Source organism: Brevundimonas sp. (assembly GCF_041919755.1).
GTDB lineage: Bacteria > Pseudomonadota > Alphaproteobacteria > Caulobacterales > Caulobacteraceae > Brevundimonas.
On sequence record NZ_JAYRTD010000010.1, the window covers coordinates 1 to 55,281 of the forward strand.

The window sequence follows — 55,281 nt, forward strand, 5'->3', positions numbered from 1 at the left end:
GGCGGACAGGGATCGTCCATGCTGGAACTGCTCTCCGGCCTGTCCAGATCAGATCACAATCTCGCACTGAACGACCTCGAAGCCCGCATCTTCCACAATCCCACCACCGACCCGGACCTGTGGGGGTAAGCCACAGGGCAAAGGTCAAACCACCGCCGCCGCCGGATCACTCCGGCGGCGGTTTCGTGTCAATGTTCGCACTGTTGAACCAAGACCAATAGATTGGAAACGCGACCAAGCCTCACCCTGGCCGCCGTCAACTCGCCCCTTCGGCCTTGAGGAAGGCCAGCACGGCGCTCGCATCGACCGCCCTGTCCACCAAGGTGTCGCCGATCGCGCGGGCTAGGATCAGCGTCAGTGCTCCGCCCTCGGCCTTCTTGTCTCCGGCCATGCGATCCAGCAGGGCCTGCGCATTGAACGTGCCTGCTTGAGACAAACGCGTCGGTAAGCCTACCGCGGACAGAACCGCCTGGACCCGTGCGGAATCTCCGGCGTCGCACAGTCCCTGCGTCGCCGAATAGCGGAAAGCCATGGCGCAACCGATGGAGACCGCCTCACCGTGCGTCAGCGCATGCTCGTCGAAACCCAGCTCCGCTTCTATCGCGTGACCGAAGGTGTGGCCGAGATTCAGCAAGGCGCGGCGACCTGCTTCCTTCTCATCTTCGCCGACGATGGCGCTCTTGATCTCGACCGAGCGGACGACGGCCCGGTGCAGGGCCCCGGCATCCCCCTTGGCCCCTGAGGCCCCATCCCCCGCCAGCCAGTCGAAGAAGTGAGCGTCGCAGATCAGGCCGTGCTTCAGCACCTCGGCCCAGCCCGAGCGCAGCTGCCGCTCCGGCAGGGTGGCCAGCAGGTCGATATCGGCCAGCACCAGGCGCGGCTGATGAAAGGCTCCGACCAGATTCTTGCCGCGCGGCGTATCGATCGCCGTCTTACCTCCAACCGAAGAATCGACCTGCGCCAGCAGCGTCGTCGGCACCTGGACGAAGTCGATGCCGCGCATGAACAGGGCCGCCGCCAGCCCGGCCAGATCGCCGACCACGCCACCGCCCATGGCCACGACCAGATCGCGCCGGTCCAGACCCAGCGCGATCAGTCGATCCAGCAACCGCTCCAGCTCGGCGAACGATTTGGAGCTCTCGCCCGGCGGCACCGTCAGCATCTGGGCATCAAGGCCCGCGCCTTTCAGGCTGACCAGGGTCTCTGCAGCATGGAGGGCCGCGACGGTCTCATCGCTGATGACGGCCACGCGTCCCCGGGCCATGGGCACTAGTCTGGAGCCGAGCTCAGCCAGCACGCCCCGGCCGACCACGACGTCATAGGGCCGAAACCCGGCCCCCGTCACAGTCAGGGTGGTCGTCTCTGGCGTCGTCATGCCGATGTCCTTGCCCAGTAGGCTTCCAGTGCCGTCATGATGGCCTCGACCGCCTGGGTGTGGGCCCCGTCGCTGACGTCCACCGTCAGATCCGCTGTGGCATAGACCGGGTAACGGACGTCAGCCAGCCCCTTCAGCGCCTCCAGCGGATCTCGCCCGCGAAGCAGGGGCCGGGTGTCGCGGCGCTGAACCCTCTGGGCAATGGTGTGCAGGTCGGCCCGCATCCAGACGGTAACCGCCCGCGCTTTCAGTGCCGCCTGAGTATCCGCATTCAATATGGCCCCGCCGCCGGTGGCCAGAACCATACGCGGGCCGTCCAGCAGTCGCTTCATCACCCGCGCTTCACCCGCGCGAAACTCCCCCTCCCCCAACTGGCTGAAGATGTCGGACACGGTCATGCCGGCGGCGGTTTCGATTTCGGCATCGCCGTCCGCAAACGGCAGGCCAAGCCGGCGCGCCAAACGACGGCCCACCGTCGATTTTCCAACGCCCATCAAACCGACCAGGGCTATGCTGCGGTGATGTGTCGGAATCGGTTCGGATCTTACTGCAGGCTCGCTCACCCGCGGTTCCTTGGGAACGGCGGGACGGTTGACGACGGGCATTGCGAATTCAGGCACGGCATGACCCCACCATCCTCTACACCAAGCGCGGCCTTGCGAAAGCGGCTTGCGCCATGAGCGATGCCCAGATCGAGGCCTTTCTGGAGATGATGGCGGTCGAGCGCGACGCCTCGCCCCACACCCTGTCAGCCTATGGGCGCGATCTGGCGGATGCCGACGCCGGCACGGCGTCGGGCCTGATGCAGGCGAGCGAGGCCGAAATCGAGGCCTGGTATGCCTCCTTGGCTGCCCGGGGCCTGTCGTCGGCGACCCAGGCCCGGCGGCGCTCGGCGGTGCGGCAATTCTACCGCTTCGCGCTGGGCGAGGGATGGCGCGCCGATGATCCGTCGCGCCGTCTCGATGCGCCGAAACAGAGGCGGTCGCTGCCCAAGGTGCTGTCGCGCGAGGAGATCGAGCGGTTACTGGGCGTCGTGGCGGCACGGGACGGTCATGCCGGGCTTCGGCTGATCGCCCTGCTGGAACTGGCCTATGCGTCAGGTCTGCGCGTATCGGAACTGCTGGCGCTGCGGGTTGAGGCCGTGCGACGCGATCCAGCCTGGCTGATCGTTCGCGGCAAGGGCGGCAGGGAGAGGCTGGCCCCGCTCAACGGCTCGGCGCGCGAGGCGGTGAAGGCCTGGCTGGTCGCGCGTGACGCCGCTCGCCCGCCCGAGGCACCCAACAGTGCCTGGCTGTTCCCGTCGTCGTCGGCCAAGGGGCACCTCACGCCCCGCCGCTTCGCCCAGTTGCTCGATCAGGCGGCGATCGAGGCCAACATCGACCCGGCCCGTGTCAGTCCTCACGTTCTGCGGCACGCCTTCGCCACCCACCTGCTGGAGGGTGGGGCCGATCTGCGCGTCGTCCAGACCCTGCTGGGCCATGCAGACATCGGCACGACGCAGATCTACACCCACGTGGCCACGGATCGGCTGACGCAGGTGGTGACACAGCATCATCCCCTGGCGCGGGACGACTGAACCGTCTCTTGCCCCGCAGCGTTCACCTCACTAGTTTCCGCCACCCTCTCTGACGCGCCCAGCGCGCCTTTACCGGACGCCTTCATGGCCACGCACTATCTTGAGTTCGAAAAGCCCATCGCCGATCTGGAGGACAAGATCGAGGAGCTGTCTCTGCTCGCCTCGACCTCCGGCTCGTTCGAGACCGAGATTGAGGGCTTGCGCAAGAAGGCCGAGCAGCTGCGCAAGAAGACCTATGCCGGTCTGGACCCCTGGATGAAGACCCAGGTCGCGCGCCACCCCCAGCGTCCGCACCTGACAGACTATATCGACGGCCTGTTCACCGACTTCGAGGAATTGAAGGGCGACCGTCAGTTCGGCGACGACCAGGCCATCATGGGCGGTCTGGCCCGCTTTCGCGGCGCGCCGGTCGTGGTCATGGGCCACGAAAAGGGCAACGACACCCAGTCGCGGCTGACCCACAACTTCGGCATGGCGCGGCCCGAGGGCTATCGCAAGGCTGTGCGCCTGATGGATCTGGCCGAGCAATATGGCTTGCCGGTCCTGACCTTCGTCGATACCGCCGGGGCCTATCCGGGTCTCGGGGCCGAGGAACGCGGTCAGGCCGAAGCCATCGCCCGCTCGACCGAGCGCTGCCTGACCCTGGGCGTACCGTCCATCGCTACCATCACGGGCGAAGGCGGATCGGGCGGAGCCATCGCCATCGCCGCTGCGGGGCGGGTGCTGATGCTGGAGCACTCCATCTATTCGGTCATCTCACCCGAGGGGGCCGCCGGCATCCTGTGGCGCGACGGGGCCCGGGCCAAGGACGCGGCCATGGCGATGAAGATCACGGCTTCAGACCTCTTGGAACTTAAAATCATCGATCGCATCATCGAGGAACCGGCGGGCGGGGCCCATGCCGATGCGGACGGCACGATCGCCGCCGTCGGCGAAGTTCTGGCCGAGGAGTTGGGCGCCTTGTCGACGCTGACCGCAGACCAGATCCGCAAGGCGCGCGCGGATCGCTACTACGCCATCGGCCGCCTGGGCTGAGCCGACGCCCAAACTCTGAGGCCGGCGTTAACCGTCCCGCTACCTGAGCGTGGCAGCTTGGCGGCATGGTTCCTGCCTCCCCTGCCAAAACCTCGCGCCCGTCAGGCGGTGTCGGCGAATCTCTGCGCGAAAGCTCGGTCATCAACCTGACGGGTGCGGTGACGATGGTCGTGGACGATTCGCCCTTCGCGCTCGACCTGACCAGCCAGGCGCTGCTCGGGTTCGGCATCAAGACCCGCTATGCCTGCAATAGCGGGGCCGAGGCCATGGACATTCTGCGCGATCACAGCGTCGACCTGCTGATCGTCGACTGCGAAATGCCGGAGATGGACGGCTATGCCCTCGTGCGCTGGCTGAGGCGGTCGGGCCTAGACCCCAATGCCTTCGTGCCGGTCATCATGACGGCTGCCCACGTCCGCCGCTCCAAGGTCAAGGAAGCCCGCGATTGCGGGGCCAGCTTCGTGATCACCAAGCCCTTCAGCGCGTCGACCCTGCTGGAGCGGCTGGTCTGGGTCGCGCGCGATGCCCGACCCTTCCTCGAAGTCGGAGACTATTTCGGACCTGATCGTCGCTTTCGGCAAGGCGATCCACCGGGTGAAGAGCGCCGCGCGAGCATGATCCGCAAGGCCCAGTTCGATGCCGAACAACGCGCAGCCTCGGGAGGCGCAAGATGACGGTCATTACCCACGCCCGCCGCAAGTCCAACCTGTCCCAGATGATCGACAAGCCCGGCGGGGTCAGCATCGGCGTAGCTTTAACGCAGGCGCGCGCCAACATCGAGGCCAAGCGAGCTGAAGCCGCAGGCGTCGTCGATGCCCAGATTGCAGCGCTGGAATCGATCACGGCTCCCGACAGCCCGATGGAACTGGCGAGGCGGCTGGAGGAGGTCTACCACGCCGCCAATGCCGTCATCGACGCGGCCAGTCCATTCGAGCTGGACGATTTATGCAAGGCGGCCGCGGGGCTATGCGACGTCATCGACGCGGCCCAGCCGGGGCAGCCGTTCGACTGGCGTATCGTGACCGTCCATGCCCGGTCCCTACGCCTCCTCCAGACTCTGCCCGTTGAAGAGGTCGAGGCGCGCAATCAGGTGCTGGAAAGCCTGCGCCAGATCTTGCTGCGCAAGGTCGCGCCCAAGGCCTAGTCCACGACCTGGCCCGTCCGCGCGCCACGCGTCTGCTTGCGCCAGAGGGCGGCGTATTCGCCACCTTGGCGGGCGACCAGTTCGTGGTGCGCCCCGCGCTCGATGACGCGACCGGCCTTCAGGACCAGTATCTGCTCGGCGTCGGCGATTGTGGACAGGCGGTGGGCGACGACCAGGGTGGTGCGGCCGCTGCGAGCCTTGCGCAGGGTTTTCTGGATTGCGGCTTCGGTACGGCTGTCCAGGGCGCTGGTCGCCTCGTCCAGGATCAGGATACAGGGATCGGCCAGCAGGGCGCGGGCGATGCCGACGCGCTGACGCTCGCCTCCCGACAATTTCAGACCCCGCTCGCCCACGCGAGTGTCCATGCCCTCCGGCAGGCCGCGGATGAAGTCGTCGAGCTCGGCGGCGTCGGCAGCGGCCCAGATGGCGGCCTCGTCGGCATCGGGACGGGCAAAGCCGATGTTGGCGCGGATCGTGTCGTTGAACAGGGCCACGTCCTGGGGGACCAGGGCGACGGCCGCGCGCAGACTTTCCTGCGTCACAGCCCGCACGTCGCGTCCGTCGATCAGCACCCTGCCCTCCTGCGGGTCCAGCAGCCTCAGGGCCAGTTTCACGATGGTGGACTTGCCCGACCCCGACGGGCCGACCAGGGCGGTGGTGGTGCCCGGCGCGGCGACGAAGCTGACGTCCTCCAGCCCGTTGGCCCGGGCGTCGTGGCGAAAGCCGACGGCCTCGAAGCGCAGTTCGGAGGCGCAGCCCTCGTCCGGCTTGGCCAGGGCGATGGCGTCAGGGGCATCGGCCACCTGGGGCGTCTGGCGCGTGACCTTCAGCATCTCCTCCATATCGATGAAGGACTGGCGGATCTCGCGATAGGCGAAGCCAAGGATGTTGAGAGGGGCATAGAGGCTGATCAGGATCAGGACGGCGGCGGTGACGTCGCCTGGCCCCATCCGCCCGGCGGCGGCCTCGAACCCGGCCATGACGGCCATGACGCCCAGGCCGACGTTCATGATGACCGCCTGCATGACGTTGAGCAGGGCCAGCGAGCTGTTGGCCTTCAGCGAAGCCCGCGTGTAGTTGCCCAGCGCGGCGTCATAGGTGCGGGCGGCGCGGGCCTCAGCGCCGAACGACTTGACGGTTTCGTAGTTCAACAAGGCGTCGACAGAGACGCCTGCGGCCTCGGTGTCGGCCGCATTCATTTCGCGCCGATGCTCCAGCCGCCAGTTCGACAGGGCGAAGGTGGAAACAGCATAGACAGCTACCACGACCACGGCGACCGCGCCGAAGCGCCAGTCATAGGCTCCCGCCAAAACGCCGGCGGCCAGCACCAGCTCGACCCCGGTCGGCACAAGATTGAAGGCCAGGATGCGCAGCAGGAAATCGACCGACCGGGCACCGCGATCCATGGTCCGCGATAGCGATCCCGACCGCTTGGTCTGATGAAAATCCAGCGACAGGTTCAGGGCGTGGGCAAAGGTTTCGGTCGCTGCCGTCCGCTGGGCGGCTGAACGAACCGGGGCGAAGACCACGTCCGACGCATTGGGCGCGATGGCCGACAACAGCCGTATGATGGCCCAGCCGACGGCGAAACCGGCAAAGCCGAGGCCAATGGCGACCCCGGTCGGCTGATCCGAGGCCAGGTGGTTGACGGCCGCGCCGAGCACCAGGGGGGCCAGCACGCCCAGAGCCTTGCCCGCCAGGGTCATGGCGATGGCTCCGATCAGACGCAGCCGCAAATGGGGCGCATTGGACCGGCCGACCAGTTTGATAAGGTCGCCCAGCGCCTGCCAGGTCGGCGGGCCTTCGGTCGCGGGAGGCACCATGCCTGCCTGAGCGGCCTTGGCCAGAGAATCCGATTTCCGCCCCGACCGTTCACCGCGCATGGACGCAGATATGGACCGCGCCGGAGGTTCCGCAAAGGGGGGGCGGGCGAGTGGCATCTCGCATTATTTGGTTCGGGACCGAGGGTTCGGAGAATGCAGCGCGACATGCACGTCATCGCGCAGATTTCATGGGGCAAAGGCTGGATGGACGAAAACACAGTCCACTGAGTCCACTCAGTCCACTCAGTCCACCTGCTGCCGAAAGCGATCAGAGCGACGCCCCTGTCGGCGGTGTCGAGCGCTAGCGATGCGAAAGACCGGGACGCCCAACATAACATGCCGCACGACCGTTCGGGGCAGAGGCGGGATAGTTCTGTTTAAACAAGGCGTTGGCGGAAACCAGAAGATTTTCGCTGTTGTGCAAAGGCGCACCGCAGACTTGCTCCGGCCATCAGATGCTGGCACAGGCTGAAGCCTCACCTTGGATCCGCGGCTGCCCGTCGGCAGCGGATGGCTATCCTGACCGCCCATCCGTCAGGAAATCGGGTCGCCAGATGCGATCCATCCAGATGAAAACCACATGACCATCCTCGCTTCCGCGCGCCAGCAATGGCTCGCCAATCCCCGCCGCGATCTGCTGGCGGGCACTGTCGTGGCCCTGGCCCTGATCCCGGAGGCCATCGCCTTTTCGATCATCGCGGGGGTCGATCCGGCGGTGGGGCTATACGCCAGTTTCGTCATCGCAGTGACCATCGCCTTCGTCGGCGGTCGCCCAGCCATGATCTCGGCGGCGACCGGGGCCATGGCCTTGCTTATGGTCGGGCTCGTGCGCGATCACGGGCTGGAATACCTGTTCGCGGCCTCGCTGCTGACCGGGGTGTTCCAGATCGTCATCGGCCTGCTGAAACTCGGTCGCTACATCAGGTTCGTGTCGCGCAGCGTCATGACGGGCTTCGTCAACTCACTGGCCATACTGATCTTCCTGGCCCAGATGCCGGAGTTGATCGGTGCCAACTGGCAGACCTTTGCGCTGGTCGCGGCGGCGCTGGCCATCATCTACGGCGTGCCGCGCATCACCAAGGCCATCCCCTCGCCGCTGATCGCCATCGTGGCCCTGAGCGCCTTCGTGATCTGGAGCGGGCTCGATGTTCGCACGGTCGGCGACATGGGCCAGATGCCCTCGACCCTGCCGATGTTCCACATCCCGTCAGTGCCGCTGACGTGGGAGACGCTGATGATCATCGCGCCGGTGTCGGCGACCCTGGCCTTCGTCGGCCTGCTGGAAAGTCTGCTGACGGCCAATCTGCTGGACGACATCACCGACACGCCTTCGGACAAGGATCGCGAGACGCGGGGCCAGGGCATCGCCAACATCGCCTCGTCCCTGTTCGGCGGCATGGCGGGCTGCGCCATGATCGGCCAGTCGATCATCAATGTGACCTCGGGCGCACGCGGACGACTGTCGACCCTGTGGGCCGGGCTGTTCCTGCTGTTCCTGATCCTGGTGCTTCAGGACTGGGTCGCGCAGATCCCGATGGCGGCCTTGGTGGCCGTCATGATTATGGTCTCAGTCGGGACGTTCGACTGGGGTTCGGTGATGAAGCTGCGCTCGACCCCGATCCAGTCCTCCATCGTGATGATCGCCACCACGGCGACGGTGGTGATCACCCACGACCTGTCCAAGGGCGTGGTTCTGGGCGTGGTCCTGTCGGCCATCTTCTTCATGCGCAAGGTCGGCAAGACCGTCGTGGTCGAGGAGATCGAGACACCGGAGGAAGGTCGCCTGCGCTATCGCGTGACCGGCAATCTGTTCTTCGCCTCCGCCGATGTCTTTGCCGCTGCCTTCGAGCATCATGGCCATCCGACGCGGGTCGAGATCGACATGACGCAGGCCCATCTGTGGGACCTGACCGGCGTCGCCGCGGTGGACAAGGTCGTCTTCCGTTATCGCCGTCAGGGAGCCGAGGTCGAGGTCATCGGCATGAACGCCGCCGGCCTGACCCTGATCGACAAGGTCGGACGCCATGACAAGGCCCATCTGCCGACGGTGGCGGCGCACTAGGCAGGCGTTTCCACGTTCTCCGCCGCCGGGGACCGGCGTTCCGCTCAGAGAGCAAATGGAGAAGGAGGATCAGGGCAAGGATGGCGCGGCAAAACCTGAAATGTCAGCATTGCGGCTCACTGCAATAGTCCGCAATCGACCCAAACCGGACGTTAGCTATGGAACGGTGGACCGTGCGGTTCTTGCGAGAAACTCTAGCCGGTAGGCGATGGCTTCGATGCCTGAAAGCTCCTTGCCGACCTCGTACATCATGATCTCTACCGCCCCTTCTTGCTGAGCGAAGTCAGTATAACTTTGGATCAGTGATGGCAGGCGCTCTGGCTGGGCCAAGGCTGCAGCGACGACGCCGTAGTAGGCGCGTAGTGGGAAGTTATTGCACAGTTGGTGGGTGCGGACGTTGATCGGTGCGTTTAGCCCGACGGAACACTCATGGATGTCGGAATAGGCGTGGAGGAACCCGAAACCGTCGGCAAGAAGCATTGCCGATACATCGGACGCAATGGAGTGTGCTTCCAACTCTATTCGCTCGAAGTCGATCGTCTTCGGTCCATCCCTTGAGGCATCGAACGGGAAAAATTCTAGACCACGATAAACGGTTGTTGTGTTTCTCTGATTGGCGCTTCCCCAAACGTGACCGAGCTGATTAACGATCTCGTCGACGCGATCGTGGCGCACGCCTAAACCCACGTTAACAACGTAAGGCCCTCCCTGCTGCATCGCGAACACGGGGAGTGAGAGATAGTGAAAGCCGAAACTTGTGCGCCTGCGGAAGCCTAGGTTTGACGAATTTGGCTTGAACCCCTGATCACGCAACATCGGATCGAGCAGCGCCTTTAGTGCCTGTTCTGCTTGGTTCATCTTTGAAATCCGCCGGATCGAGAGCGCTGAACTGCCATGGCTTCGGTCCGCTTTCCACCCTTAGCGGACATTGAACACTTCCGCTTTCCGGCTTCATTCAGAGCGGGCCGTCATCCTTCTGTGCAACGGCGAGCACAGCTTGGAACTGTCAGCCGGACACTGGCGCGAGGCAGGCTGGTTTTGGCGCTTCGTGCCAGCCCCCTCCACCATGCTGCGCATGGTTCCCCTTTCCCAATGGGGAAAAATTTAGCCTAGCCCCCACGCCCCCCATGCTTGGCATACTCCAGGCGTGCGATGGTGCGGTTATGGACCTCGTCCGGCCCGTCGGCGAGGCGAAGCGTGCGGACACCGGCGTAGAGTTCGGCCAGGGGGAAGTCACCGCTGACGCCGGCGCCGCCAAAGGCCTGGATGGCGTCGTCGATGACCTGAAGCGCCATCTTCGGGGCGGCGACCTTGATCTGGGCGATCTCGGACTTGGCGTTCTTGGCCCCGGCCTGGTCGATCATCCAGGCGGCCTTGAGCACCGACAAGCGGCACATCTCGATGTTGATGCGGGCGTCGGCCACGCGCTGCTCCCAGACCGAGTGCTCGGCGATCTTCTTCTTGAAGGCCGTGCGGGTCAGCAGACGGTTGACCATCAGGTCCAGCGCGCGCTCGGCCGCCCCGATGGTGCGCATGCAGTGGTGGATGCGGCCCGGCCCGAGGCGCCCTTGCGCGATCTCGAAGCCCCTGCCCTCGCCCGCGATCAGATTGGCGGCGGGAACGCGGACGTTGTCCAGCACGACCTCCGCGTGCCCGATGGGACGTTCGTCATAGCCGAAGACGGTCAGCATCCGCTCGACCCGGAAGCCGGGGGTGTCGGTGGGGACCAGGATCTGGGACTGCTGCTGGTGGGTGGCGGCACCGGTGTCGGTCTTGCCCATCACGATGGTGATGGCGACGTTTGGATGGCCCATGTTGGTCGACCACCATTTGCGGCCGTTGATCACATAGTCGTCGCCGTCGCGCACGATGGAGGTCTGGATATTGGTCGCGTCCGACGACGCTACCTCTGGCTCCGTCATCAGGAAGGCGGAACGGATCTCGCCCGCCATCAGCGGCTTGAGCCAACGGGCCTGCTGCTCTTCGTTCCCGTACATATGGAGCACTTCCATATTGCCGGTGTCGGGGGCGTTGCAGTTGTAAACCTCGGCCGACCACAGATGACGGCCCATGATCTCGGCCAGGGGGGCGTATTCCAGATTGGTGAGGCCCGCGCCGTGTTCGCCCGGCAGGAACATGTTCCAAAGACCGGCTTCCCTGGCCTTGGCCTTCATCGCCTCCATTACTGGCGGCTGGACGGTGTGGTCGGCATGGACCTGGGCCCAGTATTCCTCGGCATGGGGCAGGACATGCTCGGCCTGGAAGCGCTCGACGCGCTCCTGCCAGTGCAGGGCCTTGTCGCTGTGACGGAAATCCATGGGTGGGTCCTCTTCGATAAACAAACGGCGCGGCACCCGAAGGCACCGCGCCGCTGAAAGACAGGGTCTAGGTCAAGCTCAGCGCTTCAGCAGCGGAGCCAGTTTCTGGGCGATCATCATGTCGCCGGCGATCTTCAGCTTGCCCTGCATGAAGGCCATCATCGGGTCCAGCTTGCCTTCGGACAGGGCCATGAAGTCGTCCCAGCCGATGGAGACGGTGGCGTCGGCGGGCTTGTCTTCGTTGGTCACGGTGTTGGGAACCGAGGCACCGTCGATGTAGATCTTGCCCGTGTCGCCCAGGTCCAGCTTCACGGTCTTGCCCAGACCGGAGTTGTCGCCCACGGCGCCGCGGATGTGTTCGGTGACTTGAGCGAGATCGGGCATGTGCGTTTCCTCTGCTGATCGGTCGCGAAGACCGGTTGAGGACATGGACCTAGACCGGGAATGCAGGCGTGCCAAGGTCACGCAGCGTCAAGTTGGCGAGATCGCTGCGGACCCCGTTGCGCAAGCCATCGCCCTCGGCTAATCACCCGCTTACCGGAGACGTGGCTGAGTGGCTTAAAGCAACGGTTTGCTAAATCGTCGTACCCTGTAAGGGGTACCCAGGGTTCGAATCCCTGCGTCTCCGCCACTCCATGAAAAATCAGCCTGTTAACGCGACAGTGAGAGCGCTTCAGGCAGGATGGGCGCTGTTCCTCTGCAGCCCTTCTGTGCCCGCTTCATGCCCGATGCCGCCCGCCTGATGCCCGATCCCGTTCGCGGGGATGCCGTCGCGGGCGAACCCGTGGCGGAGGGGGTGGTGGGCTTGCAGGCCTTGGCCAAGGGCCGCAGGAAGGCTCCCCGGGCCGATGACAGCGCTGCACGACGCGGGCCGTTTCGCCCCGAAGTCTGGCTGAATGCGCGTCAGAGGCACGCCTCGCGCCTGGCGGCCCATTATTTTCGCGCCTTCGATGTGCTGGTCGTGGTGGCGATCAGCCTGGGCTGTGCGGCGCTGAGCACGCCCGACAGCGTCTTCCAGAGCCCCTTGGCCCATGTCGCGCCCTATGTGATCGGGGCGGTGGTGGTTCTGGCGCTTATGCGCTCGCTGGGGCGGTACCGGTTTTCACGGCGGCAGTCGGCACAGTCGCATCTGACGTCGGTGGTGGCCATCGTGGGGGTCGGCGGGATCGCGGCCTCGGGAAGCCTGGCCTTCACCGGCGCGCCGCAGGGTCAGTGGATCGGGGTGCTGAGCTGGATCGCGCTGACGCTGATCGCCATGACCGGCCTGCACATGGGCTGGGGCGGGCTGGTGCGGAAATGGCGGGCGTCCGGCGCTCTGACGCCCAATATCGTGCTGGTCGGGGCAACCCGTAGGGCCGAGAGCCTGATCCGCGAGGCGCTGAAGCGACGTGATCTGAACGTACTGGGCATCTTCGACGACCGGCTAGCACGCTCGCCGACCGCGATCGAAGGCGTGCCGGTGTTGGGGACGGCGGATGATCTGCTTAGCCACAAGATGACGCCCTATGTCGACCGGATCGTGCTGGCCATCGATCCGAAGGCCGAGGCGCGGGTGCGCGAGCTGAACAACCGGCTGAGCCTGCTGCCCAATGAGGTGACCCTGCTGGTCGAGCCGACGGGGGTGGACGAGACCAACCGCGCGCTGGACCGGCTGGCGGCCGCGCCGCTCGCGGACATTCAGGGGCCGTTGGATCCCGACCGACGGGCCTTCAACAAGCGGATGCAGGACATGGTCGTGGGGCTGATCGCCCTGGCCCTGCTGGCCCCCGTCATGGCCGTGATCGCTCTGGCCATCCGGTTGGACAGCCCGGGGCCGATCTTCTTTCGGCAGCGTCGCCACGGCTTCAATCACGAGGAGATCGTGGTCTGGAAATTCCGCTCCATGCGCCAGGAAACCGCCGACGCGACCGCCAGCCGTCAGGTGACCCAGGACGACGACCGGGTGACGCGCATCGGCCGCTTCATCCGCAAGACCAGCCTGGACGAGCTGCCGCAACTGCTGAACGTGCTGACTGGCGAGATGTCGCTGGTCGGGCCCCGCCCTCACGCCATCGGCATGAAGACCGGCCATGTGGAAAGCGCGCGACTGGTCGCCGACTACGCTCATCGCCATCGCATCAAGCCGGGCATGACGGGCTGGGCCGCCGTCAACGGCTCGCGCGGGCCGCTGCACACCGCCCAGGACGTGCGCCGCCGGGTGCAGCTGGACATCGACTATGTGGAGCGCCAGTCAGTGTGGCTGGACCTGTGGATCATGGCCATCACTGTGCCCGTCCTGCTGGGCGACCGCAGCGCGGTGCGCTGAGCCATGTTCTGGCGCGGGGTCTGGGGCTATCTGCCCGCCAATATCGTGCAGGGCGTGGTCGGATTTCTGGCCATCGTCGTCTTCACGCGCCTGCTCAGCCCCGAGGACTTCGGGCGGTATGCGCTGGCGTTCTCCGTCCTGACCCTGGCCCATGTGGCGGTGTTCAGCTGGATGGAGGCGTCGATGGCCCGGTTCTGGGCCTCGTCGAAGCCGGGGACGGACCTGGTCGGCCATTTCGCCAGCCTGTACCGCGCGGCCGGGCTGCTGACACTGGCGTTCGTGCCGGTGGTGGCGCTGGTGCTGTGGCTGTGGCCGGCCGATCCGCTGCTGAAGATCGCCCTGGCAGCGGGACTGGCCGGGTGCCCGATCCGGGCCTTCAGCAAGCTGGCTCAGGAGCGGTACCGCGCGTCCGGTGAGGTGTCCAAGGCCGCGCGGCTCGACATGGCCATCGCCATCGGGGGCCTGAGCATCGGCGTCGGCTTTGCGCTGGCGGGCGCTGGCGGCGCGGCTCCCTTGCTGGGGCTGGGGCTGGCCCCGCTGATCGCCCTGCCCTTCATCCTTCCGGGCGAGTTGAAACACGGAGCCGGGGGGCAGCTGGAGCGGGCTCGGGTGCGGGAATATGCGCTGTACGGCTATCCCATCGCGGCGTCGCTGGCGCTGACGGTTGTGCTGGCCTCGACCGACCGGTTCCTGCTGGCCATCTATATGGATGAGGCGGCGGTGGGCGCCTATCACGCCAGCTATTCCATCGCGAACCGGACTCTGGACGTGATGTTCCTGTGGCTGGGCACTGCGGGTCAGCCGGCCATGGTCATGGCGCTGGAACGCGGGGGGCTGAGCCAGCTCAAGATCGCAGCACGGGAACAAGCATCGACCTTCTTCCTGATCGGCCTGCCCGCCGCAGCTGGCGTGGCGCTGGTGGCGCGGCCTCTGTCGGAGGTGCTGATCGGCGAGGAGCTGCGGGTGGCGGCGACCAGCGTGACGCCCTGGATCGCCCTGTCGGCCCTGCTGTTCGGACTGACGGCTTATTATTTCGGCCAGGCCTTCACCCTCGGGCGCAAGACCAAACGGCTGCTGGGGGCGATGGCCATTCCCGCGGTTCTGAACATCGTGCTGAACTTCATCCTGGTGCCGCGCTTTGGCCTTGTCGGGGCGGCGTGGTCGACGGCGGCCAGCTTCGCGGTCGGGCTGCTGGCAACCTGGCTGATCGGGCGCAGGGTCGTCGCCCTGCCGGTGCCGTGGGATGCCCTGGTGCGCTGCGTGATCGCGACGGGGGTGATGGCGCTGGCCGTTCTGGCGCTGCCGCCCATCGGCGGCTTTGCCGAGCTGATGATGGATGCGGCGGCCGGGGGCGTCGTCTATGCGGCGGTGGCCCTGACGCTGAATGCCTCGGGCATTCGCGACGTGGCGATGGGTCTGGCTGCACGCCTGCGGACCAAGGGCGCAACGGCATGAGCGCCACACTCACCCTGAGCCCCACTTGGCAGGCCGCAACGCCGCAACTGTCTGTCCTCACGCCCTTCCTGCGCGACGATCCGACAGCCCTGCTGGAGATGCTGGAGCGGGAGGCAACCGCACTGGCAGGGTCGGTCGAGGTCATCCTGCTGGACGACGGCACCAGCGATGCCGCTTTGACGGCGCGGCTTACACAGCAGCTGGCGAACCTGACCCTGCCCGTCTGCCTGATCACCCTGGCCGCCAACGAGGGACGCGCGATCGGGCGCAACCGGCTGGCCTCGGCAGCACGGGGGAACACGCTGCTGTTTCTGGACAGCGACATGAGGCCGGACACCGACCGCTTTCTGAGGGCCTGGGCGGACCTGATTCAGACGCGCGATCCGGCTGTGGCCTTCGGTGGGTTTTCCCTGTTGCAAGCTCCGACGGACGCGAAATTCGCCGTGCACCGGGCGCTGGCGACCGCATCTGAGTGCGTGGCCCATACCGAGCGGGCGAAACAGCCGGAGAAATACATCTACACCTCCAACCTGCTGGTCCGGCGCGATGTGTTCGAGGCCGAGGCCTTCGACCCTGGCTTCAGCGGCTGGGGCTGGGAGGATGTGGAGTGGGCCATGCGTGTCGCCCGCCGGTTCGAGGTGCTGCACATCGACAACCCAGCCACACACATGGGGCTGGATACGGTCCCGTCGCTGGCCGGCAAATATGAACAGTCGGCCCCCAACTTCGCCCGCATGGCCCAGCGCCACCCGCAGATCGTCGCGGCCTATCCCAGCCACAAGGTGGCGCGGATGCTGAAGCGCGTGCCCGGCCTGCCGCTGTGGCGGAAGATGATGCGTGGCGGGGCCGAGGCGGCCTGGCTTCCGGTCAGGGCGCGGGCCTTCTCACTGCGCCTGTACCGCGCGGCGCTGTATGCGGACGCGATCTGATGCCGGGGGACGTCGCCGTCATCATCCCGACCCTGCGACGGCCCGACGGCCTGCGCGATGCCTTGCGATCTGTCTTCGCTCAAGAGAATGTCGCCGGGCGTCTGGCCCGGATCGTGGTGGTCGACAACGACCCGACGGGTTCTGCGCGCGATCTGGTCGAGGGCCTGCAGACCGAAACGTCCTGGCATTTGACCTATGTCCATGCGCCGGTGCCGGGCGTGGCCACTGCGCGAAATGCCGGGCTGGCAGCGACCCAGGCCCTCTTGATTGCCTTTCTGGACGACGACGAGGTCGCCTCTCCCGGCTGGCTGACGGCCTTGCTGGAGGGACAGACGCAGACCGGTGCCGATGTGGTGTTCGGTCCCATCACAGGGCGCGCGCCCTCGGCGGAACCCTGGCTGCAGCCCTATCTGGAGCGGTTCTTCGGGCGTCACGGTCCGGCGCAGACGCAGCTGATCAACCAACCCTGGGGGTGCGGCAATTCGCTGATGGTGCGGGCGACCGCCCTGCCCGGGTCGGCCCCGTTCAATACCGCCTCGGATCAGGCGGGCGGCGAGGACGACGCCCTGTTCGCCGCCCTGTCGTCCCGTGGCGGTCGGTTCGGCTGGGCGGCGGACGCCTGGGTCGAAGAGTTTGCGCCGCCGCACCGGGCCACCCTGCGCTATGCCCTGGCCCGCGCCTTCGCCTATGGCCAGGGGCCCAGCCAGACGGCGGCGGCGGCTAAGGATTGGGCAGGCGTGGCGCGGTGGATGCTGATCGGGGCAGCGCAGGCTGTGGTGTGGGGCACAGGCTCTGTCGCGCTGGCCATCATCCGAAGCCCAGGCCGTGCCGAGACGTATGACCGAACCGCCCGCGGCATCGGAAAGCTGTTCTGGATGAAGGGGTTCGAGCCGCACTTTTACGGTGCACGCGAACTGGCGCGGCTGGAGAAGGCGAAGGCCTAACCCGCCAGCTTCTTCAGGAAGGTCGGAGGATCATACGTCGAGCGGTTGACGACGACGCCTGCGATACGGCCACCGGCCGCCTCGATCTCGTCACGCAGGATCAGCGGCTCGTTGGGAGCCGTGCTGCCCGCCGCCACCACGATCACGGTCGAATCGACGATGGGGGCCAGGGTGATCGACAGGTCGTTGCGGTCCGCAGCGGGAGCGTCGATCACCACCGTATCGGCATGGCGGCGCAGGGCATCCCAGTAGCGGGGATCGCCGATGGCCTCGGCCCTTTGACCGGCCCGCAAAGCCTCCGCCGCAAACTTCGTCACCCACAGCCGCCCGCCCAGGCAGGGTCGCGCCGTCAGCAGACGCGCCGGATGCACCGGTCGTCCGCCCCGATCCATGATGCGTGGGGTGACTGCATAGAAGATGGAGCCGTCCGGCGTGGCGATCGCCGCCTTGCCCAGCTTGCCGAAGCGGTCGGGCGACTGGGTCACGGCGTCCAGCTGCCCCTGCTGGGCCAGGTCGGCGTCGATCAACCAGACAGGCTTGCGGGCGCGAACCGCCGCCAACCGCGCATACTCGCGCGCCACGGTGGAGACGCCTTCGCCGGTATTGGCCGCCGCGATCTGGATCACACGTCCGCGATGGCCCGGCGCGGGTCCCAGCGCCGCCCAGAGGGCTGCCATTTCGGATGTCAGATCGACCATGCGAATCGTTACGCGCTCACGACAGGCTCAAAGCCTATCATGCGCCCCGCGGTGCGGTCTTCATCGGTGCGACGGCCAGAACCGGCAGGTCCAGAGTGCGCCCGACGGTCGCCGGGGTCGGGTAGCCACGGCGTGTAAAGACCCGCAACAGGCCCACGCACAGGGCCGTCAGACCAGCGAAGAGGAAGGCGGCGGCCAGCAGGGGCAGTTTCAGACTGGTACCGCGCGTCGGGGCCTCGGCGCGGGCGATGACATTGACGTTGTCGGCTCCGGCCGCGACCAGGGCGCTGTCGGCGCGGGCGGCGCTCTCGCGCTGCTGGAAGTCGCGGATGGAGGCGGTCAGGACCTCGCGATTACCGGCCAGATTGGCATTGGTCGATTCCAGCTGGGTGAGTTCGGCCTGGCGGGCGCGCAACTGGGCCAGTTGCCCCTCAAGGATGTTCAGGCGGGCGCGCAGGGCGTCGCGGTCGGCGGCGGCGTTAATGCGGGTCGTCTCGATCTCGGTGAAGATGGTGCTGGGGCCGGTGCGGACCTCGCGCGCACCCACCGTGGTTCCTGTGGCGACATAGGCCTGAAGCTGGGCGATCTGCTCGTCCAGATCACGGACGGGCTGGGCATCCTCGTTGTAGCGGGCCAGCAGGTTTTCGCGCTGGGTGCGCAGGGTCAGGATCTGGTCCTGGGCCTGAACATTCAGATCTTGCTGCAGCACGACCTCGGCCGGTTGGTCGGCAAGCTGGCGTTCCAGCGTCGCCAGCCGCTGCGTCGCCTGGCTAAGTTGCGCGCGGACCGACAGCGTCTCGGCATAAGTCGTCTGATAGGTCGCGGCCAGGGTCGCCTTGGCCGTGGCGAAGTCGCCGATGTTGTTGGTCCGCAGAAAGTTCTCATAGGCCACGTCGGCGCGGTCCAGCTCGTCCTCGAAGGCTTCGCGCTGGCTGGCGATTGCGGGGGCCGCACGGTCGCGGAACAGCGTCCGGCGCTGGACCAGATACTGGTCGATGACGGCATTCAGAACGGTAGCCGCCCTCTCGGGATCGCCACTCTTGTAAGACACCGAAATGATTGCACTGCCCGGCGTGACGCCGACGCCCAGCCCCTCATCGAGAGCCTTCACCGCAGCGGTCACCTGTTCGGCGCGGGTGCCCTTCAGATCTGGCCCCAGCACGGCGGCCGGCCCAAGCACCTCCACCGCCCGGCGCTTGACGCCCAGGCTGTTCAGGATGGCGGCTTCGGATTGGGCGACGGCGTCGGATTCCAGCGTCTGACCGCGTTCGGTGATCGTGCCGACCCGCGCCTGATAGGCATATTCCTGACCCACTCCGGCATAGATGCTGGCATTGGAGGTATAGGTCTTCTTCATCGTCAGGACGACGGCGGCTCCGATGGCGAAGATCAGCAGGAAGACCGCGATCATCAGCATCAGCTCGCGGAACAGCAGGCCAACGACATCCATGAAGCCGTAGCGCGGGCGGGCTGTGGTGTAGGCCGTCGAACGCATGGCGCGCACTGATTCCATCAAATCGGACTGTGATGATCAGCCTTGGGCCACCGGCGTTAACTGATGGTTACCCATGTCCGCTAACCTGTGTTTCGACATCGCCTTCAGGACCGATTCTGCCATGCCCATAGACCGCCGCCTGCTTCTGTTCGGCATGGGTGCCCTCACCACCGGAATGATGAGCGGCTGCGCCGGCACCGACGGCATGGCCTCGCGCCTGATGGGCCCGGGCACCGAGCCCGGCGGCAATCGCGTCCAGACCCTGGACCGCGACAGCTTTCCCGATATCGGCTTTTCCGAATGGCGCGAGGACGAGCAGGAATACGTTCTCTATCCCGGCGACGAGATCGAGATCGCGACCCCGACGGCGACGGAGCTGACCCGCACCCAGCGGATCGGGCCGGACGGGCGGGTGTCCCTGCCGCTGGTCGGCCAGTTGATGGCGGCAGACCGGACGATCGCGGAACTGGAGGCCGATGCCTCGGCCGCCTATGCCAGCCAGTTGCGCCGTCCGATGGTGGAGGTGACGCTGAAGACCGCCGGTCCGATCCGCGTCTGGGTCGGCGGCGAGGTCCGCACGCCCGGCATGATCGAGATGAACGGCGACCTGGACGCCTATCAGGCTATCATTCAGGCCGGAGACTTCCTGCCCACGGCACGCCAGCAAGAGGTGGCGCTGATCCGGCGCGGTCGCGGCGGGACACGCATGCTGCGGGCGGCGGACCTTCGACCGCGTCGCGGCGAGGTGATCGCCCTGAGACGCGGCGACATCCTGTTCGTGCCCCGCACGACCCTGGGCGAGGTCGCCAACTTCGTCACCCAGTTCCGCAACGCCCTGCCCGTCGGCTTCACCTATGCGCTGGGCGGGCAGTATCAGCAGTTCTGAGGGCGCTAACGCTCATCTGTAGGCTACTGCCTCAGGCCGCGAGACTGACGACGCCCGCGTCGATCCAGCGTCGAGCGGCCTTCTGGGCTTCCGAGATTTCCTCGCGCTCCATTTCGTTCGACATCTCGCGGCGATAGACGCGCGCTTCGATCGAGCCCTTCATGGCCGCGAGGTTGAAGATCATGTGGGCCGAGACGCGGTCGATCGGACAGCCGTTCTGACCCGTCGAATACATCATGCCCAGCCGGAACAGGTCGTCCCCGCTCATGTCGGCGGTCGGCAGGGGCAGGCCCCCATCCTGTGCCAAGTCTTGGATTGCGTCAGGCGCGGCTTCTTGCGCGATCATCACCATGTCTCCTGGAACCGGCCCTTCTGGCCCTTCCTGTGACGCGATAAGATACCGGTGGTTTGAAGTTAATGTTAACGGCGAAACGGTGGCGGAAGACTTTTTCGTAAAGCCGGAATGAAGATGCGATCGGGCCTTCATCAAGATGAAATCTATCGGAAACCGGGCGTTGACAGTCATTGACGAGGTCTTAGCGTCCTCGCTGTCCGAACAGCACCTTGCGCGCCTCTTCCGCCGCCTTGCCGCTGGCTGCCAGATTGCTGCGTAGCTCATCGCCGACCGCCCTGCCCTTGATCACCGCAGGCCGTTCCCCCACCCGCGCCAGCCAGGCCTTCAGGTTCGGGAACTCGTCGATGTTCTGGCCCTGATGTTCCGGCAGTATCCAAGGCCAGATGGCCATGTCGGCGATGGAATAGGCTCCCGCCACAAAATCGCGGTCGGCCAGCCGTCGATCCAGCACGCCGTACAGCCGGTGCGTCTCGTCCGTATAGCGCCGCACGCCATAGGCGATCTGGCGCTGATCCTTGATCAGGGCCGGCGCATACTGTCGGAAATGATGCGTCTGGCCCGCCATGGGCCCCAGACCGCCGACCTGCCAGAACAGCCATTGGTCGATCTCGGCCCGACCGCGCGCGTCCTTGGCATAGAACTGCCCGGACTTGGCCGCCAGATATTGCAGGATCGCGCCGGACTCGAAAATCGACAGCGGCAGGCCGTCCGGCCCGTCCGGATCGACGATGGCGGGCATCCGACCGTTGGGGCTGATGGCCTGGAAAGCGGGTTGGAACTGTTCGCCCGTGCCGATGTTCACCGGCTTGACCTCATAGGGCAGGCCCATTTCCTCCAGCGCGATCGACACCTTCCAGCCGTTGGGCGTGGGCCAGTACCAGAGCTGGATGGGGGCAGTCGTCATGGCGCGGCTCCTGTTCAGCTTGCCATCTGGGCATGGTGCCGCAGCCGCGCAAGCTGACAGACCCATTCAGGCACAGTTCATCGGACGCACGCGAAGTTCGGCCATCAAACGGGCCGGATCGCCTTTTCCGTCGCCGACCCGAGTAAAGGAGAACGTTCATGAACCGCTTTACCAAGGCCGCCGTCATCGCCGTGGCCATGGCGACGACCGCCGTTCCAATGGCTGCTGCGGCACAAGACCGGGGCGACCGCCGTGAGTTCCGTCAGGAGCGCCGTGACGACCGCCGTGAGTTCCGCCAGGAACGTCGCGAAGACCGTCGCGACTGGCGTGACGGCGAGTACCGCAACCGTGGCGAATACCGCCGCGATCGCCGTGACGACCGTCGTGACTTCCGCGAGGATCGCCGCGACGACCGTCGCGACTTCCGCCAGGAGCGCCGCTACGACCGCAACAATCGCAACTGGTGGCAAGGCCGCGCCGACTTCCGCGACTATCGCGGTGCCCGTCCGGGTTACTGGTACGCCCCGAACTACGGCTACTATCGGGTTGAGCCCCGCTACTACAACACGCGCTGGGTGCGCGGGGGCTACCTGCCGTCGGCCTATCGCGGCTATTACGTGAATGACCCCTACATCTACGGCCTGCGCCCCGCACCGCGCGGATATCGCTACGTCCACGCGGGCAATGACATCGTGCTGACGACCATCGCGACCGGCCTGATCGCGAGCGTCCTGTACGACGTGTTCTAAGCGGCTGCAGATCGGCCAGCAGACGCCCCGTCGACCACGGTCGGCGGGGCGTTTTTCATGACCAAAGCGTAAGGATTTCGCGGAGATTTATTCAGTCGCGGTTCATACGAAAACGTCGATCGTCCAGACAGGCCACCCAGAGGGTGTGCGGAGATCAATACGACGATGAAACGGTCATTGTTGATGGCGGCGGCGATCGCCTCCTTTGTCCTGCCGGCAGTCGCCCCCCTGGCGGCCATGGCTCAGGACCCCCAGCCCGAAATCGATCGGGAAAACAGTCGCTTCGGCGGCGGTAACCGCACAGCCCGGACCGAACGCTCGGCCCCAGAAGTGCAGCAGCCCCGTCCGGACCGGCCGGAACGACCTGAAAGGCCGCGCCAAGAGCGGCCTGATCGTCCTGACCGCCCCGACAGGCCCCGTCCGGATCGGCCTGATCAACCGCGCCCCGACAGGCCGGATCGTCCCGACAGGCCGGATAGACCAGACCAGCCGCGGCCGGATCGGCCCGACCGCCCGGACAGGCCCGACCGTCCTGATCGCCCAGACAGGCCGGGCCCTGACCGCCCTGATCGACCCGACCGGCCAGATAGACCCGACCGCCCGGACAGGCCGCGTCCCGACCGGCCAGACAGACCTGATCGCCCCGACCGGCCCGACCGTCCTGACAGACCGGATCGTCCGGACAGGCCCGACCGTCCCGACCGCCCGCGCTGGGACAACGACCGCGACCGGGACCGCAATCACTGGGAGTTCCGCAGGCGGTTCAACAGCGAGCAGTGGCGGCGCAACTGGTATCAGAACCGCGACCGCTACTGGTGGCGGGACGACCGGCGGTTCCGTGGGTACAGCGGCTATCGCTTCGGCTTCTACTTCGCACCGGGCTATGGCTACTACAGCGTCCCGCGCAGCTATTACAATCGCGACTACCGCGTGGGAGAGTATCTGCCGAGCATCTTCTGGCGGTATCAGTTGAACGACTGGCGCACCTATGGCCTGGGCTATCCGCCCGAAGGCACGCGTTGGGTACTGGTCGACAACAACATCTATCTGATCGACCAGTACGACGGCTACATCATCGAGGTGATCCGCGACGCCTGGAGCTGGTAGGCGTTCAGTACACGGACGATGCGCCGCCCGGTCCCAGGATCGGGCGGCGTTTTCGTGTCGTCTTTCCACGGTTGCAGCCGCGGCCTCGACCGGTCAGAACCGGTGCATGAGCGACACGCGCATCCATGACGCCACGAGCGGCGAGGAAGTCCCCTCCTCCCGCGCCCAGCAGCAGGAGCTGTCCGAGGCGTTGATGGCCTCGCCCGAGCGGTTCTTCAATCGCGAGCTGTCGTGGCTGGCCTTCAACGGTCGCGTACTGGAAGAGGCGGCCAATCCGGACCATCCGCTGCTGGAACGGCTGCGGTTCCTGTCCATCTCGGCCAACAACCTGGATGAGTTCTACATGACGCGCGTGGCCGGACTGAAGGGTCAGGTGCGTGAGCGGGTCCGCGTGGTCTCGCCCGACGGCCTGACCCCGGCCGAGGCTCTGGAGCAGGTCAATATCGCCGCTGGTGCCCTGATGGACGAGCAGCAGCTGCGCTGGCGTCAGCTGCGCAAGGAGATGGCCCACGCCGGAATCGAGGTCGTCGACGCCGGCAAGATCACCAAGACCGAGCGCGAACGGCTGGAACCGGAGTTCCTGAACCAGCTGTTCGCCGTGCTGACGCCCATGGCCATCGACCCGGCCCACCCCTTCCCCTTCCTGCCCAACCTCGGCTTCTCGCTGGCCCTGAAGCTGAAGCGGCGGCGGGATAACCGCACCCTCTATGCCCTGGTCCCCGTCCCGGCCCAGGTGAAGCGGTTCTGGCCCCTGGCCACCGACGGGCGCTCGACGCCCGGTCGCAGCCGCTATCTGACGCTGGAGAGCCTGTTGATGCTCTTCATCGATCACCTGTTCCCCGGCTGCGACGTGCTGGAGCGCGGGGTCTTCCGCCTGATCCGCGACAGCGACATCGAGATCGAGGAAGAGGCCGAAGACCTGGTCATGGAGTTCGAGGAGGCGCTGAAGCAGCGTCGCATGGGCTCGGTCGTGCGCATCAAGATCGAGGCGTCCATGCCCGACGATCTGCGCACCTTCATCACCAACGAGCTGGACGCCGCGCCCCAGGACACGGTGCTGGTCGACGGCATGCTGGGCCTGGCCCAGGTCTCGGACCTGATCGCGGGCGGCCATCCGGACCTGAAGTTTAAGGGCTATGAGCCGCGCTATCCCGAACGCGTCCGCGACAACGGTGGCGACATCTTCGCGGCCATCCGCGAAAAGGACATGCTGATCCACCACCCGTTCGAGAGCTTCGACGTAGTGGTCCAGTTCCTGCGTCAGGCCGCACGCGACCCCAACGTCATCGCGATCAAACAGACGCTCTACCGGACCTCCAAGGACAGCCCCATCGTCGCCGCCCTGATCGAGGCGGCCGAGAACGGCAAGAACGTCACCGCCCTGGTCGAGATCAAGGCACGGTTCGACGAGGAGGCCAATCTTAAGTGGGCGCGGGCCATGGAGCGGGCCGGTGTCCACGTCGTCTTCGGCTTCGTCGAGTACAAGACCCACGCCAAGCTGAGCGTCGTGGTGCGGCGCGAGGCCGATGCCCTGCGCACCTACTGCCACTTCGGTACCGGCAACTATCACCCCGTGACCGCGCGGGTTTACACCGACCTGTCGCTGTTTTCGTGCAACCCGATGCTCGGTCGCGATGCGTCTCGGGTGTTCAACTACATCACCGGCTATGCCCAGCCCGATGAGCTGGAAGCGCTGGTCGTCTCGCCTCTGAACATGAAATCCACCCTGATCGACCTGATAGGCCGGGAGATGGCCGCCGCGGCCAAGGGCAAGCCGGCCGCCATCTGGGCCAAGATGAACTCCCTGGTCGATCCGGAGGTCATCGATGCCCTGTACCGTGCCAGCCAGTGGGGCGTGCGGATCGAGCTGGTCATTCGCGGCATCTGCTGCCTGCGCCCCGGCGTGCCGGGCCTCAGCGACAATATCCGGGTCAAGTCGATCGTCGGGCGCTTCCTGGAGCACAGCCGCATCGTCGCCTTCGCCAATGGCCGCGACCTGCCGCACGACAAGGCAAAACTGTTCATCTCCTCGGCCGACTGGATGAACCGCAATCTGGATCGCCGGGTCGAGCTGATGACGCCGGTCCTGAACGCCACCGTCCACGACCAGGTGCTGGATCAGATCATGGTCGCCAATCTGAAGGATGACATACAGAGCTGGGTGCTGGAGTCCGACGGTGCCTATCGCCGCGTCCAGCCGGCCGATGCCGAGCATGGCTTCTCGGCCCACAAATACTTCATGACCAACCCCAGCCTGTCGGGCCGAGGCCGCAAGGTGAAGACCCGCCCTGAAAACCTCAGCTACACGCCCGCGCGGAAGAAGCGCTGATGCCGCTGACCACGCTCGGCCCGCCCCAGGATGTCGCCGCCGTCGACATCGGCTCCAACTCCGTGCGCCTGGTGCTCTACCGGCTGGAGGGCCGGGCCATCTGGACCGTCTTCAATGAAAAGGTTCTGGCCGGTCTGGGGCGCGACCTGTCCACCACTGGCAAGCTGTCGGTCACCGGGGCGGCGCAATCGCTGACGGCCCTGAAACGCTTTGCGGCCGTCATCGAGGCGGTTCGGCCGGCCCATGTCTTCGTCGCCGCCACTGCTGCCGTGCGCGAGGCCGCCGACGGCCAGGCCTTCTGCGATCAGGTCGCCGCTGAGACCGGCCTTCAGGTCTGCGTCCTGTCCGGCGAGGACGAGGCCCGCTACGCCGCCCTCGGCGTACTGGCCGGCATCCCCGACGCCAGCGGCGTATCCGCCGATCTGGGTGGTGCCAGTCTGGAGCTGACACGCGTCGGCGACGGTCAGGTGCAGCGCGGCGTAACCCTGCCGCTGGGGCCCTTCTCACTCTCCGACCCGGCCGGATTCGACGCCGACCGGGTGCGTGGCCTGATCGCCAAGCGGTTGAAGGCTGCGCCGGATTTCAGCACCGACACCCTCTATGCCGTCGGCGGCGCGTGGCGGACCCTGGCCCAGGTGCACATGTCCCATGCGCAATATCCGCTGAAGGTGGTGCACCAGTACGAACTGGACGCCGCCTCGGCCCGCGACATCGCCCGGCTGGTAGCGCGCTCGTCGAAAGCCTCGCTGGAGGCCTGGCCGGGCCTTTCGAAGAAGCGGGCCGAAACCCTGCCCTATGCCGCGCTCGTGCTCGAGGGCCTGATCGAGCGGCTGGGCCTGAAGCGTATCGTCCTGTCGGCCTGGGGTGTGCGGGAGGGCCTGCTTTACGAAGCGCTGGAGCCGGAGGTCGCCGCCGACGATCCCTTGCTGGCCGGTTGCACCTCATTGGGCGTCCGTCAGGGCATATCCCCCACCCTGCCCGGCGTCCTGCACGCCTGGGTCCAGCCGCTGCTCGACACCCTGCCCGCATCCTTTTCAGCCGAGCGCGATGTCATGCTGGCCGACGCCGCCTGCCGCGTGGCCGACATCGGGGCGCGGCTCCATGTCGATCACCGCGTCGAACTGGCCTTCGACCAGGTCCTGCGCGCGCCCGTGCCGGGCCAGACCCATGCCGAGCGCGCCTGGCTGGCCTGTGCTGTCAACGCTCGCTATGGCGGCGGCGCATCCACGCCCGAGCCCGACATCATCGAACGTGTGCTGAACGAGGATCAGCGCCGAAAGGCCCGCACCCTCGGCATCGCCATCCGCCTGGCCTGTGATCTGTCGGGTCGGTCGCCCAGCTTGCTGGTCAATGTCCGCGCCGCCGTCGAGAATGGCCAGCTGATCCTCAGCGCCACCGACGGCTATGCGCACGCCCTGCTGGGCGAACAGACCCGCAAGCGCGGCAAGGCCCTGGCCGAGATCATGGGGCTGAAGCTGGATATTCGCAGCGAGGCCTGACGATCATCAGGGCAGATGTGCGAATACCCGCAGCCAGCCCTCGGCCTGCCCCATGTCGATCAGTTCGAAGATCGGCAAAGCCAGCAGGAAGACCAGCCCATCCCGGATCGTCAGAAGAAAGAAGGCGGGCCGGACCGTCAGCTCGCTTTCGTCACGCCACAATGAGAAGCGCGGTCCAAAACGCGGCGTCCGCGCCTTGTAGGCTGCGTAGCGCTCGCCGAACTCCCGCGACAGGAAGGCCTCTTCCCGCTGGACCGTCATGAGGAAGACCAGGAACGCCGCCACCACGAACAGGCCAGCGATGGTCAGGCTGCCGGTCTGCGCGCCCACCCCGAAGGCGCCGAAGAAGCTGAAAACGTAGAGCGGATTGCGGCTGATCGAATACGGACCGCGATCGACGATCTCGGCCTTCTTGCGTCCCCCGATGTAAAGAGAGCACCAGGCTCGTCCGACGATGGAGAAAACGATCGCTCCAAGACCGATCGCCTCGACACTTTCGTGCCAGTCGCCATCTACGCCGCCGATCGACTGGCTGACCACCGACAGGCCGATCAGGGCCAGAAGCGCGACCAGGATCGCGACCTTGCGGATCCTCTGGACGGCCTGGATGTCGAGCAGTGGCGCAGTGGTCATGAGCGTGTCTCCTGATGCGGAGACAGCGCTCGAATTTCGACGTTTTCAAGCCTGATCTTTGCGACCGAAACGCGCTCGCGATCAGCGGTTCAGGTTCTGATCCAACGCCCGGAATGACGCAATCGCCAGCTCCGTCGAACTGATGAAGACCGCTGGCGTGATCCGCTCGAAATCGTCCGACGGGCGGTGATAATCCGGATGATAGTTCACCCCAAGATACAGGAACGGCACCTGCGCACGATAGAACGGCCCGTGGTCTGACGCCTCAACCCAGTTGTCGGTGCCCGTGTCCTGCGGCGTGTCCTTGCCGAAGGCCAGCGACACGGCACCATTGGCCGGAATGCCTTCGAGGATCGGGCGGAACTGCGGATTCTGGTAGGTGCCCGTGACCCACAGCTTGCCGTCGGTCTCGGCCCGCGCGGTCATGTCGAAGTTCAGATTCATGGCGATGGAGGTCAGAGGCACGGGCGGGGCCTCGACGAAATGCTTGGCACCCAGAAGACCATGCTCCTCGCCGTCGAAGCCGACGATCAGCACGCTGTGCTCCGGAGCCTGACGCTTGAGATCGGCGGCGAGCGCCAGCATGGTGGCGACGCCCGAGGCATTGTCGTCGGCCCCGTTGTAGATCAGGCCTTCCTGGGTACCGACATGGTCGTAATGGGCGGTGACCACGATATATTTGTCGGTCACGCGCGTGCCGGGGATCAGGCCGATGACATTGATGCCGTTCCAGGTCTTGCCCCGGGACTGGGCCTCCCAGGGCTGGAATCGGCCCACCGGCGGCGCGGCGACGCCCATCGCCTCCAGCCGCCCGACGATATAGTCCCGCGCCATCTTGCCACCCGCCGAGCCCGTGTCACGACCGCCCATGTCGTCGGCCGACAAGATACGGATGTCGTCCAGCGCCTGCTGCTGCCAGGCGGTCGGGGTAGGTGCGCTCGCTGTCGGAGCCTCGGTGTTCGACATGGAGCCGCAGCCGGCCAGCAACAGGGTGACGGCGACAGGTGCCGCGGTCAGAAGGGGGATTTTGCGGGACGGGACGAAACGCATGTCGGCTCCTTGATCAGGGCGCGACGCTAGCGGGACCGGCGTCGGCTGTCAGATGAACTCCCTGTCATGATCCCTCGCCATTCGAAAGAGCCGGCACCCCCTTCATGCGGAACGGGTCGATGCTAGAAGACCTCTGCTGTCAGGAGGCTCTGCGATTCCATGTCCGAACCCGCCGTCGATACCCTGACCGAAGCCGAAGCGGTTGCCGAGCTGGCTCGCCTGAGCACCGAACTGGCGCATCATGACGCCCTGTATCACACCGAGGACGCACCCGAGATTTCGGACGCCGACTATGATGCCCTGAAGCGCCGCGCCCTAGCCATCGAGGCGCGTTTCCCGACCCTGACCACCGAGACCAGCCCGTCGCAGGCCGTGGGGGCCGCTGTCTCGACCCAGTTTGCGCCCGTGCGCCACGGCGTGCCCATGCTGTCGCTCGACAATGCCTTCGACGAGGACGAGGTGCGCGACTTCGTGGCCCGCATAGCGCGCTTTCTCAAGCTTCCTGTCGACGAACCCATCGCCTTCATCGCCGAGCCCAAGATCGACGGCCTGTCCGCCAGCCTACGCTATGAGGACGGCGTTCTGGTCCAGGGCGCGACCCGCGGCGACGGCAAGACCGGCGAGGACGTCACCGAGAATCTCAAGACCCTGGACAGCATCCCGCGCACCCTGTCCGGCACCGGCTGGCCACGCGTGATCGAGATCCGGGGGGAGGTCTATGCCCCCACCGACGCCTTCGACGCCTTCAATGCGGCCGCCGAGGCGGAAGGCCGCCGGACCTATGCCAACCCCCGCAACTTCGCCGCCGGCTCGCTGCGTCAGAAGAACCCGAAGATCACCGCCGGTCGCCCCCTGACCTTCTTCGCCTACGCCTGGGGCGAGGTCTCCGAGGTGTTCGCAGGGACGCAAGCCGAAGCGCTGGAGGCGTTCCGCGCCTGGGGGTTTCAGGTCAACGACCGCTCGCGCCGTGTCGAGGACGCCGCCGGCCTGATCGACGTCTATCGCCAACTGGAAACCGACCGCGCCACCCTGGGCTATGACATCGACGGCGTCGTCTACAAGGTCGATCGGCTGGACTGGCAGCAGCGGCTGGGCTTCATCGCCCGCAGCCCCCGCTGGGCCATCGCCCACAAATTTCCGGCGCAGCAGGCGACGACCGTGCTGGAGGGTATCGACATCCAGGTCGGTCGCACCGGCTCGCTGACGCCCGTCGCCCGGCTACATCCCGTCACCGTCGGTGGCGTCGTCGTCCGCAACGCCACCCTGCACAATGAGGACGAGATCGCCCGCAAGGACGTCCGGATCGGCGACACCGTCACCCTGCAACGCGCCGGTGACGTCATCCCCCAGATCGTCGGTGTGGTGCTGGATCGCCGTTCGCCGGAGGCCGTGCCCTATGTCTTCCCCACCCACTGCCCGGTCTGCGGGTCCGAGGCAGTGCGCGAGGGCGACGAGGTGCGCCGCCGCTGCACCGGCGGTCTGATCTGCGACGCCCAGATCGTCGAGCGGCTGAAACATTTTGTCGGCCGCCGCGCCTTCGACATCGAGGGCTTGGGCGAGAAGCAGTTGATCGCCTTCCACGAACGCGGCTGGATCAGGGAGCCCGCCGACATCTTCCGCCTGGCCCGTGACGAGACCCGACTGTCGATCCTGCGCAATGAGGACGGCTATGGCGAAACGAGCGTCCGCAATCTGGTCGCGGGCATTCAGGCGCGGCGGACCATCGCGCTGGACCGCCTGATCTTCAGCCTGGGCATCCGCGACATCGGCGAACAGACCTCTCTTCTGCTGTCCCGCCACTTCGGCAGCTGGGCTGCGTTTCAGGCCGCGTGCCTGGAGGCCGCATCCGGCCTGCCCTCGCCGGAGTGGACCCAGTTGTCCGTGGCTCACGGCGTATCGCCGCGCGTGATGGCCGCCCTGGCCGAGGCCCGCCTCGGCGATGCCGATCCCTGGCCCGACGCCCCGCTGGATCAGAAGATCGCCCTCGCCTTTCCCGGTCTGGCCGCCCCGGCGCGGCGCGCCATCGCGACCCTGGCCACCGACTGGAACGGCATCCGGCGTCTGGCCCAGGTCGCGCGGACCGAAGGCCCCTCCGCGACCCTGGGGGAGATCGCGGGCATCACCGGCGTCGGCCCCGTCGCCGCCCGCGCCCTGGCCGACTTCTTCCACGAGCCGCACAACCGCACCGTCGTCGAGGCCCTGATCGCCGAACTGGACAAGGTCGAGGACGCCGAGCGTCCGAAGTCCGATACGCCCGTCGCGGGCAAGACGGTGGTCTTCACTGGCGCGCTGGAGCGCTTCACGCGCGACGAGGCCAAGGCCCGTGCCGAAAGCCTCGGGGCCAAGGTCTCAGGGTCTGTGTCGAAAAAGACCGACTATCTGGTCGCCGGGCCGGGTGCCGGCTCTAAGCTGGCGGATGCCCAGAAGCACGGCGTGAAGGTGCTCACTGAAGATGAGTGGCTGGCACTAATCGCATAACACCAGGCGATCATTCAACGATTCAGGGCCGCTCGACCGGCGGGCGCATAGCGATCTCCTGCTGCCGCGTTCTTGGGAAACACTGCCTCGATCCGCGCCAGGTCTTCAGCCGTCAGCACGATCTCCGCCGCCGCCGCATTGTCTTCCAGTGTCGATATCCGCCGCGTGCCCGGGATCGGCACCAGATGCGGCCCTTGCGCCAGCACCCAGGCCAAAGCCAGTTGCGCGGCCGTCACGCCCTTGTCCGCCGCGATCGCACCGACAGCGGTGACCAAATCCAGGTTCTTCTGAAAGTTCTCGCCCATGAAGCGTGGATTGGTGCGCCGGAAGTCATCGGCCGTCAGGTCGTCGATCGACTTGATCTCACCGGACAGGAAGCCACGTCCCAAGGGGCTGTAGGGCACAAAGCCGATGCCCAGTTCATCGACGGTCGCCAGGATTTCATCCTCCGGCTCCCGGCTCCACAGAGAATATTCGGTCTGCAGGGCCGTTATCGGATGGGTCGCATGCGCCTTGCGGATCGTCTCGGGCGCGGCCTCGGACAGGCCCAGAAAGCGGACCTTGCCCTCCGTCACCAGCTCGCCCATCGCCCCGACTGTCTCCTCGATCGGCGTGTTCGGATCGACGCGGTGCAGATAATACAGATCGACGTGATCCATGTTCAGCCGCTTCAGGCTGCCCTCGATCGCGCGGCGAACATTGGCGGGCGACCCATCGACCGTCAGCGCCGTGCGCTCCGCATTGTAGCCGATGCCGAACTTGGTCGCGACGAAGGCCCGGTCCCGCCGATCCGCCAGCGCCTTGCCGACCTGGATCTCGTTGGTGTGGGGGCCGTACATCTCGGCCGTGTCGAACAGGGTAATGCCCAGATCCAGCGCCCGGTGGATGACCGCCGTCGCCTGCGCCTCGTCCGACGCCTGACCATAGAAGGCCGCCATACCCATGCAGCCCAGACCGATGGCCGAGACCTCGGGACCGCTCCGGCCCAGTGTGCGGGTTTTCATGGGGCGCTCTCCTTATGTGATGGGACCGACGACAGCTTCGTCAGCGGCACTTCAGATGCGCACCGCCCCGGATCAGTTCAAGGGTTCGCACTGACGCTTCAGCCATGCCAGCGCCCCCTCGTCCTTCTGCACGCCCTCCGCCAACAGCGGCCCGACCTTGGCCAGCACTTCGGCGTGATAGGCGTCGACATAGGCGCGCTCCTCGGCCGTCAGCAGCGCCACATCGATCAGCCTGCGATCCAGCGGGGCGAGGGTCAGTTGCTCGAACCCATGCATGGGCCGCTCTCCACCCGGGATCGGCTCTGGTGCCGTCACGACCTGCAACGTCTCGATCCGGATGCCCCAATGTCCTTCGCGGTAGTAGCCCGGCTCATTGGACAGGATCATACCGGTCAGGAGGGGCTGGCTGTTGAACGCCGTCGCTATGCGCTGCGGGCCCTCGTGCACCCCCAGATAGGAGCCGACGCCGTGGCCGGTGCCGTGGTCGTAGTCGAAGCCGGCGTTCCAGAGCGGCTGGCGCGCGATGGCGTCCAGCTGGTGCCCCGTCGTCCCCGCCGGAAAGCGGATGACGGCCATGGCGATGTGGGCCTTCAGCACCAGGGTATACATCCGCCGCTGGTCCGCTGTGCCCTCTCCTATAGCCATGGTGCGGGTCACGTCGGTGGTACCGTCCAGATATTGCCCTCCGCCGTCGACCAGCAGCAGGCTGCCCTGCTCCATCTTCCGGATCTTGGCCCCCACCGGCTTGTAGTGCGGCAGGGCCCCGTTGCCACCAACGCCGGCGATGGTGTCGAAGGAGAGGTCCTTCAACATGCCCGTCGCCTCGCGGAAGCCCTCCAGCGCCTCGACCACGGCGCGCTCGTCCGGCAGTTCGACCTGCGCCACCGTATCGACCCAGTGCAGGAAGCGTGTCAGGGCCGCGCCGTCCCGGATATGCGCCTGACGGCTGCCCTCGATCTCAACCTCGTTCTTCTGGGCCCGTGGCAGGGCGCAGGGGTCCATGCCGCGCACGATGGTGGCTCCCGCGGCTTCCAGCCGGTCGAAATACCAGGCCGAGGACACCGCCGGATCGATCAGCACCTTCTGGCCGGACAGGCCGTCCAGGGCGCCAGGCAGCGCCTCGGGGGCCTCCAGCAGCACCGCATCGCCCAGCCAGCCGGGCAGTGCATTGGTCACCTTGGCGGGATCAAGAAAGACCCTGGCCGTACCGTCGGCCTTCACCACCGCCTGTCCCAGCGGCAGGGGCGTGCGGATCACGTCGCCACCGCGAATATTGAACAGCCAGGCCAGCGAGGACGGTGCCGTCAGCACTGCGACCTCAGCGCCCCTGGCCGCAATCGCCTGACCGATCCGCGCGCGCTTCGATGCGGCGCTTTCACCGGAATAGCGATCGTCATGCGGCACCACCGGGGCCTGCGGCTGTGCGGGGCGATCGGCACCCCAGGCCAGATCGATCGGATTGGCCTCGACGGGCTTCAGCGTCGCGCCGGCCTTCTCCACCGCCGCCCGCAGGGTCGCGAGCGCATCGGGGCTATGCAGGCGCGGGTCGTAGCCGATCACCGATCCCGCCGGAACGCCTTCCAGCCATGTCGACAGCCTGTTCAGTTCGACGCGCTCGAACAGCGCCTCGTCCGTCTGGGCCTTGACCTGCACCGTATAGCGGCCGTCGACGAAGACCGCGGCCCGGTCCATCAGCACGACACCGGCCCCGGCCGAACCGGTGAAGCCGCTAACCCAGGCCAGCCGCTCGTTGGCGTCGGGCAGATATTCGTTCTGATGCTCATCCTCATGCGGCACCAGCAGGCCGTCGAGCCCCTGCGCCTTCATCTCCGCCCGCAGCAGCGGCAGGTGTTTCGCCCCGAAGGACGGATCGGTCGTTTCGTCGAAGGTCTGGCGCATGACGGCTCCTTACGCCTCAGCCTTGCGCAGCTGCAGCGCGCTCCAGGCATCGTGATGGATGGTCTGTTCGACCACGAATCCCAGCGGGCGATAGGCGTCCAGAACCCGCTCCTCCTGCGTCCTCAATAACCCCGACAGGATGGCCACCCCGCCCGGCTTCAGCGCAGCGGCGATGTCCGGGGCCAGTTCGACCAGCGGCGCGGCCAGGATGTTGGCGAAGACCAGATCGTACGGCAGATGCTGAGCGATCCGCTCATCGTCCAGACCGCTTGCGAAATAGAAATCGCATGTCGCATCGTTGATCGCGGCATTCTCGTTCGCGATCCGGGCGGAGGGCTCGTCGATATCGGTGCCGACGGCGACCGGTGACCCCGTCTTCGCCGCCGCAATGGCCAGCACGCCCGTGCCGCAGCCGACGTCCAGCACCTTGTCGAACCGCTCGGTCTCCAGCAGCCGGTCGAACGCCTCCAGACAGCCAACGGTCGTACCATGGTGGCCGGTCCCGAAGGCGGCGCCCGCATCGATCTTCAGGTTCACACGCCCCTCGGGCACCTTGCCCTGATCATGCGCGCCATAGACGAAGAACCTCCCGGCCTCGACCGGCGGCAGACCCGACAGGGACATGGCCAGCCAGTCTGCGTCGGCCAGAACCTCGACCTCGACCGTCAGACCGTCGTGCGCCCGCAGCCGCGCCTCCATGCCGTCCGCCTCGGCCTGGGTCGTCGGATAGCCGTCGATCCGCCAGACGTCACGGTCCTCGTCCTCCTCCAGGATGGAGTAGGTGGCCCCCTCCAGCATCACATCGGCGTCCAGCGCCTCAGCCGCCGTCTCGGCCACCGCGCGAGGGCCGCGGGCGACAATTTGAACTGGGCTGTATGACATTTGAAAACACCGCTATCATAACGACTCGGGACACGCGCTGGCGTGCTCTCTCGCGCCAGCATCATCAATCGCACCGAGGGGTCGGGGACCACATGGCTAAATTACCGTCTACGCCGAGCACGGCAAAACCGAAACCGGCGGCGACCGCCGCTTCCAAGCCTAAAGCGGCCGCAAAGTCGAGTGCCGTAAAGGCCGCCGCGACGAAACCCGCGACCAAGACGACCACCGCCAAGCCTGCCGCCAAGTCCCCCGTCGCTGCAAAAGCCGCAGCCAAGCCCGCTGCCAAGGCGACCGCTCCCAAGGCCGTTGCGGCCAAGCCCGCCACCAAGGCCCCGGCTGCAAAGGCCGCGCCTGCAAAGACGGCTTCGACCAAAACGACTACGACCAAACCCGCTGCGGTAAAGGCTCCGGCGGCCAAGCCCGCCGCCAAGACCGTCGCGCCCGCCAAGGCCGCCGCGCCCAAACCCGCCGCGAAACCGGCCACCAAGGCCCCGGCTGCAAAGTCCGCCGCCAAGACTGCGCCCAAGCCGGCGTCGACGGCCAAGACTGCCGCCGCGGCCAAGCCCGCCGCAGCGCCGAAGCCCGCTCCTGCCGAGGCCCCCAAGGCGACACCCGCACCCGCGGCTGCACCAGTGAGCGCCGCCGCTTCGACGCCTGCAACGGCACCCAAGCCCGCTGCAGCCGCCGCACCCTCCCCGGCCCCGGCCCCGGCCAAGGCCGAAGAAAAAGGCTTCTTCGCCAAGCTGGGCGACATCATCTTCGGCAAGAAGTAGTCCAAAGCCCGAATAGAAGAAGCGCCGGCGGATCGCTCCACCGGCGCTTTTTCATGCCTGTTTCGGCAGAGACCGATCAGTCTGCGGGCAGGTCTTCCGCCAGGATTGCCATCTCGAACATGAAGCTTCCGGCCTCGTCCTCGTCCTCGAAGACCACGCCGATGAACTCGTCGCCGACATAGACCTCGGCGGAATCGCTGGGCTTGCCGCGCGGCTTCAGGATGATGCCGCCCGTGTTGAAGGTGCGCTTCAGGTGCGTCTCGACGCGCTTCATGTCGGCGGTATTCATGGTGGACCTCGTCTCAAATCGTTGGCGCGGAACCTAGAGGGCCAGGGCCGCAAGGGAAACCCCTAGATCAGGCCGCTGAGCGGCGAACTGGCACTGGCATACATCCGCTTGGGCATCCGCCCCGCCAGATAGGCCTCGCGGCCAGCGATCACCGCATGCTTCATGGCGCTGGCCATAAGGATCGGATCCTTTGCGCCCGCAATGGCCGTATTGGCGATCAGGGCGTCGCAGCCCAGCTCCATGGCGATGGTCGCATCCGACGCCGTGCCCACGCCCGCGTCGACCAGCACTGGCACGGTCGCCTGTTCCACGATCAGGCGGATATTGACCCTGTTCTGGATGCCCAGGCCCGAGCCGATGGGACTGGCGGCCGGCATGATGGCCGCAGCCCCCGCCTCCTCCAGCCGCTTGGCCATGACTACGTCATCGGTGCAATAGACCATGACGTCGAACCCGTCCTTGACCAAGATATCCAGCGACCGCAGCGTCTCGAGCATGTCGGGATAAAGGTGCGCGCTGTCCGACAGAACCTCCAGCTTGACAAGGTTCCAACCGCCCGCCTCGCGCGCCAGACGCAGGGTCCGCACCGCCTCCTCACCTGTGAAGCACCCCGCCGTATTGGGCAGGAAGGTGAACCGCTCCGGGCTGACATGATCGACCAGCATCGGCTGGCCGGGGTCGGACAGATTTACCCGCCGCACCGCCACGGTCACGATCTCCGCCCCGGCCGCCTCGGCCGCGGCCGCATTCTGCGCATAGTCGGCATATTTGCCGGTCCCCACGATCAGGCGCGAGGAAAAGGTGCGACCGGCGACGGTCCAGGTGTCGGGAGCTTGGGTCATGGGCGTTGACCTAGTCCGATCGGCGCGACGGGAAAACCCACGTCACCGCTTTTGATCGCTTACCCCCCACCCACGAACTGAACCAGTTCGATCCGGTCCCCCTCCGCGAGCGCCGTCATCGCGTGCAGCGATCGGGGCACGATCTCCAGATTGCGTTCCACCGCCACCTTGCGGACATCCAGCCCCAGGGCCTCCACGAGCTCCAGAATCGTCCGCGCGGTCACTTCGCGCGTATCTCCGTTGACTTGAATGCGCATACCGTTACGTCAATCCGTTCATCGTCGCGCTTTGACCCGCGCGGTCCGTCAGTTAAAAGGCCGCCCGATTCATCGGCGTCCAGCGCCCGGAGCTCATGCCCCAAACGTCCGTCATCTACGTCCTGAACGGCCCCAACCTCAACCTGCTTGGGGTTCGGGAACCGGATATCTATGGGCATGAGACGCTGGCCGACATCGAAACCCTGTGCGTCGCCGCCGCCGACGGGGCCGAGATCGTCTTTCGCCAGACCAATCACGAGGGCGAATTGATCGACTGGGTGCAGGAGGCACGCGACAAGGCCTCGGCCCTGGTGCTGAACGCGGCGGGCTATACCCACACCTCCGTGGCCCTGCTGGACGCATTGAAAACCCTGACGATCCCGATCGTCGAATGTCACCTGTCGAACCCGGCGGCGCGCGAGCGTTTCCGGCACCGATCCTATGTTTCGCCGGTCGCCGCCGGCATCATTTCGGGCTTCGGCCCGATCAGCTACGAACTGGCCGTCAAGGCCGCCCTCGGCCTGGTGCAGGAACGCAGCCAGGATTCGGACCGTTCGGTTTAAAGGACAGAGAGAGGCTCACATGGCCGATTCCAAGACCCCCGCGCTCAAGAACGACGCCGAGATCGACACCGCCCTGGTGCGGCAACTGGCCGACATCCTGAACGACACCGACCTGACCGAGATCGAGGTCGAGCGGGGCGACCTGCACATTCGTGTCGCGCGCGAAGTGACCGTGTCGGCCCCGGTGCAGTACGCCGCGGCTCCCGCCTATGCACCACAAGCCCCCGCTGCCGCCCCTGCAGCGGCGGCACCTGCCGCGCCCATGCCGTCGGATCCCGCCACCATCGTCGCCAAATCGGGCGAAGAGGTGAAGTCGCCGATGGTCGGCACCGCCTATCTGCAGGCCTCGCCCGAGGCCCCGCCCTTCGTCCAGGCCGGTGACACGGTCAAGAAGGGTCAGACCCTGCTGATCGTCGAGGCGATGAAGACGATGAACCCGATCCAGGCCCCGCGTGACGGCGTCGTGGTCGAGGTCCTCGTCGGCGACGCCCAGCCCGTCGAGTTCGGCGAACCTCTCGTCCTGCTGCAAGCCTGAGGCACGGCGTATGTTCACCAAGGTCCTAATCGCCAACCGCGGCGAGATCGCACTGCGTATCCACCGCGCGTGCAAGGAGATGGGCATCTCCACCGTCGCCGTGCACTCCGAGGCCGATCGTGGAGCCATGTGGGTTCGTCTGGCCGACGAAAGCGTCTGCATTGGCCCGGCTCCCGCCGCCAAATCCTATCTAAACATCCCCTCGATCATCGCGGCGGCCGAAATCACCGGGGCCCAGGCAATCCACCCCGGCTATGGCTTCCTGTCGGAGAACGCCCGCTTCGCCGAGATCGTCGAGGCCCACGGCATGACCTTCATCGGGCCAAAGCCCGAGCACATTCGGGTTATGGGCGACAAGATCACGGCAAAAAAAACCGTCATGGACGCCGGCATCCCTGTCGTTCCCGGCTCTGACGGCGAAGTCGAAACGGTCGAGGCTGCTATCGAGGCGTCCAAGACCATCGGCTTTCCGCTGATCGTCAAGGCGGCCGCCGGCGGCGGCGGGCGCGGCATGAAGGTCGCGCTGACCGCAGACGATCTGGTCGAGGCCGTGCAGACCGCCCAGTCGGAGGCCTTGGCCGCCTTCGGCAACGGCGCCGTCTATATGGAGCGCTACCTCCAGAAGCCGCGCCACATCGAAATCCAGGTCATCGCCGACAGCCACGGCAATGTCGTCCACCTGGGCGAACGCGACTGCTCGCTGCAGCGCCGTCACCAGAAGGTGTTGGAAGAGGCCCCCTCACCCGCCCTGTCGGCCGAAGGTCGCGCCAAGATCGGCGAGACGGTCAACAAGGCCATCGCCGCCATCGGCTATCTGGGCGTCGGCACGATCGAGTTCCTCTGGGAAGACGGCGAGTTCTTCTTCATCGAGATGAACACCCGTCTGCAGGTGGAGCACCCGGTCACGGAAATGATCACCGGCGTCGATCTGGTCCGCGAACAGGTCCGCATCGCGGCCGGTCTGCCGCTGTCGTTCAGTCAGGAAGACATCGCGTTCAACGGCCACGCCATTGAGGTGCGGATCAACGCCGAAAACCCGGAAACCTTCACGCCGTCTCCCGGCAAGGTCACCGATTTCCATGCCCCTGGGGGTCTGGGCGTGCGGCTGGATAGCGCAATCTACGCCGGCTATTCGATTCCGCCCTACTACGACAGCCTGATCGGCAAGCTGATCGTGCACGGTCGCGACCGCGAGGAGGCCATAGCGCGCCTGAGGCGCTCGCTAAACGAGGTTGTCGTCGGCGGGATCGACACCACCATTCCCCTCTTTCAGCGCCTGTTGGCCGAACCTGACATCCTGTCCGGCGACTATGACATTCACTGGCTGGAGAAGTGGGCGGCGCGTCAGAAAGCATCGGCCTAGACCGGGTGGAGGAGCCCGGCTTCAGTGCCAGCAGCCCCTTTGGTGCTTTCGGGCCGGATGAGCTGCTGCACTGCTACGCTACCGGCGTCTTTCCGATGGGCGAGGCGCGCGATGACCCGCGCATCTTTCTGGTCGAGCCGGAGCAGCGGGGCGTCATTCCGCTGGATGCCTTCCACATCCCGACCCGCTTGCGCCGCACCGTTCGTAGCGAGACCTTTGTGGTCCGCATCGACACGGCCTTCGATGCTGTCGTCGATGCCTGCGCCGCCTCCGCTGCGGGCCGTGAGGACAGCTGGATCAACGCCCCGATCCGTCGGCTCTACATCGCACTGAACGCGCGCGGCCAGGCTCATTCCATCGAGTGCTGGCAGGACGAGCGGCTGGCTGGTGGCCTGTATGGCGTGACCCTGGGCGGAGCCTTCTTCGGCGAAAGCATGTTCAGCCTGGAGCGCGATGCATCCAAGGTGGCCCTGGTCCATCTGGTGGCACGGCTGAAGCGCGGGGGCTGGCGGTTGCTGGATACCCAGTTCCTGACCACGCATCTGGCCCAATTCGGCGCGGTCGAGACGCCCCAGGCCAACTATCTGAAACGGCTCAAACCTGCCTTGGCGGTCAAGCCCAACAGCCGCAGCCTGTTCGAACCCATGTCCGGCGAAGCTGCGGTCTTCTATGCCTTGCAGCCGACGATCCACGCATCATAAAGCGGATGCTGCAGGCTGCTGACCGCAGGTGAAGACGCGAACATCCAGCCGCGGAACACCTGGCGCTGCTCGCCACGCATTACGCCACGCGGTTGCAGGCTGACATCCAGATAGGCGATGGCATCCGCGACCTGCTCGTCGCCCGCCGACACCTCGCAGGCCCGTGCCGAGATGATCAGGGCCTTCTCGAACCGTACAGGACGACCGCCGACCTCGACCTCGAACCGCATGGAGCGGGCCGTGATCTTGTCGATCGCCTCGACGATGGCGACGCGACGACGCTGGCGGCGCAGCGGCTCTGTCGATGTCACAACCGGTGCGGGCGCTACGGCCGCGACCTCTTCCTCGACGGCCTCTTCGATCGGCGGCGCGATGACCACCACCGGCTCAACCGGGACAGCGGCACCGGCCTGCTCTGGCGAGACAGGCGCGGCCTGCGCCGGCGGCGTGCTCGGCGTCGTCTGCTGTCGGTTCAGGTCGGCGGTCGTGCCCTGCACGGGCACGGCATCCTGCGGCAGGTCGTTCAAGGCCGAGGCGATGACGCCGCCAGACACCAGCATGGCCCCGGCCGTCACCCCTGCCAGGATCAGGCCACGGGGGTTCATTCCGGGCTCCAGGCCTCATAGTCGCCGGTCGCAGCGGGGCGTTTGCCGTCGGCAGCCAGAGACCCTTGCGGCTTCCACGCCATCGGTGTGCCGGTCAGATTGGGGACGTGGTCCAGTTCCCAACGCTGCCGGGCCAGAGGAGCCACAGTCGGTGGCTCGTCCAGGGTGTAGTGCAGCCAGCCGTGCCAGTCGGGCGACACCTTCGAGGCGTCCGCATAGCCATTGTACGTCACCCAGCGCCGCCTGCGACCGTCATAGCTGGTGGTATCGCGGGACTGATAATAGCGGTTGCCGAACTCGTCCTCGCCGATGAGTTCCCCGCGCTTGGCGATGGTGAAAAGCGTCCCTAGCGTCGCGCCGCTGGTCCAGCCGAAAATCTTGCCTAGCACGTCAGGAAATCCACTCGTGATTTGTCGCGGCAAGTCGCCGGCGACACGCTGCAACATAGAAAATGCCAGACGGTTCGTCCAGCCGCGCGACCGCAGCGGCCAACTCAACATCTTGGGGGTAAACCCCGACCAACCCGCCAGATTTATTGCCGAACCTCCCGAGACACCGCTAGTCTGCGGTGGCAGATCGCTCTGGACATCCGCATGCCTCTTTTGCTTGCCGCGCTCGACAGCCGAACCCCTTGGGAGCCGCGCGATCTCGAGCGCGCGGACAGGGTCGTGACGGTCAAGGCACCTATCGGCTGGACCGACGCCCAAGTGGAGGCCTGGCTGGACTGGGCAGCCGTCGCGCCAGCCGAAACGACGTCAGCCAGTCTCAGCGCGGCCATTGAAGACTACGTCAAGACGCTGGCGGTCGCGAATGACGCCGACCTGGTCGCCTCCCTTAGACTTGGACTGGTCACGCCGGCCCTTGGCCAGGCCGTTGAAGGCGGCATCCACGATCTTTCGGACCCGGCCGCCGAGCAGGCCTTGAGCGCAGAGATATCCCGACGACGGGCTGGACGCCTGGCGGCGGGGGCCGTCGAGGCCGTTTGCGCAGCCCTGTCCCGGGTGGCCGAGGCCGTGGATCGCTGCGAAGGTCCGCAGGCCGATTGCGCCGATCCCACACGCAACCCGGCCCTCGCTCGTGCGGCCGCGCAGGCGCGACTGGCCGGCGCTGACGACCTGGACATTCTGCGAGCGTCGAGAGGCGAGACGCCTGGCGCGCCGGAACCGACCGCCCGTCCGGCTCCCCTACCCCTCATCGCATTTGCAAACCGCCCCATGATCACAGCTTCGCCTCGACCGATAGCTGATCTCATGGCCGACGGCGATGTCGTCGTCGTGTCTGAGGCTGAACAGGCGCAGGCCTTGATCGACATTGGCGACGCTCCCGGCATTCTGCTGTCGATGCCTGCCATCGCCGCCGTGTCCGGCGACGACCGTCTGGCGCTCGTAAAATCCCTTTGTTGTGCGTGGGCGAATGCGCTGACCGCATCGGATCAGCCTTTGGCCATCGGCTTGGGCGGCCTGGCCGATGTCGCGCTGTCCGCTCCGGATCCTGCCGCCTTTGCCGAAGAGATGGCAGGGGTGGTGCGAGAGGCCGTCGGTGTCGATCGTCGCCTCGGCGGCATCGTCGATGATGCGGAGGCGAACCTGCGGCTCGGCCTGTCCGCATTCGCGTCGACCGAGGTCTGGCAAACGGGGGACGGGGACGTGCAGTCGCGCCTCCGGCCTTCGATCGCCGCGGCCATCGCCCGAGTGGACGGCGATCTCGCATCCGCCGAGCGCCACCTGTTCGGTCATCGGACCCTGATGAACGCCCCCGGCATCGACCACGCGGCGCTTCGCGGTGTCGGCTTCACGGACGTCGAGCTGGACGCGGTCGAGACGGCCTTGCTGAGCGTGGAAAGTTTGGCCGACGCATTTCGAACGCCGGTGCTCGACGCAGGCTTCCTGCGGGATGTTCTCGGCGTGACGACCGAGCCCTCTGATCTGCTCACGACGCTGGGCTTCGACGCCGATACGATCGCGCGGGCCTATGCCTGGGCGTTTGGCCACGACGATCTGTCAGGCTGGGAAAGCGCTCCGGAAGCGTTGAGCCATATCCTGGCCGATCCCGCTGCATTCGACGCGCAACTGACGAGCACGTATCTGGAAGCGCTGAATGCGCCTGATACGAGAGCGCTCCTGCTGGACTGGCGCGCCTCCATCGACGACGTGGCCGATAAGCTGGTTTCTGCGGCTCAAACGGGCGCGCAGGCGGTGCGGTTCCGGCGGAACCCCGCCCCGGCCGACTTCGCCCTGGATCTGCCCGCGCTCGACGACCGCCCCCGGCGCGAGGAGCCGTCGACCCCGCCGCCATCCGAGCGCATCGTCGAGAAGGTGATCGAGCGGGATCGCACCCGCCGCAAGCTGCCAGACCGCCGCAAAGGCTATATCCAGAAGGCCGCCGTCGGTGGCCACAAGGTCTATATTCACACTGGCGAGTATGACGACGGCGAACTGGGCGAAATCTTCATCGACATGCACAAGGAAGGGGCCGCCTTCCGCTCGCTGATGAACAATTTCGCCATCGCCATCTCGATCGGGCTGCAATACGGAGTGCCGCTGGACGAGTTCGTGGACGCCTTCGTCTTCACCCGGTTCGAGCCGGCGGGACGGGTCACCGGCAACGACTCCATCGGCTCGGCGACATCCATCCTCGACTACATCTTCCGCGAGCTGGGCGTCAGCTATCTGGGCCGGACCGAACTGGCCAATGCGGACGCCGAGCCGCTGGATGCCGACGGCCTGGGCTCCGGTAAGGCCGACGAGCTGGTGCCCGCAGCCCATTACATTTCCAAGGGTTTCGCCCGAGGCGCAGCCCCCGACAACCTCGTCGTCCTGCCCTTAAGTCGCCCTGACACCGTCCACAGACCCGCCTCACCCGTCGCCGCTGATGCCTGCTCCGCCTGCGGTGACTTCACCCTGCAGAAGCGCGGCGGCGTCTGGGTATGCGACGCCTGCGGGGTCGCGCCCTCGATGCAGGGTGGCTGAGGTCAGGGTACGCCACGGATCGTAAAGACCTCTGCACTAGGCTGGTCCCGATATTGCAGTGCTGGTCATGCCAGCTTCGGAGCCTGCCTGAATGAAACGCGTGCTGATCCTCGCCGTCGCGCTCGTCGCCACCGCCGCCTCTCCCGTCCTCGCCCAGAACGCAGGCCAGATCGCGCGTGTACGCGGTGGGGCCAGCTGCGCGGGGTGCAATCTGTTCCAGGGCAGCTTCACCGGGCTTCAGGCCAGCGGCCTGAACCTGAACGGGGCCCGGATGCGCCAGTCGGACCTCAGCCTGGCCGTGATGAATCGCACGCGCTTTTCGAACGCGGACCTGCGCGATGTCGAGGCCTATGGCGGCGTCTTTTCGAGTTCCAGCTTTGCAGGCGCCAATATGACCAACGCCAGCTTCGTGGGTGCCTATCTGGACGGGGCCAATTTTTCGGGCGCGACCCTGACCGGGACCAACCTGTCAGGCGCGACGCTGCTGCGTGCGACGGGCCTGACCCAAGGCCGCCTGAACCAGGCCTGCGGTGACGAAACGACACGCCTGCCGCGTGGCCTGACTATCCCCCGCTGCTGACGCGTCAAGCCACGGTCACAGATGCGGCGACGACCTTACCGCGATTTAAGTAGGGTGGATGGGCGTTTGCAGGCATTAAGGGGCGTGTCCCAGATCAACCTGACCCTTTCCCGTCGCCTTGCCGCCGCCCTCGGCGGAGCCGTGGCCGCGCTTGCGATCGCCGGATCGGCCTCGGCCGAGGTGACAATCCAGTTCCAGTTTCAAGACCGAGACGTGGCCCGGATGGTGTCGCTGGGCGGCTCGTGCAGCCGGTGCGAACTGTCGGGCCGCGACCTGACGGGTGCCGCCTTTACGGGGGCCAGCTTTCTGAACGCGACGCTGGTCGGTGCCAACCTGCGTGGGGCCGAACTGGTCGGCTCCAACTTCTCGGGCAGCGATTTCAGCCGGGCCGATCTCAGCGGTGCCGAGATGGTCGGGGCCAACTTCACCGGCAGCAACTTCAGTTCGGCCAATCTGACGGGCGTCGAGGCCATGGGCGCATCGCTGATGCGGGCGCGGCTCGCTTCGGCCAATCTGACCGGCGCGGAACTGAACGGTGCCAATCTGAACGGTGCGGTCCTGACCAGCGCCTCCCTGCGCGGCGCAGAGGCCAACGGCACGACCCTGGCCAACGTCAGCGCCCGGTCAGCCAACTTCAACGGAGCCGAACTGGCGGCATCGAACCTGTCGAACGGCGACTTCCGCAATGTGGACTTCCGCGGCGCGGTCCTGAACGGGGCGCGGCTGACGGGTGGCCAGTTCAGCGGCGCGAACTTCACAGACGTGGACTTCAATCGTACCGATATCCGTGGCGCGAACCTGGTTGGGGCACGCGGCCTGAGTCAGGAACAAATCGGCAGGGCCTGCGGCGACGCCTCGACTCGCCTGCCCAGCGGTCTGACAGCCCGGACCTGTCGCGGCGTGACTCTGCGGATCGTACCGCCGGCACCGCCTGCGCCGCCGGTTCCGCCCCGGACCCGCAACTTCCTCATCGCCAGCGGCAACTGATCGAAGGCCCCGTCACCCACGGGGCCTTCATTGTAATACTCAGCCCTTCAGCGGCATGGCCGCACGGATGTGCAGTTCCTTGTACTGACGCTCGGCCGCGTCCGACGGCGCGCTCATCAGCAGATCCTGCCCTTGCTGGTTCAGCGGGAAGGCGATGACCTCGCGGATGGCGGTCTGATTGGCCAGCAGCATGACGATCCGGTCGATCCCGGGGGCCAGACCACCGTGAGGCGGCGCGCCGAAACGGAAGGCATTCAGCATGCCGCCAAACTGCTCCTCGACCACCGAGGCGTCGTAGCCGGCGATGTCGAAGGCCTTGAGCATGATCTCGGCCTTGTGGTTCCGGATCGCGCCCGAGCACAGCTCATAGCCGTTGCAGACGATGTCGTACTGATAGGCGCGGATGGTCAGGGGGTCCTGGGTCTCCAGCGCCTCCAGCCCGCCCTGCGGCATGGAGAAGGGGTTGTGAGAGAAGTCGACCTTCTTCTCTTCCTCGGACCATTCGAACATCGGGAAGTCGACGATCCAGCAGAACTTGAACTGGTCCTCGTCCACCAGCTGCAGCTCGGTGGCGACGCGGGTGCGGGCCAGGCCGGCGAACTTGGCAAAGACGGAGGGCAGTCCAGCGGCGAAGAAGGCGGCATCACCCTTGCCCAGACCCAGCGCGCTCATAAGGGCGTCGGTCGGCTCCTGACCCAGATTCTTGGCGATCGGGCCGCCCCAGGCCTGCTGGTCGTCGGACCAGAAGATATAGCCGAGGCCGGGCTGGCCCTCGCCTTGCGCCCACGAGTTCATGCGGTCGCAGAAGGCACGGCTACCGCCGGTCGGGGCCGGAATGGCCCAGACGGCGTTCTTGTCGTCGGCGCCGAGGATCTTGTTGAACAGGCCGAAGCCGCCGTCGCGGAAATGGTCGGAGACATCCTGCATCTTGATCGGGTTGCGGGTGTCGGGCTTGTCCGTACCGTACCACTTCATCGACTGCTCATAGGTCAGGCGCTCGAAGCCGGTGTGCTCCATCGTCTGGCCGAAGTCGTTGGTGAAGGTGTGGGTGCCAGCAATGGGCGAGACCGGCTTGCCGTCGGCGAATTCCTCGAACACGCCGTGCATGACGGGTTCGATGGCGGCAAAGACGTCTTCCTGCGTGACGAAGCTCATCTCGACGTCGAGCTGGTAGAACTCGAGCGAGCGGTCGGCGCGCAGGTCCTCGTCACGGAAGCAGGGCGCGATCTGGAAGTAGCGGTCGAAGCCGGAGACCATGAGCAGTTGCTTGAACTGCTGGGGCGCTTGCGGCAGCGCATAGAACTTGCCGGGATGCAGGCGCGACGGCACCAGGAAGTCGCGGGCCCCTTCCGGCGACGAAGCGGTCAGGATCGGCGTCTGATATTCAAGGAACCCCTGATCGACCATGCGGCGGCGGATCGAGGAGATGACCTTGGACCGCAGCACGATGTTCTTGTGCAGGGTCTCGCGGCGCAGATCGAGGTAGCGGTGCTTGAGGCGGATTTCCTCCGGGTACTCCGGTTCGCCGAAGACCGGCAGCGGTAGTTCGGCCGCCTCGGACAGGACTTCGACGGCCAGAACCTTCAGCTCGACCTCCCCGGTGGGCAGGGTCGCGTTCACCACCGAGGCGTCGCGGGCGACGACTTCGCCGTCCACGCGGATGACGCTTTCGGCCCGGATGCGCTCTACCGCCTCGAAGCCCGGCGTTTCCGGGTGCAGCACCAGCTGCGTCAGGCCATAGTGATCGCGCAGGTCGATGAACAGCAGGCCGCCGTGGTCGCGCTTCCTGTGCACCCAGCCGGACAGACGGACATTGGTGCCGGCATCGGTCAGACGGAGGGCACCGCAGGTGTGGGAGCGATAGGCGTGCATGGTCGTTTCGTCTTGTCGAAAGGAATGGCCGCAGAGGGCGCAAATCGGGAGGCCGGAAGGGCGCATCATCGCCCCGGAAAGTCAAGGTTCGCGGCGGATTTGGAGACCGTTGTTGCCAGCGATTGGCCTACATCGATAAGGTCCAGCCATCCCACCCAATACTGAGTGCCGTCCATGTTTGTCGTCCTGCTGACCTATGTGAAGCCAATGGAGGAGGTGGAGGCGGTGACCGCCCAGCACCGCGCCTGGCTGGACCCGCATGTGGCCAGCGGGTTGCTGATCGCGACGGGGCCGCAGGTGCCACGCACGGGCGGGGTTCTGCTGGCACGCGGCGGCGGGACGAAGGCGGAACTTGAGGCCCTGCTGAAGGACGACCCGTTCCAGATCGCGGGCATCGCCAGCTATCAGGTCATCGAGTTCGCGCCAGGCAAATACCATCCGGAGATGGCGCGCTTTCTCTGAGCACGGACGGAAAATCCACAGCTTGCGCAAAGCCTTGCACTGCTGTGTACACCGAAGGCATCAAGGTTACCGCCGAGATGCTATGGTAACGCCATGACCGCGCCGATCGATCAGATGCGCCTGCCGCTGCAAAGCGACCTGCCCGACGGGGCGGAAGGGTTCGTCATGTCCGACTGCAACCGGGCGGCGGTCGAGGCGGTGGCCGACTGGCCCAATCTGATCGGCGGCGTCATGGCCATCTGCGGCCCTGCCGGATGCGGCAAGAGCCGTCTAGGCCAGATCTGGGCCGAGCGGGTCGGGGCGGTCGCCATCCACGGCGGCGAGGCGGCGGTAATCGATCCGATGGAGCTGGAAGGACGGCCCGTCCTGCTGGACCGCGCCATAGATGCGGACGACGAGACGCTGTTTCACCTGATCAATCTGGCGCAGGCCCCCGGCGGTGCCATGCTGATGCTGTCGCGCCCGGCCCCCAGTGCCTGGGACGCCACCCTGCCCGACCTCCGCTCGCGCCTGAACGCGGTGATCAGCATACCGATGGAGGCTCCCGACGATCTGGTGCTGGCCGCCATGCTGGAGGCCCGTTTCGCGGAGCGAGGCATCCGGCCGCCAAAGGACGTCATCCCGTACCTGGTGCGTCGCATCGACCGATCCGCAGAAGCGGCGGCGACGATCGTCGAGCGGCTGGATGCCCTGCACCGGCCGGTCACGCGGGCCCTCGCGCGTGAGGCGCTGGATGATCGAGGCGGCGAGCTGTCCGACTGACCGCTATTTCGGATTGGTCTTCTGGACCAGTTCGGACAGCTGGAAGCCGATACGGCGGGCCGGGCGTTCCTCGGGCTTCTTGCGGGCGTCGAGCAGGACGTTGACCTGAGCATAGTGCTGGATTAGCCGAACCGGCTTGCCGTGCGAATTCTTGCCCAAGAACATGATGAAGTCCGGGCCCCAGAAGCCGACATCTTGGATCTGCATGGTGCCGTCACCGGGCAGGCCGACGATGCTGGCTCCGATCTCCTCGTCCTTGTCGAGGCCCTTCTCGAAGTCCTCGATCAATTTGGACAGGCGCACGAAGGCCCATTCCGCCGGGTTCTCGCGCATGCGGACGCCGTCGGTCAGGGCCGCCGTCTGTTCGGCGGTCGCACTGGGCAGCAGCGGCTCCGGACAGGGCGTGTCGCCGCAGTCGGAGAACATCGAGGCAGGAGCGACGACAGACGCGGCGGCGGGTTCGGCTTTGGCTTTGCTCATAACCTCAGCCTAACGCCTGAAAAGCGAGATCAGAACAGCCCCTGCCCTTTAGGCAGCTCGGCGTAGCGGTGCACCCGCGTCGACAGAACGAGACCGAAGCCGATCATGATCGTCGTCATCGAGGAACCGCCATAGGACAGCAGCGGCATCGGCACGCCGACGACGGGAGCCAGACCCATGATCATGGCCCCGTTGATCAGCACGAACAGGGCAAAGAACGCCACCATCCCGGACGCCGCGATGCGGCCGAAATGGCTGTAAGACAGGGACGCGATCCGCAGTGCGGTCAGGATCAGGGCGACGTAGCAGGCCAGCAGGGTGAAGGAGCCGAGGAAGCCGAACTCCTCGGCCAGGGTCGAGAAGATGAAGTCGGTGTGCCGCTCGGGCAGGAACTCCAGCTGGCTCTGGCTGCCCAGACCGTAGCCGCGTCCCAGAAGGCCACCCGAGCCGAGCGCAATCTTGGACTGGATGATGTTGTAGCCGGTGCCGGACGGGTCGGATTCGGGACTGAGGAAGGTCAGGACGCGGTTGCGCTGATAGTCGTGCATGCCGAACATGACGAAGGGCGGCACGATGGCGATGACGGCGGCGATACCCGTCGCGATGACCCGCCAGCTGAGCCCCGCCAGGAACATGACCACTGCCCCCGTAAGGCCGATGATCATGGCCGAACCCAGATCGGGCTGTTTGGCGACCAGGATGAACGGCAGGCCGATCATGCCCGCCGGGATCAGCAGCTTCCACGACCAGCGCGCGTCTTGGGCCGTATGGTCGTGGTACCAGCGGGCGAGCGCCAGAACGAGACCGATCTTCATGAACTCGGCTGGCTGGATGCGGGTAAAGCCGAGGTTCAGCCAGTTCTTGGCACCGCCCGCCGTATAGCCCAGCGGCGTAAACTCGATGGCCAGAACCAGCACCAGCAGCACCGCGTAGAGGGGATACGCCGCGCGGAACCACCATTTCAGGTGGACCATCGACAGGATCAGCATCATCACCAACAGGCCGCCGAAGCGGATCATCTGCTTCAGCGCCCAAGGCGACCAGCTGCCGCCCGCGATCGAATACTGCATGGCGCAGCCCGCCAGCGAGATTAGGGTGATCAGGCCGACCACCCGCCAGTCGATCTCGCTGATCTTGGACGAGACGCGATCGCGCTCGCCCGGACGGGTCAGGGCCGAGGCGGTCATTGCGGAGCCTGTATGCCAGGTGCGGCGGCGGTCGGCGCGGCCTCGGGCGCCGGTGTGGCGGTAACCGTGCCGGTCGCGGCTCCGGCCTCCAGAGCCTGGGCGTCCTGGGGGTTGACCTCCGCCGGTCCGGCCAGGCCGGACTGCTCCAGCCGCGCGCGGATTTCGGGGTCTTTCAACAGGGCAACGCGCATCACCTCACGCGCACGCGGCGCACCCGCCGTGCCCCCGCCCAGACCGCCGTGCTGGACGATGACGGCGACGGCATAGCGCGGCGCATCGGTCGGGGCATAGGCGATGAACAGGTTGTGATCCTTCTGTGCCCACGGACGGCCCGCGCCCTTGCGGCTGCCTGCGCCATAGTTGCGTGCCTGGGCTGTACCGGTCTTGCCCGCCATGCGGATGGGGCCGAGGCCCAGCTGGCTGTTGCGAAAGCCTGTGCCGCCGACGTCGGTCACGGCCTCCATGCCCTCGCGCAGGATCTTCAGCCATTCGGGATCGTAGCCCAGGTCGGCGAAGGCGGTGCCCGGGGCCTGTTCGACCCCGCCGATGGACTTGATCAGGCGCGGCATCACCGCCTTCTGCCCGTTGGCGATGCGCGAGGTGTAAACGGCCAGTTGCAGGGCGTTGACGGTCAGGGCCCCCTGCCCGATCGCATAGCTGGGCGTCTCGCCGGGATACCATTTGCCGTCGCCGCGCACGGGGTTTTCACGCCGCCATCGGGTGTCGGGGACCAAGCCCTTCTTCTGGCCATCGATGCCGATGTCGAAGGTCTGGCCGAAGCCCATGTCACGGGCTGTCTGGGCCACCGCGTCCGGCCCCATCTCGACCGCCAGTGTCATGAAATAGACGTTGCAGGAGTTCTTGATCGCGGAGCGCATGTCCTGGGCACCGTGCCGCCCCAGGCAGGCGAACCGCCGACCCAGATAATACCCCCCGGTGCAGACGATTCGGCGGTCCGGGCTGACGCCGCGTTTCAGCGCCGCCAGACCGACGACCGGCTTGAAGGTTGAGCCGGGCGCGAAGGTGCCGGTCATGGCCTTGTCGGTCAGGGGGCGGCGCTCGTAGTCGGCAAGCGCCCGGTACATCCGTGAGGGCACACCCTCGACGAACAGGTTGGGGTCAAACGAGGGCGAGGACACCATGGCCAGGATGTCGCCAGTGCGCACATCCATGACGACACAGCCGCCCGCCTCCTCGCCGAACACCTCAAGGGCGCGGTTCTGGATGTCATTGTCCAGCGTCAGGACCACGTCCTTGCCAGGGATAGGCGCGCGGGAGCCGCCGACATCCTGGGCCACCACCCGGCCGCGCACATCGACCTCGACCCGGTTGCCGCCCTCGGTGCCCCGCATCTCAAGGTCCAGCGCCTTCTCCAGCCCCGAGCGACCGATGCGGAAGCCCGGATTATAGAGCAGCTCCGGCACGGTCTCGCCGCGATCCTTGATCGCCTTGACGTCGCGATCGTTAGGCTTGGCGACATAGCCGATGACATGCGCATAGGCCCCGCCGAAGGGGTAGTAGCGGGCATCGTGCATGTCGGCCATGACGCCCGGAAGCTCATTGGCATACAGGTTGACGCGTGCGAACTCGTCCCAACTGAGGTCGGTCTTGACCGGCACGGGCGAAAAGCGCGGGGCCGCATTGACGTCGCGGATGATGGTGCGACGCCGGTCGACAGTGTCGGGCAGCAGGCGACCCAGAAGGTCCAGCGTCTGGTCCAGATCCTTGGTCTCGTCGCGCACGACCAGGACGCGGAAACTGGGCCGGTTGCCGGCGATGACCACGCCGTTGCGGTCCAGCACCCGCCCGCGCGGCGGCGGCACGATGCGGAAGTTGAACTGGTTGTTGGACGCCAGGGTCGCGTATTCCTGGGCCTGGACGACCTGAAGCTGGCCCAGCCGGCCCACCAGGGCGATGCCGCCCAGCGCCGTCAGGCCGCCGAACACCAGGGTCCGGCGCAGGAAGGCCCCCTGACGCTGGTTCGGATCGGAAAAGATCAGCGAGGGTTCCGAGCTCATCGAAATCTCACATCGCCGTCCTCGAACCGCTCGATCATGCGATTGGCGAAGGGGAACAGAAGAAGGGTCGGGATCAGGCTGCCCGCCACCGCGAACAGGCTGGGGAAGGTGCCGGTGACCAGGGTCATGATCAGCCAACACAGGCCGTAGGCCATCAGGCAGCAGGCCGCATAGGTGACGAACAGCACCGCCGTCTCCTGCCCCACCAGAAAGCTGCGAGAGAACAGGACGACGCCATAGATGGCCAGCAGAGCCAGCGGCCACAGGCCCAGCGGATTGCCCCAGAAGCCGTCCAGCAACAGACCGATCAGAAGCAGCATCACCGGGGCCACGATGGAGGGCCGGATCATGGCCCAGGCGAAGGCCAGCACCATGGGAATGACCGGCTCTGGCAGGTGCAGGCCGAACAGGCTGATTGGTGTCGCCAGGAGCAGGGTCACCGCCAGGGTGATGGCGGCCGGAATGAAGATCCACTGCACCGGCCCCACGACGCGGACCGCGACGGGCCGTCTCATCCGGGGCCTCCGGTAGCGGGGGCCGGCGTCTCGGGTGCAGGCGTCGAGGGCACTGGGGCGGCAGGAGCAGTTGCGGGGCGCGGCACGGGCGTCAGGCCCGCCAGCGGCGGTGCGTCGAGCTCATGCGGGCCGACCAGCTGGCCGAAGTCCTGGAACAGCATGACGCGCACATAGTCGATCGGGCCGCGATCGCTGAACAACTTGACCCGCCAGCTGCCGTCCAGACCCTTGGCGACGACCCCGACGGGCACGCCGCGCGGCAAGGCCCCGCCGTCGCCGGACGACAGGATGCGGTCGCCGACCCGCACAGAGCCGACGCCACGCACGAACTCCAGCCGGGGGTTGCCCGAACCGTCGCCGGTCAGCAGGGCGCGGGCGTCTGTCCGCTGGATCATCACCGGGGTCCGGCTGGCCACATCGGTCAGCAACAGCAGGCGGCTGATGTTGCCGGAAGTACCGACAACGCGACCCAGCAGGCCCTGTTCGTTGACGACAGGATGGCCGATCCTGACGCCCTTGGCCGACCCGACATCAATCAGCCGCGCGTTGGAGAAGGGTCCACGCGCATCAGAGATCGCGCGACCGGTGACCATGGGCACGGGCGGGTCAGGCCGAATGGACAGCAGGGTCTCGTAGCGCGCGTTCTCGATACGCAGAGCTGTATTCTCATCGCGCAGGCGCAGCAGTTCGACGTGCTCGGCCTTCAGGCGGCGGTTTTCGGAGACGGCAAAGAAATAGCCACTGATCCCGTCACCCAGGCTGCCGAACCAGCGGACGGGCGCGGCCAGGACGCTACCGACCGGCCCGGCTGTGCTCTCGACACCCGAGCGGACAGGGCGATAGGTCGTCTCGCCATGCGCATCGCTGATCAGCAGCAGGCTGGCCCCGATGGCGCAGACGACCAGAGCCACCGCAGCCGTCCAGACCACGGGAACCTTGATATTCTCGAACGGTCCGTCGCGAAACGCCACGGCGCGCCTTCCTGATCTTTGAGTGAACTCGAACAGAACGAGTCGAGCGGATCATACCGCCATTATCGACAGGCTATGGCAAAATCCGGCCCCGTTGGAAACGGGCGTGTCGTTCGGTGACGCGGATTTTACAGGTCGGATTAATTCGACCGATCAGAGCGCCGAATCGAGGATGCCCTTCATCCAGCGCGGATGCTCCAGAACGCGTCCGCAGCCGATGGCCACGCAGGACAGTGGATCGTCGGCGACCGAGACCGGCAGCCCCGTGTGATCGCGGATCTCGATGTCCAGCCCACGCAGCAGAGCCCCGCCGCCAGTCAGCATGATGCCCTTGTCCGCGATGTCGGCGGCCAGTTCGGGCGGGGTGGCTTCCAGGGCGACTTTCACAGCCTCGACGATCTGCGTGACGGGCTCGGCCAGGGCCTCGGCAGCCTGACGCTCAGAGACGCGGACCTCGCGCGGCACACCCTGCATCAGGTCGCGGCCCTTCACGTCGATCGACAGACCTTCGCCGTCGGCGGGGATACGGGCGGTGCCGATATCCTTCTTAATGCGCTCGGCGGTCGTTTCGCCGATCAGCAGATTGTGGTTGCGGCGCATATAGCTGATCAGGGCGTCGTCCATCATGTCGCCTCCGACGCGGACCGAACGCGAATAGACGATGCCCGACAGCGACAGAACGGCGACCTCGGTCGTACCGCCGCCGATATCGACGACCATCGAACCCGTCGGCTCGTGGATGGGCAGGCCCGCACCGATCGCGGCGGCCATCGGCTCGTCGATCAAGCCAACGCGGCGCGCGCCGGCGTTCAGGCAGCTGTCGTTGATGGCGCGGCGTTCGACGGCCGTGGCTCCCGAGGGCACGCAGACGATGATCTTGGGGTTCACAAAGCCCTTGCGGTTATGAACCTTGCGGATGAAGTGCTTGATCATCTCCTCGGCGACTTCGAAGTCGGCGATGACCCCGTCGCGCATGGGACGGATGGCCTCCATGTGACCCGGCGTGCGGCCCAGCATCTGTTTGGCTTCCAGACCCACAGCGTGGACGATCTTGCGTCCACCGACATTTCTCAGCGCGACCACAGACGGCTCGTTCAGAACGATGCCCTTGCCCTTCATGTAAATCAGGGTGTTGGCGGTGCCGAGGTCGATGGCGATGTCGTTGGAGATCGAGCCGAAGAGGGTGTTGAACATGGGCTTGGGATACCGTCTGGTTCGGGCCTGAGAAGGGCGTTGGTCGTCGTGATCCGCTTCGGCGACGCCCCGGCACCGCGTATCCCCATACGCAACACCACCTGATCATTATCGCCTGACTGACCGTGGGCCGGTTTGCCCTTGTGCGACGGCGATTACAACCCCCTAGCCGCCAAGGCGTGGCGTCCGGCCCAGCGATCACCGTGAGGTGATGGTATCAGGCTCGCCCAGCGATGGGGGCGGCCAGGCCTGCAGCATCAGCGGCCGGATACAGCATCTCGTTTTCCATGGAGATGCGAGTTGCCAGCGCCTCGACCAGCGCAGAGGTGGCCGCGCCAAACGTCGAAGCATCGGACAGAATCCGGTCTACAGTCCACTGGTTGCGGTAAGCCACCCAGGCGCCGTGGAGCAGGCCCATGTCG

53 protein-coding genes, 1 tRNA gene and 1 other annotated feature (1 of these 55 only partly in view) are annotated in these 55,281 nt (G+C 66.3%); of the genes, 26 read left to right on the forward strand and 28 right to left on the reverse strand.

All coding sequences use genetic code 11. The features are described from left to right. Positions 1-256: 256 nt before the first annotated feature. A complete protein-coding gene (aroB, locus tag ACE3TH_RS11845; protein WP_374599899.1) occupies positions 257-1,375 on the reverse strand; it encodes a 3-dehydroquinate synthase in 1,119 nt (372 codons plus the stop codon). Continuing rightward, entirely contained in the window at positions 1,372-1,980 is a 609-nt protein-coding gene (locus ACE3TH_RS11850) for a shikimate kinase (protein ID WP_374600070.1), read from the reverse strand. Before ACE3TH_RS11850 ends, aroB begins: the two co-directional genes overlap by 4 nt. Positions 1,981-2,051: 71 nt before the next feature. Here ACE3TH_RS11850 and ACE3TH_RS11855 point away from each other — a divergent pair, with 71 nt between their 5' ends. The 4 genes from ACE3TH_RS11855 to ACE3TH_RS11870 all read left to right on the forward strand — a co-directional run bounded on the left by ACE3TH_RS11855 (position 2,052) and on the right by ACE3TH_RS11870 (position 5,130). Then, a complete protein-coding gene (locus ACE3TH_RS11855) occupies positions 2,052-2,951 on the forward strand; it encodes a site-specific tyrosine recombinase XerD (protein WP_374599900.1) in 900 nt (299 codons plus the stop codon). An 84-nt stretch (positions 2,952-3,035) separates the two neighbouring features. After that, positions 3,036-3,986, forward strand: a complete 951-nt coding sequence (locus tag ACE3TH_RS11860) for an acetyl-CoA carboxylase carboxyltransferase subunit alpha (RefSeq protein WP_374599902.1) — start codon at positions 3,036-3,038, stop codon at positions 3,984-3,986. A 65-nt stretch (positions 3,987-4,051) separates the two neighbouring features. Continuing rightward, positions 4,052-4,660: a response regulator gene (locus tag ACE3TH_RS11865; RefSeq protein ID WP_292175632.1), complete on the forward strand. Its 609-nt coding sequence runs from the start codon at positions 4,052-4,054 to the stop codon at positions 4,658-4,660. Then, on the forward strand, positions 4,657-5,130 hold the full coding sequence (locus ACE3TH_RS11870) for a chemotaxis protein CheE (RefSeq protein WP_374599904.1): 474 nt from the start codon (positions 4,657-4,659) through the stop codon (positions 5,128-5,130). The genes ACE3TH_RS11865 and ACE3TH_RS11870 overlap by 4 nt, the downstream gene beginning before the upstream one ends. Here the strand turns inward: ACE3TH_RS11870 and ACE3TH_RS11875 are convergent. After that, on the reverse strand, positions 5,127-6,953 hold the full coding sequence (locus tag ACE3TH_RS11875) for an ABC transporter ATP-binding protein/permease (RefSeq protein WP_374599906.1): 1,827 nt from the start codon (positions 6,951-6,953) through the stop codon (positions 5,127-5,129). The two genes, ACE3TH_RS11870 and ACE3TH_RS11875, sit on opposite strands and share 4 nt — an antisense overlap. Positions 6,954-7,433: 480 nt before the next feature. Further along, positions 7,434-7,497: a sequence feature (sul1 is cis-regulatory element that is thought to sense ions involved in sulfur or methionine metabolism; They are found in Alphaproteobacteria), on the forward strand. Positions 7,498-7,539: 42 nt separating this feature from the next. On the opposite strand from ACE3TH_RS11875, the gene ACE3TH_RS11880 reads away from it, so the two are divergent. Continuing rightward, positions 7,540-9,015, forward strand: a complete 1,476-nt coding sequence (locus ACE3TH_RS11880) for a SulP family inorganic anion transporter (protein WP_374600072.1) — start codon at positions 7,540-7,542, stop codon at positions 9,013-9,015. 156 nt (positions 9,016-9,171) lie between these two features. Here the strand turns inward: ACE3TH_RS11880 and ACE3TH_RS11885 are convergent, their stop codons facing one another. From ACE3TH_RS11885 to ACE3TH_RS11895, 3 genes are all read right to left on the reverse strand, one after another. Then, entirely contained in the window at positions 9,172-9,873 is a 702-nt protein-coding gene (locus ACE3TH_RS11885) for a hypothetical protein (protein WP_374599908.1), read from the reverse strand. A 251-nt stretch (positions 9,874-10,124) separates the two neighbouring features. Continuing rightward, a complete protein-coding gene (locus tag ACE3TH_RS11890; RefSeq protein ID WP_374599910.1) occupies positions 10,125-11,333 on the reverse strand; it encodes an acyl-CoA dehydrogenase family protein in 1,209 nt (402 codons plus the stop codon). Positions 11,334-11,411: 78 nt separating this feature from the next. After that, positions 11,412-11,717 (reverse strand): SCP2 sterol-binding domain-containing protein, encoded by a 306-nt coding sequence (locus ACE3TH_RS11895; protein ID WP_296169356.1) that lies wholly within the window; start codon positions 11,715-11,717, stop codon positions 11,412-11,414. A gap of 155 nt (positions 11,718-11,872) precedes the next feature. Here ACE3TH_RS11895 and ACE3TH_RS11900 point away from each other — a divergent pair. From ACE3TH_RS11900 to ACE3TH_RS11920, 5 genes are all read left to right on the forward strand, one after another. Next, positions 11,873-11,964 (forward strand) — tRNA-Ser (locus ACE3TH_RS11900). A gap of 51 nt (positions 11,965-12,015) precedes the next feature. Further along, positions 12,016-13,638, forward strand: a complete 1,623-nt coding sequence (locus tag ACE3TH_RS11905) for an exopolysaccharide biosynthesis polyprenyl glycosylphosphotransferase (protein ID WP_374599913.1) — start codon at positions 12,016-12,018, stop codon at positions 13,636-13,638. Between the two features lie 3 nt (positions 13,639-13,641). Next, positions 13,642-15,093 carry a lipopolysaccharide biosynthesis protein gene (locus tag ACE3TH_RS11910; protein ID WP_374599915.1) on the forward strand — a complete coding sequence of 484 codons (1,452 nt, stop codon included), beginning with the start codon at positions 13,642-13,644 and terminating at the stop codon, positions 15,091-15,093. Further along, positions 15,090-16,022, forward strand: a complete 933-nt coding sequence (locus ACE3TH_RS11915; protein ID WP_374599916.1) for a glycosyltransferase family 2 protein — start codon at positions 15,090-15,092, stop codon at positions 16,020-16,022. The genes ACE3TH_RS11910 and ACE3TH_RS11915 overlap by 4 nt, the downstream gene beginning before the upstream one ends. After that, positions 16,022-16,966: a glycosyltransferase family 2 protein gene (locus ACE3TH_RS11920; RefSeq protein WP_374599918.1), complete on the forward strand. Its 945-nt coding sequence runs from the start codon at positions 16,022-16,024 to the stop codon at positions 16,964-16,966. Before ACE3TH_RS11915 ends, ACE3TH_RS11920 begins: the two co-directional genes overlap by 1 nt. Here the strand turns inward: ACE3TH_RS11920 and ACE3TH_RS11925 are convergent. Both ACE3TH_RS11925 and ACE3TH_RS11930 read right to left on the reverse strand, forming a co-directional pair. Beyond that, positions 16,963-17,664, reverse strand: a complete 702-nt coding sequence (locus ACE3TH_RS11925) for a hfsB (RefSeq protein ID WP_374599920.1) — start codon at positions 17,662-17,664, stop codon at positions 16,963-16,965. The two genes, ACE3TH_RS11920 and ACE3TH_RS11925, sit on opposite strands and share 4 nt — an antisense overlap. Before the next feature lie 37 nt (positions 17,665-17,701). Further along, on the reverse strand, positions 17,702-19,159 hold the full coding sequence (locus ACE3TH_RS11930) for a GumC family protein (protein ID WP_374599921.1): 1,458 nt from the start codon (positions 19,157-19,159) through the stop codon (positions 17,702-17,704). 121 nt (positions 19,160-19,280) lie between these two features. Between ACE3TH_RS11930 and ACE3TH_RS11935 the strand changes: the two genes are divergently transcribed. Next, the gene (locus ACE3TH_RS11935; protein WP_374599923.1) at positions 19,281-20,045 is read left to right on the forward strand and encodes a polysaccharide biosynthesis/export family protein; all 765 of its coding nucleotides are present in this window, start codon (positions 19,281-19,283) and stop codon (positions 20,043-20,045) included. 31 nt (positions 20,046-20,076) lie between these two features. Here the strand turns inward: ACE3TH_RS11935 and ACE3TH_RS11940 are convergent, their stop codons facing one another. Both ACE3TH_RS11940 and ACE3TH_RS11945 read right to left on the reverse strand, forming a co-directional pair. Beyond that, the gene (locus tag ACE3TH_RS11940) at positions 20,077-20,391 is read right to left on the reverse strand and encodes a sel1 repeat family protein (RefSeq protein ID WP_374599925.1); all 315 of its coding nucleotides are present in this window, start codon (positions 20,389-20,391) and stop codon (positions 20,077-20,079) included. Positions 20,392-20,581: 190 nt separating this feature from the next. Beyond that, entirely contained in the window at positions 20,582-21,304 is a 723-nt protein-coding gene (locus ACE3TH_RS11945; RefSeq protein WP_374599927.1) for a glutathione S-transferase family protein, read from the reverse strand. Between the two features lie 158 nt (positions 21,305-21,462). On the opposite strand from ACE3TH_RS11945, the gene ACE3TH_RS11950 reads away from it, so the two are divergent. The 4 genes from ACE3TH_RS11950 (at position 21,463) to ACE3TH_RS11965 (ending at position 26,988) form a co-directional block, all read left to right on the forward strand. Then, positions 21,463-22,053: an RcnB family protein gene (locus ACE3TH_RS11950; protein WP_374599929.1), complete on the forward strand. Its 591-nt coding sequence runs from the start codon at positions 21,463-21,465 to the stop codon at positions 22,051-22,053. Between the two features lie 165 nt (positions 22,054-22,218). After that, complete coding sequence (locus ACE3TH_RS11955; RefSeq protein ID WP_374599931.1) at positions 22,219-23,160, forward strand: RcnB family protein; 942 nt, start codon at positions 22,219-22,221, stop codon at positions 23,158-23,160. Positions 23,161-23,266: 106 nt separating this feature from the next. Next, positions 23,267-25,489, forward strand: coding sequence for an RNA degradosome polyphosphate kinase (locus ACE3TH_RS11960; protein ID WP_374599932.1), 2,223 nt, complete (start codon positions 23,267-23,269; stop codon positions 25,487-25,489). Then, positions 25,489-26,988, forward strand: a complete 1,500-nt coding sequence (locus ACE3TH_RS11965; RefSeq protein WP_374599934.1) for a Ppx/GppA family phosphatase — start codon at positions 25,489-25,491, stop codon at positions 26,986-26,988. The genes ACE3TH_RS11960 and ACE3TH_RS11965 overlap by 1 nt, the downstream gene beginning before the upstream one ends. A gap of 6 nt (positions 26,989-26,994) precedes the next feature. Here ACE3TH_RS11965 and ACE3TH_RS11970 read toward each other — a convergent pair whose 3' ends face one another. Beyond that, positions 26,995-27,621: an isoprenylcysteine carboxylmethyltransferase family protein gene (locus ACE3TH_RS11970; RefSeq protein WP_374599935.1), complete on the reverse strand. Its 627-nt coding sequence runs from the start codon at positions 27,619-27,621 to the stop codon at positions 26,995-26,997. 81 nt (positions 27,622-27,702) lie between these two features. Beyond that, positions 27,703-28,671 (reverse strand): M28 family peptidase, encoded by a 969-nt coding sequence (locus ACE3TH_RS11975; protein WP_374599937.1) that lies wholly within the window; start codon positions 28,669-28,671, stop codon positions 27,703-27,705. A 159-nt stretch (positions 28,672-28,830) separates the two neighbouring features. On the opposite strand from ACE3TH_RS11975, the gene ligA reads away from it, so the two are divergent. After that, positions 28,831-31,149 carry an NAD-dependent DNA ligase LigA gene (gene ligA / locus ACE3TH_RS11980; RefSeq protein ID WP_374599939.1) on the forward strand — a complete coding sequence of 773 codons (2,319 nt, stop codon included), beginning with the start codon at positions 28,831-28,833 and terminating at the stop codon, positions 31,147-31,149. 14 nt (positions 31,150-31,163) lie between these two features. On the opposite strand, the gene ACE3TH_RS11985 is transcribed toward ligA, so the two are convergent. The 3 genes from ACE3TH_RS11985 to ACE3TH_RS11995 all read right to left on the reverse strand — a co-directional run bounded on the left by ACE3TH_RS11985 (position 31,164) and on the right by ACE3TH_RS11995 (position 34,934). Beyond that, positions 31,164-32,153 (reverse strand): aldo/keto reductase, encoded by a 990-nt coding sequence (locus ACE3TH_RS11985; protein ID WP_374599941.1) that lies wholly within the window; start codon positions 32,151-32,153, stop codon positions 31,164-31,166. A 72-nt stretch (positions 32,154-32,225) separates the two neighbouring features. Continuing rightward, entirely contained in the window at positions 32,226-34,052 is a 1,827-nt protein-coding gene (locus ACE3TH_RS11990; RefSeq protein WP_374599943.1) for an aminopeptidase P family protein, read from the reverse strand. A gap of 9 nt (positions 34,053-34,061) precedes the next feature. Further along, complete coding sequence (locus tag ACE3TH_RS11995) at positions 34,062-34,934, reverse strand: 50S ribosomal protein L11 methyltransferase (protein ID WP_374599945.1); 873 nt, start codon at positions 34,932-34,934, stop codon at positions 34,062-34,064. Positions 34,935-35,026: 92 nt separating this feature from the next. Between ACE3TH_RS11995 and ACE3TH_RS12000 the strand changes: the two genes are divergently transcribed. Next, positions 35,027-35,707 carry a hypothetical protein gene (locus ACE3TH_RS12000; protein WP_374599947.1) on the forward strand — a complete coding sequence of 227 codons (681 nt, stop codon included), beginning with the start codon at positions 35,027-35,029 and terminating at the stop codon, positions 35,705-35,707. A 76-nt stretch (positions 35,708-35,783) separates the two neighbouring features. On the opposite strand, the gene ACE3TH_RS12005 is transcribed toward ACE3TH_RS12000, so the two are convergent. From ACE3TH_RS12005 to thiS, 3 genes are all read right to left on the reverse strand, one after another. Continuing rightward, entirely contained in the window at positions 35,784-35,996 is a 213-nt protein-coding gene (locus ACE3TH_RS12005) for a DUF3126 family protein (protein ID WP_296168566.1), read from the reverse strand. Between the two features lie 62 nt (positions 35,997-36,058). After that, positions 36,059-36,838, reverse strand: coding sequence for a thiazole synthase (locus tag ACE3TH_RS12010; RefSeq protein ID WP_374599949.1), 780 nt, complete (start codon positions 36,836-36,838; stop codon positions 36,059-36,061). Between the two features lie 59 nt (positions 36,839-36,897). After that, the gene (thiS, locus tag ACE3TH_RS12015; protein ID WP_374599951.1) at positions 36,898-37,095 is read right to left on the reverse strand and encodes a sulfur carrier protein ThiS; all 198 of its coding nucleotides are present in this window, start codon (positions 37,093-37,095) and stop codon (positions 36,898-36,900) included. Positions 37,096-37,190: 95 nt separating this feature from the next. Between thiS and aroQ the strand changes: the two genes are divergently transcribed. The 4 genes from aroQ to aat are packed head-to-tail and all read left to right on the forward strand — an operon-like array spanning position 37,191 to position 40,257. Continuing rightward, complete coding sequence (gene aroQ, locus ACE3TH_RS12020) at positions 37,191-37,658, forward strand: type II 3-dehydroquinate dehydratase (protein ID WP_374599953.1); 468 nt, start codon at positions 37,191-37,193, stop codon at positions 37,656-37,658. 19 nt (positions 37,659-37,677) lie between these two features. After that, a complete protein-coding gene (accB, locus tag ACE3TH_RS12025; RefSeq protein WP_374599955.1) occupies positions 37,678-38,193 on the forward strand; it encodes an acetyl-CoA carboxylase biotin carboxyl carrier protein in 516 nt (171 codons plus the stop codon). 10 nt (positions 38,194-38,203) lie between these two features. Next, entirely contained in the window at positions 38,204-39,556 is a 1,353-nt protein-coding gene (gene accC, locus ACE3TH_RS12030; RefSeq protein WP_374599957.1) for an acetyl-CoA carboxylase biotin carboxylase subunit, read from the forward strand. Positions 39,557-39,561: 5 nt separating this feature from the next. Further along, a complete protein-coding gene (gene aat, locus ACE3TH_RS12035) occupies positions 39,562-40,257 on the forward strand; it encodes a leucyl/phenylalanyl-tRNA--protein transferase (RefSeq protein ID WP_374600074.1) in 696 nt (231 codons plus the stop codon). On the opposite strand, the gene ACE3TH_RS12040 is transcribed toward aat, so the two are convergent. Further along, the gene (locus tag ACE3TH_RS12040; RefSeq protein WP_374599959.1) at positions 40,224-40,862 is read right to left on the reverse strand and encodes a DUF2155 domain-containing protein; all 639 of its coding nucleotides are present in this window, start codon (positions 40,860-40,862) and stop codon (positions 40,224-40,226) included. The genes aat and ACE3TH_RS12040 overlap by 34 nt on opposite strands. Continuing rightward, positions 40,859-41,251 carry an NADH:ubiquinone oxidoreductase subunit NDUFA12 gene (locus tag ACE3TH_RS12045; RefSeq protein ID WP_374599961.1) on the reverse strand — a complete coding sequence of 131 codons (393 nt, stop codon included), beginning with the start codon at positions 41,249-41,251 and terminating at the stop codon, positions 40,859-40,861. The genes ACE3TH_RS12040 and ACE3TH_RS12045 overlap by 4 nt, the downstream gene beginning before the upstream one ends. A gap of 204 nt (positions 41,252-41,455) precedes the next feature. Here ACE3TH_RS12045 and ACE3TH_RS12050 point away from each other — a divergent pair, with 204 nt between their 5' ends. The 3 genes from ACE3TH_RS12050 (at position 41,456) to ACE3TH_RS12060 (ending at position 45,398) form a co-directional block, all read left to right on the forward strand. Next, positions 41,456-43,831, forward strand: a complete 2,376-nt coding sequence (locus tag ACE3TH_RS12050) for a TSCPD domain-containing protein (protein ID WP_374599963.1) — start codon at positions 41,456-41,458, stop codon at positions 43,829-43,831. A 91-nt stretch (positions 43,832-43,922) separates the two neighbouring features. Further along, the gene (locus ACE3TH_RS12055; protein WP_374599965.1) at positions 43,923-44,411 is read left to right on the forward strand and encodes a pentapeptide repeat-containing protein; all 489 of its coding nucleotides are present in this window, start codon (positions 43,923-43,925) and stop codon (positions 44,409-44,411) included. Positions 44,412-44,495: 84 nt separating this feature from the next. Next, on the forward strand, positions 44,496-45,398 hold the full coding sequence (locus tag ACE3TH_RS12060; protein WP_374599967.1) for a pentapeptide repeat-containing protein: 903 nt from the start codon (positions 44,496-44,498) through the stop codon (positions 45,396-45,398). 39 nt (positions 45,399-45,437) lie between these two features. Here ACE3TH_RS12060 and aspS read toward each other — a convergent pair whose 3' ends face one another. After that, a complete protein-coding gene (gene aspS / locus ACE3TH_RS12065; RefSeq protein ID WP_374599969.1) occupies positions 45,438-47,270 on the reverse strand; it encodes an aspartate--tRNA ligase in 1,833 nt (610 codons plus the stop codon). Between the two features lie 174 nt (positions 47,271-47,444). Here aspS and ACE3TH_RS12070 point away from each other — a divergent pair, with 174 nt between their 5' ends. Both ACE3TH_RS12070 and ACE3TH_RS12075 read left to right on the forward strand, forming a co-directional pair. Then, the gene (locus tag ACE3TH_RS12070; protein WP_374599971.1) at positions 47,445-47,732 is read left to right on the forward strand and encodes a YciI family protein; all 288 of its coding nucleotides are present in this window, start codon (positions 47,445-47,447) and stop codon (positions 47,730-47,732) included. A gap of 93 nt (positions 47,733-47,825) precedes the next feature. Beyond that, the gene (locus ACE3TH_RS12075) at positions 47,826-48,494 is read left to right on the forward strand and encodes a chromosomal replication initiator DnaA (protein WP_374599973.1); all 669 of its coding nucleotides are present in this window, start codon (positions 47,826-47,828) and stop codon (positions 48,492-48,494) included. Positions 48,495-48,497: 3 nt separating this feature from the next. On the opposite strand, the gene ACE3TH_RS12080 is transcribed toward ACE3TH_RS12075, so the two are convergent. The 7 genes from ACE3TH_RS12080 to ACE3TH_RS12110 form a co-directional block, all read right to left on the reverse strand. Next, positions 48,498-48,974: a DUF6173 family protein gene (locus ACE3TH_RS12080; RefSeq protein ID WP_374599974.1), complete on the reverse strand. Its 477-nt coding sequence runs from the start codon at positions 48,972-48,974 to the stop codon at positions 48,498-48,500. Between the two features lie 29 nt (positions 48,975-49,003). Further along, a complete protein-coding gene (rodA, locus tag ACE3TH_RS12085; protein WP_374599976.1) occupies positions 49,004-50,161 on the reverse strand; it encodes a rod shape-determining protein RodA in 1,158 nt (385 codons plus the stop codon). After that, on the reverse strand, positions 50,158-52,179 hold the full coding sequence (gene mrdA, locus ACE3TH_RS12090; RefSeq protein WP_374599978.1) for a penicillin-binding protein 2: 2,022 nt from the start codon (positions 52,177-52,179) through the stop codon (positions 50,158-50,160). The genes rodA and mrdA overlap by 4 nt, the downstream gene beginning before the upstream one ends. After that, positions 52,176-52,694 (reverse strand): hypothetical protein, encoded by a 519-nt coding sequence (locus ACE3TH_RS12095; protein WP_374599980.1) that lies wholly within the window; start codon positions 52,692-52,694, stop codon positions 52,176-52,178. Before ACE3TH_RS12095 ends, mrdA begins: the two co-directional genes overlap by 4 nt. Beyond that, positions 52,691-53,665: a rod shape-determining protein MreC gene (mreC, locus tag ACE3TH_RS12100; protein ID WP_374599982.1), complete on the reverse strand. Its 975-nt coding sequence runs from the start codon at positions 53,663-53,665 to the stop codon at positions 52,691-52,693. Before mreC ends, ACE3TH_RS12095 begins: the two co-directional genes overlap by 4 nt. Before the next feature lie 153 nt (positions 53,666-53,818). Then, positions 53,819-54,859, reverse strand: a complete 1,041-nt coding sequence (locus ACE3TH_RS12105; RefSeq protein ID WP_292172711.1) for a rod shape-determining protein — start codon at positions 54,857-54,859, stop codon at positions 53,819-53,821. A gap of 217 nt (positions 54,860-55,076) precedes the next feature. Further along, positions 55,077-55,281: the final stretch of a hemerythrin domain-containing protein gene (locus tag ACE3TH_RS12110; protein ID WP_374599984.1), read on the reverse strand. The gene runs 236 nt beyond the window's last position; 205 of the gene's 441 nt are visible here — the last part of the coding sequence; its start codon lies beyond the right edge, outside the window; its stop codon occupies positions 55,077-55,079.

Excerpts from the sequence above, each read along its gene's own strand:
- aroB (WP_374599899.1), bottom strand. The coding sequence starts at position 1,375 with ATGACGACGCCAGAGACGACCACCCTGACTGTGACGGGGGCCGGGTTT.
- ACE3TH_RS11850 (WP_374600070.1), bottom strand. The coding sequence starts at position 1,980 with ATGCCCGTCGTCAACCGTCCCGCCGTTCCCAAGGAACCGCGGGTGAGC.
- ACE3TH_RS11855 (WP_374599900.1), top strand. The coding sequence starts at position 2,052 with ATGAGCGATGCCCAGATCGAGGCCTTTCTGGAGATGATGGCGGTCGAG.
- ACE3TH_RS11860 (WP_374599902.1), top strand. The coding sequence starts at position 3,036 with ATGGCCACGCACTATCTTGAGTTCGAAAAGCCCATCGCCGATCTGGAG.
- ACE3TH_RS11865 (WP_292175632.1), top strand. The coding sequence starts at position 4,052 with ATGGTTCCTGCCTCCCCTGCCAAAACCTCGCGCCCGTCAGGCGGTGTC.
- ACE3TH_RS11870 (WP_374599904.1), top strand. The coding sequence starts at position 4,657 with ATGACGGTCATTACCCACGCCCGCCGCAAGTCCAACCTGTCCCAGATG.
- ACE3TH_RS11875 (WP_374599906.1), bottom strand. The coding sequence starts at position 6,953 with ATGGTGCCTCCCGCGACCGAAGGCCCGCCGACCTGGCAGGCGCTGGGC.
- ACE3TH_RS11885 (WP_374599908.1), bottom strand. The coding sequence starts at position 9,873 with ATGAACCAAGCAGAACAGGCACTAAAGGCGCTGCTCGATCCGATGTTG.
- ACE3TH_RS11890 (WP_374599910.1), bottom strand. The coding sequence starts at position 11,333 with ATGGATTTCCGTCACAGCGACAAGGCCCTGCACTGGCAGGAGCGCGTC.
- ACE3TH_RS11895 (WP_296169356.1), bottom strand. The coding sequence starts at position 11,717 with ATGCCCGATCTCGCTCAAGTCACCGAACACATCCGCGGCGCCGTGGGC.
- ACE3TH_RS11905 (WP_374599913.1), top strand. The coding sequence starts at position 12,016 with ATGGGCGCTGTTCCTCTGCAGCCCTTCTGTGCCCGCTTCATGCCCGAT.
- ACE3TH_RS11910 (WP_374599915.1), top strand. The coding sequence starts at position 13,642 with ATGTTCTGGCGCGGGGTCTGGGGCTATCTGCCCGCCAATATCGTGCAG.
- ACE3TH_RS11915 (WP_374599916.1), top strand. The coding sequence starts at position 15,090 with ATGAGCGCCACACTCACCCTGAGCCCCACTTGGCAGGCCGCAACGCCG.
- ACE3TH_RS11920 (WP_374599918.1), top strand. The coding sequence starts at position 16,022 with ATGCCGGGGGACGTCGCCGTCATCATCCCGACCCTGCGACGGCCCGAC.
- ACE3TH_RS11925 (WP_374599920.1), bottom strand. The coding sequence starts at position 17,664 with ATGGTCGATCTGACATCCGAAATGGCAGCCCTCTGGGCGGCGCTGGGA.
- ACE3TH_RS11930 (WP_374599921.1), bottom strand. The coding sequence starts at position 19,159 with ATGCGTTCGACGGCCTACACCACAGCCCGCCCGCGCTACGGCTTCATG.
- ACE3TH_RS11935 (WP_374599923.1), top strand. The coding sequence starts at position 19,281 with ATGCCCATAGACCGCCGCCTGCTTCTGTTCGGCATGGGTGCCCTCACC.
- ACE3TH_RS11940 (WP_374599925.1), bottom strand. The coding sequence starts at position 20,391 with ATGATCGCGCAAGAAGCCGCGCCTGACGCAATCCAAGACTTGGCACAG.
- ACE3TH_RS11945 (WP_374599927.1), bottom strand. The coding sequence starts at position 21,304 with ATGACGACTGCCCCCATCCAGCTCTGGTACTGGCCCACGCCCAACGGC.
- ACE3TH_RS11950 (WP_374599929.1), top strand. The coding sequence starts at position 21,463 with ATGAACCGCTTTACCAAGGCCGCCGTCATCGCCGTGGCCATGGCGACG.
- ACE3TH_RS11955 (WP_374599931.1), top strand. The coding sequence starts at position 22,219 with ATGAAACGGTCATTGTTGATGGCGGCGGCGATCGCCTCCTTTGTCCTG.
- ACE3TH_RS11960 (WP_374599932.1), top strand. The coding sequence starts at position 23,267 with ATGAGCGACACGCGCATCCATGACGCCACGAGCGGCGAGGAAGTCCCC.
- ACE3TH_RS11965 (WP_374599934.1), top strand. The coding sequence starts at position 25,489 with ATGCCGCTGACCACGCTCGGCCCGCCCCAGGATGTCGCCGCCGTCGAC.
- ACE3TH_RS11970 (WP_374599935.1), bottom strand. The coding sequence starts at position 27,621 with ATGACCACTGCGCCACTGCTCGACATCCAGGCCGTCCAGAGGATCCGC.
- ACE3TH_RS11975 (WP_374599937.1), bottom strand. The coding sequence starts at position 28,671 with ATGCGTTTCGTCCCGTCCCGCAAAATCCCCCTTCTGACCGCGGCACCT.
- ligA (WP_374599939.1), top strand. The coding sequence starts at position 28,831 with ATGTCCGAACCCGCCGTCGATACCCTGACCGAAGCCGAAGCGGTTGCC.
- ACE3TH_RS11985 (WP_374599941.1), bottom strand. The coding sequence starts at position 32,153 with ATGAAAACCCGCACACTGGGCCGGAGCGGTCCCGAGGTCTCGGCCATC.
- ACE3TH_RS11990 (WP_374599943.1), bottom strand. The coding sequence starts at position 34,052 with ATGCGCCAGACCTTCGACGAAACGACCGATCCGTCCTTCGGGGCGAAA.
- ACE3TH_RS11995 (WP_374599945.1), bottom strand. The coding sequence starts at position 34,934 with ATGTCATACAGCCCAGTTCAAATTGTCGCCCGCGGCCCTCGCGCGGTG.
- ACE3TH_RS12000 (WP_374599947.1), top strand. The coding sequence starts at position 35,027 with ATGGCTAAATTACCGTCTACGCCGAGCACGGCAAAACCGAAACCGGCG.
- ACE3TH_RS12005 (WP_296168566.1), bottom strand. The coding sequence starts at position 35,996 with ATGAATACCGCCGACATGAAGCGCGTCGAGACGCACCTGAAGCGCACC.
- ACE3TH_RS12010 (WP_374599949.1), bottom strand. The coding sequence starts at position 36,838 with ATGACCCAAGCTCCCGACACCTGGACCGTCGCCGGTCGCACCTTTTCC.
- thiS (WP_374599951.1), bottom strand. The coding sequence starts at position 37,095 with ATGCGCATTCAAGTCAACGGAGATACGCGCGAAGTGACCGCGCGGACG.
- aroQ (WP_374599953.1), top strand. The coding sequence starts at position 37,191 with ATGCCCCAAACGTCCGTCATCTACGTCCTGAACGGCCCCAACCTCAAC.
- accB (WP_374599955.1), top strand. The coding sequence starts at position 37,678 with ATGGCCGATTCCAAGACCCCCGCGCTCAAGAACGACGCCGAGATCGAC.
- accC (WP_374599957.1), top strand. The coding sequence starts at position 38,204 with ATGTTCACCAAGGTCCTAATCGCCAACCGCGGCGAGATCGCACTGCGT.
- ACE3TH_RS12040 (WP_374599959.1), bottom strand. The coding sequence starts at position 40,862 with ATGAACCCCCGTGGCCTGATCCTGGCAGGGGTGACGGCCGGGGCCATG.
- ACE3TH_RS12050 (WP_374599963.1), top strand. The coding sequence starts at position 41,456 with ATGCCTCTTTTGCTTGCCGCGCTCGACAGCCGAACCCCTTGGGAGCCG.
- ACE3TH_RS12055 (WP_374599965.1), top strand. The coding sequence starts at position 43,923 with ATGAAACGCGTGCTGATCCTCGCCGTCGCGCTCGTCGCCACCGCCGCC.
- aspS (WP_374599969.1), bottom strand. The coding sequence starts at position 47,270 with ATGCACGCCTATCGCTCCCACACCTGCGGTGCCCTCCGTCTGACCGAT.
- ACE3TH_RS12070 (WP_374599971.1), top strand. The coding sequence starts at position 47,445 with ATGTTTGTCGTCCTGCTGACCTATGTGAAGCCAATGGAGGAGGTGGAG.
- ACE3TH_RS12075 (WP_374599973.1), top strand. The coding sequence starts at position 47,826 with ATGACCGCGCCGATCGATCAGATGCGCCTGCCGCTGCAAAGCGACCTG.
- ACE3TH_RS12080 (WP_374599974.1), bottom strand. The coding sequence starts at position 48,974 with ATGAGCAAAGCCAAAGCCGAACCCGCCGCCGCGTCTGTCGTCGCTCCT.
- rodA (WP_374599976.1), bottom strand. The coding sequence starts at position 50,161 with ATGACCGCCTCGGCCCTGACCCGTCCGGGCGAGCGCGATCGCGTCTCG.
- mrdA (WP_374599978.1), bottom strand. The coding sequence starts at position 52,179 with ATGAGCTCGGAACCCTCGCTGATCTTTTCCGATCCGAACCAGCGTCAG.
- ACE3TH_RS12095 (WP_374599980.1), bottom strand. The coding sequence starts at position 52,694 with ATGAGACGGCCCGTCGCGGTCCGCGTCGTGGGGCCGGTGCAGTGGATC.
- ACE3TH_RS12105 (WP_292172711.1), bottom strand. The coding sequence starts at position 54,859 with ATGTTCAACACCCTCTTCGGCTCGATCTCCAACGACATCGCCATCGAC.